At 60.6% G+C, this 43,002-nt stretch carries 42 protein-coding genes, 1 tRNA gene and 1 other RNA gene; 28 read left to right on the forward strand and 16 right to left on the reverse strand.

Annotated features, from left to right (window positions below; all coding sequences use genetic code 11):
• The coding region (gene hpnR / locus VMA09_16385) for a hopanoid C-3 methylase HpnR (GenBank protein HUA35189.1) at positions 1-1,499 on the reverse strand (1,499 nt) is incomplete at its 3' end.
• Between the two features lie 288 nt (positions 1,500-1,787).
• Between hpnR and VMA09_16390 the strand changes: the two genes are divergently transcribed.
• Both VMA09_16390 and VMA09_16395 read left to right on the forward strand, forming a co-directional pair.
• Complete coding sequence (locus VMA09_16390) at positions 1,788-1,946, forward strand: hypothetical protein (GenBank protein ID HUA35190.1); 159 nt, start codon at positions 1,788-1,790, stop codon at positions 1,944-1,946.
• Between the two features lie 102 nt (positions 1,947-2,048).
• Positions 2,049-3,062 carry an aldo/keto reductase gene (locus VMA09_16395; GenBank protein ID HUA35191.1) on the forward strand — a complete coding sequence of 338 codons (1,014 nt, stop codon included), beginning with the start codon at positions 2,049-2,051 and terminating at the stop codon, positions 3,060-3,062.
• Positions 3,063-3,183: 121 nt separating this feature from the next.
• On the opposite strand, the gene VMA09_16400 is transcribed toward VMA09_16395, so the two are convergent.
• Positions 3,184-3,933, reverse strand: a complete 750-nt coding sequence (locus tag VMA09_16400; protein ID HUA35192.1) for an enoyl-CoA hydratase/isomerase family protein — start codon at positions 3,931-3,933, stop codon at positions 3,184-3,186.
• A 176-nt stretch (positions 3,934-4,109) separates the two neighbouring features.
• On the opposite strand from VMA09_16400, the gene VMA09_16405 reads away from it, so the two are divergent.
• The 5 genes from VMA09_16405 (at position 4,110) to VMA09_16425 (ending at position 8,821) form a co-directional block, all read left to right on the forward strand.
• On the forward strand, positions 4,110-4,928 hold the full coding sequence (locus VMA09_16405) for an enoyl-CoA hydratase-related protein (GenBank protein ID HUA35193.1): 819 nt from the start codon (positions 4,110-4,112) through the stop codon (positions 4,926-4,928).
• The gene (locus tag VMA09_16410) at positions 4,925-5,704 is read left to right on the forward strand and encodes an enoyl-CoA hydratase-related protein (GenBank protein ID HUA35194.1); all 780 of its coding nucleotides are present in this window, start codon (positions 4,925-4,927) and stop codon (positions 5,702-5,704) included. Before VMA09_16405 ends, VMA09_16410 begins: the two co-directional genes overlap by 4 nt.
• Positions 5,705-5,928: 224 nt before the next feature.
• The gene (locus tag VMA09_16415; protein ID HUA35195.1) at positions 5,929-6,702 is read left to right on the forward strand and encodes a hypothetical protein; all 774 of its coding nucleotides are present in this window, start codon (positions 5,929-5,931) and stop codon (positions 6,700-6,702) included.
• Positions 6,703-6,749: 47 nt separating this feature from the next.
• On the forward strand, positions 6,750-8,048 hold the full coding sequence (locus tag VMA09_16420) for an acyl-CoA dehydrogenase family protein (GenBank protein HUA35196.1): 1,299 nt from the start codon (positions 6,750-6,752) through the stop codon (positions 8,046-8,048).
• Positions 8,045-8,821 carry an SDR family oxidoreductase gene (locus VMA09_16425; protein ID HUA35197.1) on the forward strand — a complete coding sequence of 259 codons (777 nt, stop codon included), beginning with the start codon at positions 8,045-8,047 and terminating at the stop codon, positions 8,819-8,821. Before VMA09_16420 ends, VMA09_16425 begins: the two co-directional genes overlap by 4 nt.
• 65 nt (positions 8,822-8,886) lie before the next feature.
• Here the strand turns inward: VMA09_16425 and VMA09_16430 are convergent, their stop codons facing one another.
• From VMA09_16430 to VMA09_16445, 4 genes are all read right to left on the reverse strand, one after another.
• The gene (locus VMA09_16430) at positions 8,887-9,618 is read right to left on the reverse strand and encodes a FecR family protein (GenBank protein HUA35198.1); all 732 of its coding nucleotides are present in this window, start codon (positions 9,616-9,618) and stop codon (positions 8,887-8,889) included.
• A gap of 243 nt (positions 9,619-9,861) precedes the next feature.
• A complete protein-coding gene (gene gshB / locus VMA09_16435; GenBank protein HUA35199.1) occupies positions 9,862-10,821 on the reverse strand; it encodes a glutathione synthase in 960 nt (319 codons plus the stop codon).
• Between the two features lie 20 nt (positions 10,822-10,841).
• The gene (locus VMA09_16440) at positions 10,842-11,564 is read right to left on the reverse strand and encodes an RsmE family RNA methyltransferase (protein ID HUA35200.1); all 723 of its coding nucleotides are present in this window, start codon (positions 11,562-11,564) and stop codon (positions 10,842-10,844) included.
• The gene (locus tag VMA09_16445; GenBank protein HUA35201.1) at positions 11,561-12,463 is read right to left on the reverse strand and encodes a 50S ribosomal protein L11 methyltransferase; all 903 of its coding nucleotides are present in this window, start codon (positions 12,461-12,463) and stop codon (positions 11,561-11,563) included. The genes VMA09_16440 and VMA09_16445 overlap by 4 nt, the downstream gene beginning before the upstream one ends.
• Positions 12,464-12,601: 138 nt before the next feature.
• Between VMA09_16445 and VMA09_16450 the strand changes: the two genes are divergently transcribed.
• The 5 genes from VMA09_16450 (at position 12,602) to rnpB (ending at position 16,650) form a co-directional block, all read left to right on the forward strand.
• Positions 12,602-13,303, forward strand: a complete 702-nt coding sequence (locus VMA09_16450; protein ID HUA35202.1) for a glycerophosphodiester phosphodiesterase family protein — start codon at positions 12,602-12,604, stop codon at positions 13,301-13,303.
• Positions 13,303-15,060 carry a DNA primase gene (gene dnaG / locus VMA09_16455; protein HUA35203.1) on the forward strand — a complete coding sequence of 586 codons (1,758 nt, stop codon included), beginning with the start codon at positions 13,303-13,305 and terminating at the stop codon, positions 15,058-15,060. The genes VMA09_16450 and dnaG overlap by 1 nt, the downstream gene beginning before the upstream one ends.
• A 96-nt stretch (positions 15,061-15,156) precedes the next feature.
• A tRNA-Ile gene (locus VMA09_16460) sits at positions 15,157-15,232 on the forward strand.
• A 116-nt stretch (positions 15,233-15,348) separates the two neighbouring features.
• Positions 15,349-16,029 carry a C4-type zinc ribbon domain-containing protein gene (locus VMA09_16465; protein HUA35204.1) on the forward strand — a complete coding sequence of 227 codons (681 nt, stop codon included), beginning with the start codon at positions 15,349-15,351 and terminating at the stop codon, positions 16,027-16,029.
• Positions 16,030-16,313: 284 nt separating this feature from the next.
• An RNA gene (gene rnpB, locus VMA09_16470) (RNase P RNA component class A) lies at positions 16,314-16,650 on the forward strand.
• Positions 16,651-16,755: 105 nt separating this feature from the next.
• On the opposite strand, the gene VMA09_16475 is transcribed toward rnpB, so the two are convergent.
• Positions 16,756-17,994: an ArsA-related P-loop ATPase gene (locus VMA09_16475; protein HUA35205.1), complete on the reverse strand. Its 1,239-nt coding sequence runs from the start codon at positions 17,992-17,994 to the stop codon at positions 16,756-16,758.
• A gap of 153 nt (positions 17,995-18,147) precedes the next feature.
• Between VMA09_16475 and rmuC the strand changes: the two genes are divergently transcribed.
• Positions 18,148-19,485: a DNA recombination protein RmuC gene (gene rmuC, locus VMA09_16480; GenBank protein ID HUA35206.1), complete on the forward strand. Its 1,338-nt coding sequence runs from the start codon at positions 18,148-18,150 to the stop codon at positions 19,483-19,485.
• 131 nt (positions 19,486-19,616) lie between these two features.
• Here the strand turns inward: rmuC and VMA09_16485 are convergent, their stop codons facing one another.
• Entirely contained in the window at positions 19,617-20,807 is a 1,191-nt protein-coding gene (locus VMA09_16485; protein ID HUA35207.1) for a GNAT family N-acetyltransferase, read from the reverse strand.
• 140 nt (positions 20,808-20,947) lie between these two features.
• On the opposite strand from VMA09_16485, the gene clpS reads away from it, so the two are divergent.
• The 4 genes from clpS to VMA09_16505 all read left to right on the forward strand — a co-directional run bounded on the left by clpS (position 20,948) and on the right by VMA09_16505 (position 28,588).
• Positions 20,948-21,301: an ATP-dependent Clp protease adapter ClpS gene (clpS, locus tag VMA09_16490; GenBank protein ID HUA35208.1), complete on the forward strand. Its 354-nt coding sequence runs from the start codon at positions 20,948-20,950 to the stop codon at positions 21,299-21,301.
• Between the two features lie 3 nt (positions 21,302-21,304).
• Positions 21,305-23,641 (forward strand): ATP-dependent Clp protease ATP-binding subunit ClpA, encoded by a 2,337-nt coding sequence (gene clpA / locus VMA09_16495; protein HUA35209.1) that lies wholly within the window; start codon positions 21,305-21,307, stop codon positions 23,639-23,641.
• A gap of 222 nt (positions 23,642-23,863) precedes the next feature.
• Positions 23,864-27,274 (forward strand): ATP-binding protein, encoded by a 3,411-nt coding sequence (locus VMA09_16500; GenBank protein ID HUA35210.1) that lies wholly within the window; start codon positions 23,864-23,866, stop codon positions 27,272-27,274.
• Positions 27,275-27,388: 114 nt separating this feature from the next.
• Positions 27,389-28,588 (forward strand): serine hydrolase domain-containing protein, encoded by a 1,200-nt coding sequence (locus VMA09_16505; protein ID HUA35211.1) that lies wholly within the window; start codon positions 27,389-27,391, stop codon positions 28,586-28,588.
• A 58-nt stretch (positions 28,589-28,646) separates the two neighbouring features.
• Here VMA09_16505 and VMA09_16510 read toward each other — a convergent pair whose 3' ends face one another.
• The 5 genes from VMA09_16510 to VMA09_16530 form a co-directional block, all read right to left on the reverse strand.
• Positions 28,647-29,378 carry an SDR family NAD(P)-dependent oxidoreductase gene (locus VMA09_16510; protein HUA35212.1) on the reverse strand — a complete coding sequence of 244 codons (732 nt, stop codon included), beginning with the start codon at positions 29,376-29,378 and terminating at the stop codon, positions 28,647-28,649.
• A gap of 141 nt (positions 29,379-29,519) precedes the next feature.
• Positions 29,520-30,350 (reverse strand): acyl-ACP desaturase, encoded by an 831-nt coding sequence (locus VMA09_16515; protein ID HUA35213.1) that lies wholly within the window; start codon positions 30,348-30,350, stop codon positions 29,520-29,522.
• 95 nt (positions 30,351-30,445) lie between these two features.
• Positions 30,446-31,582 (reverse strand): DEAD/DEAH box helicase, encoded by a 1,137-nt coding sequence (locus tag VMA09_16520; GenBank protein HUA35214.1) that lies wholly within the window; start codon positions 31,580-31,582, stop codon positions 30,446-30,448.
• A 319-nt stretch (positions 31,583-31,901) separates the two neighbouring features.
• Positions 31,902-32,174 (reverse strand): hypothetical protein, encoded by a 273-nt coding sequence (locus tag VMA09_16525; GenBank protein ID HUA35215.1) that lies wholly within the window; start codon positions 32,172-32,174, stop codon positions 31,902-31,904.
• Positions 32,175-32,213: 39 nt separating this feature from the next.
• Positions 32,214-32,510, reverse strand: a complete 297-nt coding sequence (locus VMA09_16530; GenBank protein HUA35216.1) for an RNA-binding protein — start codon at positions 32,508-32,510, stop codon at positions 32,214-32,216.
• A gap of 316 nt (positions 32,511-32,826) precedes the next feature.
• Here VMA09_16530 and VMA09_16535 point away from each other — a divergent pair, with 316 nt between their 5' ends.
• The 10 genes from VMA09_16535 to VMA09_16580 all read left to right on the forward strand — a co-directional run bounded on the left by VMA09_16535 (position 32,827) and on the right by VMA09_16580 (position 39,445).
• Positions 32,827-33,132 carry an RNA-binding protein gene (locus tag VMA09_16535; GenBank protein HUA35217.1) on the forward strand — a complete coding sequence of 102 codons (306 nt, stop codon included), beginning with the start codon at positions 32,827-32,829 and terminating at the stop codon, positions 33,130-33,132.
• Between the two features lie 114 nt (positions 33,133-33,246).
• Positions 33,247-33,417, forward strand: a complete 171-nt coding sequence (locus tag VMA09_16540; GenBank protein HUA35218.1) for a hypothetical protein — start codon at positions 33,247-33,249, stop codon at positions 33,415-33,417.
• A 375-nt stretch (positions 33,418-33,792) separates the two neighbouring features.
• On the forward strand, positions 33,793-34,311 hold the full coding sequence (locus tag VMA09_16545; protein HUA35219.1) for a hypothetical protein: 519 nt from the start codon (positions 33,793-33,795) through the stop codon (positions 34,309-34,311).
• 1,050 nt (positions 34,312-35,361) lie between these two features.
• Positions 35,362-35,655 carry a hypothetical protein gene (locus VMA09_16550; GenBank protein HUA35220.1) on the forward strand — a complete coding sequence of 98 codons (294 nt, stop codon included), beginning with the start codon at positions 35,362-35,364 and terminating at the stop codon, positions 35,653-35,655.
• A gap of 339 nt (positions 35,656-35,994) precedes the next feature.
• Positions 35,995-36,390 (forward strand): sulfatase-like hydrolase/transferase, encoded by a 396-nt coding sequence (locus VMA09_16555; GenBank protein ID HUA35221.1) that lies wholly within the window; start codon positions 35,995-35,997, stop codon positions 36,388-36,390.
• A gap of 219 nt (positions 36,391-36,609) precedes the next feature.
• Entirely contained in the window at positions 36,610-36,975 is a 366-nt protein-coding gene (locus VMA09_16560) for a hypothetical protein (protein ID HUA35222.1), read from the forward strand.
• Complete coding sequence (locus tag VMA09_16565; GenBank protein HUA35223.1) at positions 36,947-37,405, forward strand: sulfatase-like hydrolase/transferase; 459 nt, start codon at positions 36,947-36,949, stop codon at positions 37,403-37,405. The genes VMA09_16560 and VMA09_16565 overlap by 29 nt, the downstream gene beginning before the upstream one ends.
• 53 nt (positions 37,406-37,458) lie before the next feature.
• Entirely contained in the window at positions 37,459-38,580 is a 1,122-nt protein-coding gene (locus VMA09_16570; protein HUA35224.1) for a transporter substrate-binding domain-containing protein, read from the forward strand.
• A gap of 11 nt (positions 38,581-38,591) precedes the next feature.
• Positions 38,592-39,137 carry a hypothetical protein gene (locus VMA09_16575; protein HUA35225.1) on the forward strand — a complete coding sequence of 182 codons (546 nt, stop codon included), beginning with the start codon at positions 38,592-38,594 and terminating at the stop codon, positions 39,135-39,137.
• On the forward strand, positions 39,137-39,445 hold the full coding sequence (locus tag VMA09_16580; GenBank protein ID HUA35226.1) for a hypothetical protein: 309 nt from the start codon (positions 39,137-39,139) through the stop codon (positions 39,443-39,445). The genes VMA09_16575 and VMA09_16580 overlap by 1 nt, the downstream gene beginning before the upstream one ends.
• A 16-nt stretch (positions 39,446-39,461) precedes the next feature.
• Here VMA09_16580 and VMA09_16585 read toward each other — a convergent pair whose 3' ends face one another.
• The 3 genes from VMA09_16585 to VMA09_16595 all read right to left on the reverse strand — a co-directional run bounded on the left by VMA09_16585 (position 39,462) and on the right by VMA09_16595 (position 42,485).
• Entirely contained in the window at positions 39,462-40,340 is an 879-nt protein-coding gene (locus VMA09_16585) for a hypothetical protein (protein HUA35227.1), read from the reverse strand.
• Positions 40,341-40,392: 52 nt separating this feature from the next.
• Positions 40,393-40,677 carry a DUF2252 family protein gene (locus tag VMA09_16590; GenBank protein HUA35228.1) on the reverse strand — a complete coding sequence of 95 codons (285 nt, stop codon included), beginning with the start codon at positions 40,675-40,677 and terminating at the stop codon, positions 40,393-40,395.
• Positions 40,678-41,726: 1,049 nt separating this feature from the next.
• A complete protein-coding gene (locus VMA09_16595; protein ID HUA35229.1) occupies positions 41,727-42,485 on the reverse strand; it encodes a 3-oxoacyl-ACP reductase family protein in 759 nt (252 codons plus the stop codon).
• A gap of 137 nt (positions 42,486-42,622) precedes the next feature.
• Between VMA09_16595 and VMA09_16600 the strand changes: the two genes are divergently transcribed.
• The gene (locus tag VMA09_16600) at positions 42,623-42,895 is read left to right on the forward strand and encodes a hypothetical protein (GenBank protein HUA35230.1); all 273 of its coding nucleotides are present in this window, start codon (positions 42,623-42,625) and stop codon (positions 42,893-42,895) included.
• The last annotated feature ends 107 nt before the right edge of the window (positions 42,896-43,002 follow it).

Here is a 43,002-nt window from a genome sequence, read left to right on the forward strand (position 1 = left end):
TCCGCGGGTTCCGCGGCGCCGTGCTTGGTCGGCTTCGGCATGTGGATATACAAGTCCTCGGCGGCGGGGCGCTTGTCGGTATGCATCTTCGGCGGGCGCATCGAATACTTGACCTCGCGAAAATGCTCCTTGTACTGGCGCTCCGGATTGTAAACGCTGTTGAACTTCCAGAGCATTTTGATGAAGTTGGTCTGCCCCTTGAGCGCGAGCTTGCCTGCGATCGCCGCGACCGATTTCAGCGCCGAAAATCCCAGGTGCTTCTTGTTGAGCACGTCCTGCGTCTTAACGAGCTGGCGATAGAACTCGTCGAGCGGCAGTGTGGTCGGCAACACTGCATGCTGAATATCGAACAGCCGATAGTCGAGCGTCGTCAGCTTGCGCGATTCGGTGAACCACAGCTCCGTGCCGGGGTAGGGCGTCGCCACGGTGAGATGCACGATCTCAGGGATACTCGTCGCCCATTCGCGGATGATCTCGAAGCGGCGCTCGTCCCACGACGGATCGGCGATCAAATTGATCGCGACCGTCAGCCCGATTTCGCGCGCCAGCTCCAGCGCCTTGTTGTTGACGCCCAGCGACGAGCGCTTGCGATGCATCTTGAGGCCTTCTTCGTCGATCGCTTCGAGGCCCAGGAACATGTACTCGAGGCCGAGCTTGCGCCAGTAGCGGAAAACCTCGGGATTGCGGCACAGCACGTCGGAGCGCGTCTCGAGGTAGTAGCTCTTCTTGATTTTGCGCTTTTCGATTTCGTTGCCGATCGCGAAGCCATGCTCGGGATGGATAAACGCGACGTCATCGACGATGAACACACCAGACTCTTTGATCGAGGCCATGTCCTCGGCGGCGGCCTCCGGCGTCGATTTGCGATAGCTGCGGCCGTAGAACGTCCATGCGCTGCAGAACGAGCAATCCCACGGGCATCCGCGCGTGAATTCGATCGACGCAGCGGGATCGAGCACGCCGATGAAATACTTGTTGCGCTGACGGCCGAGATCGCGCGCAGGGAAATATTTGTCGAGATCGTCGAGCATTATCGGCGTGGGTCCGATGCCCTGCGTGGTCACGGCGCCGGGAACTTTCGAGATCGAGTTCGTGCCGATCGCGTCGAGGAGCATCACCGCCGCTGTCTCGCCCTCGCCGCGCAACACGCAATCGATCGCGCCCTCGGCATGCTCGAGCAATTCCTCGGCGACGAACGATCCGCTGTGACCGCCACTGAAAACGAAGCAGTCTTTGTAGAGCAGCTTGATTTCCTTGGCGAGATCGATCACCTCGGGCACGTTAGCGAGGTAGTTGAGCGAGAAGCCCACAGCCTGCGGACGAAAGCTCGCAAGCTCGGCGAACAGGTCGGGATGCTTGAAAATCTGCAGATCGAGGATGCGGATGTCGTGCCCGGCGGCGCGAATCGCCGCGGCAACGCGCTCCATCCCCAGCGGTTCGAGGCGCAGGTAGATCTCGCTGTACATGAGGGGGCTGGGATGAACGAGAAGTACACGCATTTTTCTCCACCTTGAGCGGCGCTTCCTTCGTGGCCCTGCTTATTAGCCGCTCCACGCGATGCTCCGAAAATTGAGGCCTGACCAATCGGCCAGTCACCCAGAGGAATCCTATTCTGTGTGCATCGCCAAGAAAATAGGAGCAGGGTCGAAGCAGGAACCAGAACTCACCATCAAGAGCACGACGGCACGAAGCAAAAAAGGTAATAAATGAGGACGGCGAAGCCCGCATCCTGCCTTAGTGCCTTCGTGAACTTAGTGGTAGATTGTTTTTTCTGGTTTCTTGCGACAATGCAGCTCAAGCGCCGCGACGTGATTGTAGGCGTTATCATCGTCGTCGCGATCATCGACGCGGTGCTGCTCGGCTTTATCCACGCGCGATACATCCGCGAGCGCGGCTTCGACATCCGCCCGCGTCATCCTGCGGTCGCCAAGCCCGCGCCGCCCTAGCGCCACGCTTGACTTGTTTAGGCCGTCGCCGGAATTTGGGGACGGTTCCGCACATTATCGGCGTTACGCAACTGGGCGAGTCCCAACCTCGTGAGGGAATTCATGCAGTATTCGAAACTTGGAAAAACCGGCGTGACCGTCTCGCGCATCTGCCTCGGATGCATGAGCTATGGCGATAAGAAGTGGCGCGATTGGGTGCTGGCGATGGACGAGGCGCGCGAGCATTTCGCCGCTTCAATTGAATCGGGCATCAACTTCTTCGACACCGCCAACGTGTACTCAGTCGGCGTCAGCGAAGAGATTACCGGGCGATGGCTGAACGAGATGGCGCGCCGCGACGAGATCGTGCTCGCGACCAAGGTGCACGGCCAGATGGGCCGCGGGCCGAACCGCGTCGGTCTGTCGCGCAAGCACATCCTGGAAGCCTGCGACGCGTCGCTGAAGCGCCTCAAGATGGATTACATCGACCTGTACCAGATCCATCGCTTCGACTTCTCGACGCCGCTCGAGGAAACGCTCGAGGCGCTCGATTCCCTGGTGCGCGCCGGCAAGGTTCGCTATCTCGGCGCGAGCTCGATGGCGGCGTGGCAGTTCTCGAAGGCGCTGCATTTGCAGAAAGCCAACGGATGGCATCGTTTCGTCGCGATGCAGAACCACTATAACCTGGTCTATCGCGAAGAAGAGCGCGAGATGAATCCGCTCTGCCTCGACGAGGGCGTGGGCCTCATCCCATGGAGCCCGCTCGCGCGCGGCTTCCTGGCAGGAAATCGCAACAAGCAGGGCTCCGGCGACACGGCACGCGCCAAGACCGACGACTTCGCCCGCAACATGTATTTCCAGGAATACGACTTCGAAGTGCTCGACGAGGTCGAGCGTATCGCCAAGGCGCGCGGCGTAACGCCGTCGCAGATCGCATGCGCATGGATCCTCCAGGCGCCAGGCGTCACCGCACCAATCATCGGCGCAACGAAGCTGAATCATTTGAAGGAAGCGATCGCGGCGGTGGATGTCAGCCTGACATCAGAAGAAGTCGCGGCAATGGAAAAACCATACCGCCCGCATCCAATCCTCGGCCACACGCAGCCGACTGGAGCACGCATGATACAAGGTCACTAAAGAAAAAACGGAACTCACCACAAAGGGCACGAAGGCACAAAGTAATAAAAGGGAAGGGCGAAGCTCGCATCTTCCCTTAGTGCCTTCGTGATCTTAGCGGTAAATTTTTTTTGCTCTGTTCCTACTTCCGCGACTTCGACGTGAACCGTGTGATGCGATCCTTCATGTCGGGCCCGACGCCGCTCGAGCGATAGACTTCGTGCGCAAGGCCGGCCTTGAGCGGGAACGCGTCGGTATCGACGACGAGGTGCTTGTTCGCGCGATGGCTGTGCCAGGAATTAGCGAGGATCATTTCGACCAGGGCCTTCAGCTCTGATTCGAATTTGTCGTCGGGCACGCAGATGTTGGCGAGGCCGATTTGCGCGGCCTCGGCGCCGGGGAAGGTGCGGCAGGTGAACATCATCTCGCGCGCCTTGTAGGTGCCGACGCGCCGCGGCAGCCGCTGGCTCATCCCCCACGCCGGCACCAGGGCCCATCGCGCGTGCGTGTCGGCGAACTTCGCCGACTCAGCCGCGAATATAATGTCGCCAGCAAGCGCCAGCTCGAGCGCTCCCGTGTAGCAATGACCGTGTACCGCGGAAATCACTGGCTGCGGCAGGTTCGCCAGCGCTTCGACGGTGTCGGCCTGGAAATTCGGCTTGGGCGGGCGCTCGCCCGCGGCGATATCATTCAGATCGTGACCCGCGGAGAAACATTTGCCCGCGCCGCGCACGACGACCACGCCGACGCGATCGGTCTCGCTTGCGATCTTGTCGACGTGCCCGCGCAGCTCGATAAACATCTCGACGTTGAGCGAGTTGAGCTTGTCGGGCCGATTCAGCGTCAGCGTTGCCAGGCCATCTCTATCTTCGCGAAGCACCAGTCCGGGCATCGTCATATCTCCGTTGAAGAAAATTCTGAGCGGGATCGAATCCGTTCAAGCACAGCGCGTTTGCCGCCGTCAAATGACGATTTTTTAGTGCCCCGATTTATGCGTTTGCGCTCTTGCCCCGTATCCCGCTATGCCTTCAAAGTTGGGGCGCGCGTCAATCGCGCGCGGCATTGGCAATGGCATCACAAGCATCGAATGTTACTTACGATATCGACGATCCGATCGCGATCATCCGGCTGAATCGGCCCGAGAAGCTGAACGCATTCACGTTTACGATGGTTGGGCAGATTCGTGAGGCGATCGAACGCGCGGCGGCCGACGAGCGCGCCGTTGCGATCATTGTTACGGGCGAGGGACGCGGCTTCTGCGCCGGCCTCGACGCGGCTGACCTCACGCAATCGACGAAGACCGGCTCGCCATCGAGTCCCCGTGATTCCGATCCCAACGAGCTGCCCGCGCTGTTCAGCTATCTGCTGCGCGTGCCGAAGCCGATCGTCGCGGCCGTCAACGGCGTCGCGGCCGGCGGTGGCTTCGTGCTTGCGATGATGTGCGATCTGCGTTTCGCCTCGACCGACGCGAGCTTCACTACCGTCTTCTCGAAACGTGGGTTGATCGCAGAGCACGGAACGGCGTGGCTGTTGCCGCGGATCGTCGGCACGAGCCGCGCGCTCGATCTGCTGTGGAGCTCGCGGCGTATTGACGCCAATGAAGCCTACCGCATGGGCTTCGTCGATCGCCTCGTGCCGCGCGAGAACCTGCTCGACGAGACGAAGACCTACCTGCGCGAGATGGCGGCGAATATCTCGCCCAACTCGCTCGCCGTGATCAAATCCGAAGTTTACAAGTACTGGTCGCTCGCGATGGAGCCCGCGTTTCGCGACGCCGACCTGCTGATGAAAGATGCGCTGAAGCATCCTGACGCCGCCGAGGGCGTCGCGTCGTTCGTCGAGCGGCGCCCGCCGCGCTTCAAGCGAATCAAAGGAGCAAAGCTTTGAGCGCAAATTTTGAAACGATCATTTACGAGAAGTCGGGGCCGATTGCGCGCCTCACGATGAATCGGCCCGACCGTCTCAACGGCATGACCAATCGGATGCTCGTCGAGACCGGGCAGGCGCTCGCCGCCGCCGCCGAGGATCGCGAGCTGCGCGTGCTCGTGCTCACCGGCGCGGGCAAAGGCTTCTGCCCCGGCGCCGATATCAATCGTATCGCGACGTCGGAGCCCGACGTTGCGCTCACGACCGCCGACTTCCGCGTGCCGGTCCTGTTGCACAACATGCCGGCCGTCACGATCGCGGCGGTGAATGGAGCATGCGCGGGCGCCGGCCTCGGATGGGCGCTCGCGTGCGATATTAGAATCGCGGCGGCGTCGGCACGATTCAACGTTGCGTTCCTCGACGTGGGCGTCGCGGGCGATATGGGCGGACCGTGGACGCTTTCGAAGATCGTTGGCCCGGCGAAAGCGCGCGAGCTTTACTTTTTCCCGGACAAGTTCGACGCGGCCGAGGCACTTAGAATCGGGATGGTATCGAAAGTATTCCCCGACGATCGTTTCCGCGCCGAGACCGAGGCGATCGTGACGCGCCTCGCCGAGTCGGCGCCGATCGCGCTACGCACGCTGAAAGCAAACTTCGTCGATGCGGAGCGCATGGACTTCGCGGGCTACGTAGCGCTCGAAAGCGAGCGCCACGTTCAGATGTTTCATACCGAGGACACCAAAGAGGCCTTCGCCGCAAAAGCCGAGAAGCGGAAACCCAAGTTCAAAGGAAGGTAACAACGAGTTAACGAAATCGCCTCTCCATCTGAATCCCTCTCCCTGACCAGGGAGAGGTCGGCGGCGCATCGCGGCGCCGGATGAGGGTCGCCTGAGATCTTTGTTAGAGCAGGACCAGAATACCCTCACCCTAGCCCTCTCCCTGGTCAGGGAGAGGGATCAGAAAAGTCAGGGAGAGGAATTTCCAAGCAAGCAGACGGAACAAATAGCAGGAGGACACTCCCATGTGGCTACGACTCAGACAAATCGCGCTCGTTGCTAAGAACCTTGATTCGGTCGCGGACGACATGAAGCAGGTCTTCGGGCTTGAGATCGGATTCCGCGATCCCGCCGTGAAGGTCTTCGGGTTGCAGAACGCGCTGTTCCCCGTCGGCAATCAGTTCATCGAGGTCGTCTCTCCCATCCAGGAAAACACCGCTGGTGGACGCTATCTCGATCGGCGCAAGGGCGACGGCGGCTACATGGTGATCTGCCAATGCGACGAGCATGCGCCGCGCAAGAAGCGCGTCGACGAGCTCAAGATTCGCAAGGTCGCCGAGAGCGACAGCCACGAGTACTCCGTGATGCAACTGCATCCGCGCGATACGGGTGGCAGCTTCCTCGAGATCGACTTCCAGAAGGGCGGCGAGGATATCAACGGACCCTGGGAGCCTGCAGGCAAGGATTTTCACAAGGCGATTCGCACCGACGTGGTTCGCGCGATCGCCGTTGCCGAGATCCAGTCGCCCGACGCGAAGGATCTCGCCGAGCGCTGGAGCAGTATCGTTCAGATTCCGGTGACGGCGGACAAGGCCGGCAATCCGAGTATCAAACTCGAGAACTCGACTGTTCGATTCGTCAAGGATAGCGACGGACGCGGCGAAGGCCTCGGCGGTCTCGATCTCGTCGCGACCAACCGGGCGAAGGCTCTGGAAGCCGCCAAGCGCCTCGGCAAGCTTGCTGCGGATGGCAAGACGATCATGGTTTGCGGAATGCGTATGAATCTCGTCGACGCGTAGGCCGATAGCGCCACGCGATCATCAACTGTTCTCAAGGAGGAACTGACGTGAGTTGGGATTTCGAAACTGATCCTGAATATCAAAAGGAACTCGACTGGGCCGCGAAATTCGTGCGCGAAGAAGTCGAGCCTCTCGACTATGTGCTGGGACATCCGTACGACGTGAAGGATCCCGTGCGCAACAAGCTCGTGCGTCCGCTGCAGGCCGAGGTCAAGAAGCGCAAGCTGTGGGCTTGCCATCTGGGACCCGAGCTCGGCGGACAGGGCTACGGCCAGGTGAAGCTGGGGCTGCTCAACGAGATCCTCGGCGGCTCGCGCTTTGCGCCGATCGTTTTCGGCTGCCAGGCCCCCGATTCGGGCAATGCCGAAATCCTCGCGCACTATGGAACGCCCGAGCAGAAGAAGCGCTTCCTGCAGCCTCTGCTCGACAACGAGATCGTGTCGGCATTCTCGATGACCGAGCCGCAAGGCGGCGCCGATCCCAAGGTCTTCACCTGCAAGGCCGAGCTCAAAGGTGACAACTGGGTTATCAATGGCCACAAGTGGTTTTCATCGAACGCGCACCTCGCGTCGTTCCTGATCGTGATGACAGTGACCGATCCCGAGGCCGACCCGTACCATCGCATGTCGATGCTGCTGGTGCCGAAAGAGACTCCAGGCGTCAACATCCTGCGCAATCTCGGCGTCGGCACGCACGAGGCCGAAGGCAGTCACGCGTATATCCACTACGATAATGTTCAGGTGCCGAAGGATGCGCTCCTCGGCAAGCGCGGCGACGCCTTCGCGGTTGCGCAGACACGCCTCGGCGGCGGACGTATTCATCATGCGATGCGCACGATCGGCCAGGTGCGTCGCGCGTTCGACATGATGTGCGAGCGCGTGCTGTCGCGCACCACGCAGGGCGAGCAGCTCGCCAAGAAGCAGATGGTGCAGGAGAAGATCGCCGACTCGTGGATGGAGATCGAGCAGTTCCGGCTACTGGTCTTGCGCACAGCCTGGAAGATCGATCGCTACAAAGACTATCTGTTGGTTCGCAAGGACATCGCGGCGGTTAAGGCCCTGATGCCGAAGGTGTTTCACGACGTTTCGGCGCGCGCGCTTCATCTGCATGGCTCGCTGGGCGCGACGGGCGAGATGCCGTTCGTCGAGCAGGTGATCCAGAGCTTCCACATGGGTCTCGCCGACGGTCCGACTGAGGTGCACAAGATCACGGTCGCGCGCCAGGTGCTGCGCGAGCACAAGGCTACGGCCGATCTGTTCCCGTCGCAGCACATCCCGAGGCTGCGTGAGGCGGCGCTCAAGAAGTACGCCGGAATCATCGAACGCGAGGTGCATGCGCAATCATGAGCGGTCCTGTCACTTACGATTTCAGTGGCAAGGTGGTGACGATTACCGGCGGCAGCCGCGGCCTCGGTCATGCGATGGCGCTCGGATTCGCAAAGGCTGGAGCCAAGCTCGCAATCGCGAGCCGCAAGATCGATTCGTGCGAGGAGACCGTCAAGGAAATTCGCGCGCTCGGCAGCGACGGCTCGGCTCACGCGATCCACGTCGGCAAATGGTCTGACTGCGATCGCCTTTATGAAGAGGTGTACGCGAAGTGGGGGCGATGCGACGTGCTGATCAACAACGCCGGCCTGTCGCCGCTTTATCCTTCGATGACCGAGCACACCGAGGATCTGTTCGACAAGGTAATCGGCGTGAACCTCAAGGGACCGTTTCGGCTCTCGGCGCTGTTCGGCGAGCGGATGGCTAAGGGCGACGGCGGCGCGATCATCAACGTGTCGTCGATTGCCGCCATTCGGCCGTCGCACACGACTGCGCCGTATTCGGCGGCGAAGGCGGGCCTCAATGCGATCACGGTCGCGTTCGCGCAGGCCTACGGACCCAAGGTGCGCGTCAACTGTATCATGGCGGGGCCGTTCCACACCGACATCAGCAAAGGATGGTCTCGCACCGAGGAGTTCACGACGCGCGCGCAGAAGACCTACGCGTCAGGCCGTGCGGGCGAGCCCGAAGAAGTGGTGGGTGCCGCGCTCTATTTCGCTAGCCCGGCCGCCAGCTTTACCACGGGCGCCGTGCTGACGATCGACGGCGGCCAATCGCATCCCAAGGGCGTGTAGCAGCAAGCGGTTCGCGGAATGTTATGAGAGCGCCGGAAATATCCGGCGCTCTTTTTTTGATCGACTCAGAACGTGGGTGACGAGGGCTTTTGGCCTCCGCCGCCACCGGATGTTGCCGCCGCCACGCCTGCCGCAATACCGGCGGCAGGCGCGATGAGCCCGGCAGCCATGAACGCCCGCATCCCAGGACCGGCGCCGGCAGCCGCGGTCGCGGCAATAGGCGGATGGTCGCAAGCAACGATCACGTAGTGACCTTTTGTTACGTCCTGACCGGGATCGCCCGGAACCGCAGGATTCGTGACGTGCACGACGCCATCCTCGACCCAGACCTCGGTGTACTCGACGCAATCTTTATACTGTGGCAAGCGCGGCGTGCCTTGCTCGTATTGTTCGTCCCATTCGGTGCCGCGCACGGCGCCGACGGCATTGGGCGTATGCACTTCGAACGCGATGTTTGAGCTCGAGCGCATCGCGCCGGAGATCAGCGTATGCAATCCCCCCGCGAGCAGACCCACGCGCCGCGGAGCCTCAGCGCCGCCGATATTCGCGCTCTCGTCGATAGTCAATACGCTGTTCGACGACAGCGTCATCGCGCTGCCGCCGAGCATCGAGATAGTGAGGTAAGTGTTCTTGCCGGTGGTGATTCGGTCGTGCAACCGCACGGCCATCGAAAGCGCCGCCTGAATAGTATTACCGCCCCGCTGCACCTGCGCCGTGCCCTCGAGCCTCGAAATCGTCCCCAGATCCTGCGCGAGCGCCGCCGTCGCCAGAATATCCTGCATAATAAGTGCAGTCATCAGCGAAACGAAAAAAACAACACGCGTATTGCGATAGATCCTCATTGGTGGGCGTCGACGAACTCGAGAGCGAGGAGCAGCGACGCCCTAGGCTGGCAGATAGGCTCTCGCCTCACAAGGCCAAGGACTAGTCATCGACTGGCAGACGAGATCAAGCGAATTCCGACACTTAGGGAAGACTAGCTCCGCCAATCCGCTTGCCAAACAGTTCTGAGCGATTCCGCGCCAACGTACTGTGCTCGATCACTTGGTCAGCGTCGATACACGTTGTTCGACGAAATCGATCACCTTTGCTTCGAGGCTGGTGTTGTCGAGACGATCGATTTCCTGCACTCCGGTGGGACTGGTTACGTTCACCTCGGTCAGGTAGTCGCCGATTATGTCGAGGCCCACGAAGTAGAGGCCGTCGCGCTCGAGGCGCGGCTTGAGCATCTTGCAGATTTCGCGATCGCGCGCGCTGACCGGCGCTTTCACGCAGGTGCCGCCGACGTGGATATTGCCGCGATGCTCATCTTCGCGCGGCACGCGCAAGGTGCATCCTGCGGGCTCGCCGTTTATGACGATCAACCGTTTGTCACCGCCGCGAATCTCGGGCAGGTATTTCTGCGCCATGATCGGACGCGACTCGTACTGCGTGACCGTTTCGAGAATCGCGCCCAGGTTGCGGTCGCGAGCCGCGACGTGAAACACGCCTTCGCCGCCGTGGCCGTCGAGCGGTTTCACGATCATCTCGCCGCCGAGCTCGTCCATAAAGTTCTTCAGCCGAACAATCTCATAGGTCACGAGCGTTGGCGGAATCGCATCGGGGAAATTCAGCGCGTAGAGCTTTTCGTTTGCTTCACGCAAACCGGCGGGCTCGTTCAGAACGATGGTGCGACGCCGATCGGCGCGCGACAGGAGCATCGTGGCGTAGAGGTATGCCGCATCGGCCGGAGGATCCTTGCGCATGAAGATCGCGTTGAAGGCTTCGAGCGGATAGTCGCGGCCATCGTCGAGGAAGCGGAAGTGTGGATTCGCGCGCATCACTTCGCATCGCCAGGCTCGCGCATACGCTGCCGCGCCGCGCGCATAGAGGTCGCGCAGGCCGAGGAAATATATTTCGTGGCCGCGCATGAGCGCCTCGAGCATGAAAACGAAAGTGGTGTCCTTGTCGACCAGCACTTTCTCGAGCGGGTCCATGACGAATGCGAACTTGTAAGCCACCAGTTACCTCCGTGACGCGTTCAGGCGCCGCGATTCATCCGCTCGGCCGCGATACTGACGGCCGCCAGCGCGGCGGTTTCGCTGCGCAGCCGATTCGGCCCGAGCCCCGCACTCACAAAGCCGGCAGCCGCGGCAGCCGCGAGCTCTGCTTCAGCGAAATCGCCTTCCGGACCGCATGCTAGCAAAACCGTGTGGGGTTGCATCTCACCCAGGACGTCGCCGAGCGGGCGCGCGCCTTGCCTGCAAACAATCGCGAGCGTGGCTGGCGGCACGGCACGAATCAAGTCATCGAACGCGAGCGGGGCGCGAATCGTCATCGGCGACGGCGCGAGGCTTTGCTTGGCGGCGGCGAGCGCGAGCCTGCCCCAGCGCGCGATCCGCTCGTCACCCGGGTCGCGCACGAGCGAGCGCGCGCTGGCGATCGGCCACAGTTCGCTTGCGCCGAGTTCCGCAGCTTTTTCGACGACGAAGTCCATCCGCGGCCCTTTGACGATCGCCGCGGCGAGGATGATTCGCGGATGCTCGCGCGCCATTTTCGATTCGATGCGAATCTCGGCGCGATCGCGCTCGTAACGAATGATCTCGCCGGTGTACTCGACGCCCGATGAATCGAACAGTTCAACGCGGGCACCCGGCGCAAGGCGCGTCACATCGCGCATGTGATGAAGCTCATCGCCAGTCACGATCGCGACGGCGCTGGTTCCGGGCGGCGATTCGAGTGCGAAGCGGCGCGGACGGGTCATCGCGAGTAAACGAGCGTCGCCCATCCGCGGTTGATCACGCGCCGATGCTCGCGCAGCGGCGGTGCGTAGTGGCTCGCGACCTCAGCGGCCTCGCGACCGAGGATGCCCGACAGGATGAGGCGGCCGTTGGCCGTCAGCATCTGCGGAAGCTTCGGCGCAAATTCGATGAGGGTCGGAGTCAGGATATTGGCCGTGATCAAATCGAAGCGGCGCCGAATCGAGTTCAGCGGCACCGGCGAGAAGCGGATGCGCGTGCCCATGCGATTGAGCGCGGCATTCTCCTCGGCGTTTTCAAGCGCAATAGTGTCCACGTCGATTGCGATTATATCGTGAACGCCGAGCAGGCCCATCGCGATCGCGAGCACACCCGAGCCGGTGCCGACGTCGAGCGCGGTGCCGCGCGGCGCCGCCGTGATCGCGTCCTCGATCGCGCGCAGAGTTCCGGCTGTTGTCGGATGATGGCCGGTGCCGAAGGCCTGGCCAGGCTGAATCACGATACTGACGCGCCCGTCTTCGTGATCGCGCTGCCAGGGCGGCACGAGCAGAAAGCGGCGGCCGATGCGAAACGGGCGGAAGCGGCTCTGCCACAGCGTGGCCCATCCGGGGTCGGTGACGCGCCGCACGCCGTGCGCGGCGCCGTTCGACGCCAGCATCCCGGCGGCATCGAGTGCGCGCCGAATACGATCGATCTCGCTGCGCGTGATGCTGTTGAAGTAAGCCTCGAGTGTAACGTTGCGCTTGGGTCTTGCTCCCGGCCGCGTCATCTCGACGACGGAGCAGCCGAGCGCGCCGCGCGCGACGAGCATTCCCGCGGCTTCATCGGCCATCGCGGCTGGAGTGTGAAATGCGGCGCGCACGTAGCTCTTGCGGGCGTGCGCTGATGGTCTTTTCGCCGGCATCTGCGTTCCATTGGAACTCTGCCACCTCGCCTGTCTCGTGACGAGGGCCGACCTCGAGCTGTGGATGCGTCGCGAGCGCGAATTTGGCAACCGGGCAGCGACGCCATACACTGCTCGCATCAGCAGGTGGTGAGGCGGTTGGCACTGAATATTGCGCATCGCGGCGCGAGCGGCAGTTATCCGGAAAATACGCTGAGCGCGTTTCGCGCGGCGATCGAAGCCGGCGCCGACATGTGCGAACTCGACGTGCAGATGACGCGCGACGGCGCGATCGTCGTTATCCACGATGACACCGTCGATCGCACCTGCGACGGGATCGGCAAAGTCGCCGCGATGACGCTCGGCGAATTGCAAGGCCTGAACGCGGCGGCGAAGTCGATTCGTGGCGCGGTGGAGCGCATCCCCACGCTCGACGAAGTGTTCGAGGTCACGAGTGGCCATTGCGGTCTGAATGTCGAGATTAAAGCCAGGGGCGTCGAGGAGAAGGTCGTCGCGATCATTCGGCGTCACGCCGCGATAGAGACGTCGCTCGTGTCGAACTTCGACTGGAAGTCACTCGCGCGTATCAATCAGATCGATCCGTCGATTCGTTTCGGTCTTTTATCAGAAGAAGATCCACAGAAGCTCCTTGATACAGCAATAAAAATGAAAGCGGAGTCGATCAACCCGCGCTACGATCTCGCAACCGCTGAGCTATGCGCGGCGGCGCATGGTCACGGACTTAAGGTGATCGTGTGGACGGTCAATGAGCCCGAGTCCGCGAAGATCCTGCTCGAGCGCGGCGTTGACGGAATAATCACCAACTTTCCGGAGCGGATGCGCCCGCTGCTTACGCGCTAATGGCTCGCTACGGCGAAACCCAAATTGAGGAAATCCGCGCCCGCGCGGATATCGTCGAGATCATCGGCGCACACGTGCGGCTGCGCAAAGCCGGCCGTAACTGGGTTGGGCTTTGCCCGTTCCATAACGAGAAGACGCCGTCGTTCTCGGTCAACGCCGAGCGCGGCTTCTTTCATTGCTTCGGATGCGGCGCGGGCGGCACGGTTTTCCAGTTCCTGACGCGCGTCGAAGGGCTGACGTTTCCCGAGGCGGTGCGCTCGCTCGCGCAAAAATATGGCATTGCCCTGCCGGAGACCGACGAGCAGGGGCCGGCGCGCGGCGAGCGCGAGGCGATGCTCCGGGCCAACGAGCTTGCGGCGGAGTTCTTCGCGCACGTGCTCTGGAAGACGCCCGACGGTGCCGTCGCGCGTGACTATCTGACTGCGCGGGGCCTGAGTATCGAGACCTCACGTCAGTTCCGTATCGGCTTCGCGCCGGCGCGGCCCGCCTCGCTCACGCAAGCGCTCGAGCGGCGCGGCCTGCGCGAGGCCGGATTGAAGCTCGGGCTTATCAAGCAGGACGAAGCGGGACGGCGCGACATGTTTCGCGGGCGCGTGATGTTCCCGATTCGCGATCCGCAGGGCAGGGTGGTCGCGTTCGGCGGCCGCGTGCTCGAAGATCGCCAGCCCAAGTATCTGAACTCGCCGGAGTCTCCTCTCTACTCGAAAACGCGCACGCTTTATGGGTTATTCGAGGCGCGCCCAGCCGTGCAGCAGAAGGACCGCGTCATCCTGGTCGAGGGTTACTTCGACGTGATTGCGCTGTGGCAGGCGGGCTTCAAGGAAGTTGTGGCGGGATGCGGTACGGCGCTCACGGTCGAGCAGCTCCGCCTGCTGAGCCGCTACACGAAGAACGTGCTGGCGTGTTTCGACGGCGATTCCGCGGGACGCAAGGCTTCGCTGCGGGCGCTGGAAATTTTTCTGCAGGCAGGATTGCTCGGCCGCGGCATCTTCATTCCCGAGGGATTCGATCCCGACACCTTTATCCACGATCGCGGCGCTCAGGCATTCGAGGAGTTGCTCGGCGCCGCGGAGTTGCTGATCGATTATTTTCTCGCCGAGCAGGCTGCCGGTTCGCGCGGCTCGGTGGAGAAGCGCGCCGAGGCTGCAAATCGCGTCGCCGCGATCTTGAAGCAAGTCACTGATTCATTCCAGTTCGATATTTTGGCGCGCAAGGCCGCTGATGCGCTCGGCGTTGACGAGCGGTTGTTGCGCGGCGAAGGCCGCAAGCCCGCGCCGCGTCCGTACGGCCAGGAGGAACGTCGCGCGACGGCCCCGCCGCCGGTGCAGGATGCCGGCGCAAAGGCTGAGATTGGTCTGGTCGCGCTGGCGATGCTGCTGCCCGCGCTGCGCGCCGAAATCGCTGCGAGTTCCGTTTTCTCATGGTTCGAGAATCGCGAACTGGGCGAGGCGCTCGCCGAGCTGTGCAATCTGGGCACGGAGCCGGTGGCGATCGACGAGTTCCTGAACGACCATGTCGCGCCGGAACTTCAGGGCACTATCAGCTCGATCGCGGTTGCGACGATGATCGACGAGGAAGCGACGACGCTCGCACTGGTGCGCGATTATATCACTGCGATCGAACGCCGGCGCCGGGGCCGCGAGGTGGATGCGCTGCGCCGCACCGCGCACGCCGCAGCCAACGCTGACGGCGACGACGCGACTGCCGCGGCCCAGGCCGTGATCGCTCTCAGACGTGAATCGCGCACAGAAAGGTGAACGAAGCCAGCGCGATTAGAATCGATGTTTTGGCTTGAAGCTCTTAATTCAGCTTACTTATATTGCTACCATCGATCCTGCTCGATGAGTTTCCGAGGGCCCATAGCTCAGCCTGGTTCAGAGCTGCCGGCTCATAACCGGCTGGTCCCAGGTTCAAATCCTGGTGGGCCCATCCCATTTACAACCGAGCGGCATCACGCGATTTTCCCACGCGCACAGGAGAAAGCGTAAACGTGCGACGCCGTCCAATCATTGGAGGCCGAATTGCTTGAAGAGATAACCCGGCTGATGAATCTGCAGGTCATCGACCGGCAGTTGCAGGAACTCGAACAATCGCTGTCATCGATTGCAGGGCGGGTCGAGCAACTTCGCGAGCAGCTAAACCAGAATCAAGCCGAGCACGAGCGTCTGGTTGAACAGGACAAGCTGGTCGCTGCCAATCGCAAGAAAACCGAAAAAGAACTTGCTGAAGGCGAAGCCCGAATCCGCAACAAGCGGATGCGGCTCAACCTGGTGCGCAACGACAAGGAACTCCAGGCCACGGCGCACGAGGTTGAATCGCTCAAGGAAAGCAACCAGCGCCTTGAAGCCGAAGTTCTCGCCCTGATGGAAGGTCAGGACGCGCGCACCACTCGAATCGGCGAACTGGTCGAGGTCATCACCAAAAGCAGGGCGGATCTCGCCGCGGCGGAAAAAGAAATCGCCGACCAGGTCGAAGAGCTCAAGAGCAATATCGCCAAGGCGCGCGGCGAGCGCGAGAAGGTTTCCGCCGATATCCCGGACAACCTGCGCTCGCGCTACGAGATGATCTTCAGCCGGCGCGCCGGCCTTGCGGTAGCGAACTCGACCGGCGGCACTTGCCAGGGATGCAGGATGCGGCTGCCACCCCAGCTGTTCAACGAGATCCAGAAGCATCTGCAAATCCACTTCTGCCCCAACTGCCAGCGCATCCTGTTTTACGCGCCCTGAACGGAGCGGACGTTTCCGGATCGAACCCGGGGCTGCACGCCCTGGCGGAACTTCCGCAAGTAGAGTTTATCGTCTGTCGGTTTAGCGCTGACAGAGACGCCATCCGGCACCCGCGTGCTCGAGCTTGTAGACGGCGGGCAGCGGAATCGATTACCAGAATTCAAATCGACGCCCCCGTGTGCCCGGCGGAACCGGATGAGCCTAGCGGATAGGATAGATGATCATCCGGGCTCTTCATTCATCCTGATGCGCGTGCGCTCAGTCGGCGATATATTAGTCGCTCCGGAGTGAGTCGGGCGATCGCTTCCCTAAAGGAAGAGGAAAGTCCGGGCTCCACAGGGCAGGGTGGCCGTTAACGGCGGCGCGGAGCGATCCGCGGAAAGTGGCACAGAAAACAAACCGCCTTCGGGCAAGGGTGAAATGGTGGAGTAAGAGCCCACCGGCGCGCGAGTGATCGCGCGCGCATGCTAAACCCCACCCGGTGCAAGACCAAATAGGAGGGTGAGTGGCCCGCTCTTATCCCTCGGGTATGGTCGCTGGAGCCGATGCGCAAGTATCGGCCTAGAGGAATGATCGCCGCCCGCAAGGGCACAGAACCCGGCTTACAGACTCACTCCGGTTCCTCCTATTTCGGTCTACTGATCTCGCTCAGTTCGAGTTCAAACCTGCGCTGCTGATTCCCTCTCCCTGACCAAGGAGAGGGGATTGGGCAGCGGGCCGCAACGCTCACTTCGATGCGATGCGTTCGCGCCTGGCCGCTGGATGCTTGCGCAGTTTTGCTGCTGAGGCCGCGAGCGGGCGCAGGATGCGGGTGCCGTTGGTGAGGCAATGCGCGATCCGCCCGAGCGCCGCCATGTCGCCCACGCCCACATCGAGTTCCGGCGCAATCGCGAGCTGCACGCGTGCCGGGATCGAGTCTTCAAACGCCGCTACCCTCTCGATGTCATCCAGCGTGCGTTCTCGGTAGTCCTTGAAAAATCCGACGATGCCGCTTGAGCCGGTGCCGTTTCGATCGGCATGGTCGGCCGCATCGAGGCCGGAAACCTCGCGCAGATGCTCCAGCGGGTCCGCCGCGCCAGCTTCGACTTGCGTCCACGTTCGTTCATCGAGGAAGCGGTTGATTACGATCGCGCCGAGATTGAGGCCATCGTCTTCCATCTCGCGCACGAGTTCTTCGGCTTGTCGCAGGCGGTCCGGTTCCGCGGTCGTCACCAGCACGAACTTCACGGCGGGCGATTGCAGCAGCGCTTCGGTCTTGTGCATGCGATCGACGATCGCATCGACGCTCTCCGCCGCGGCGGCAAAGAAATCCGCGATCGTCGTCAGCACGTTGCTGCCCGCGAAGCGCTCCAGCTCGCGCACGACGAAGCGCGCGGCCTCGCTCGCAAACCGCGCCGCGAGGCGACCTGCGGCAAGCGACGGCGTGAACAGCCATCGCGCGGTGCGCGAGTCGAGCAGCCGAATCATCCGCGCGGGCGCATCGAGGAACTCAAACGCATGCGCGGCAGGCGGAGTATCGACGACCTCGAAATCGAAGGTCTTTTCCTGGTGCAGATCGTAGAGCTGTTGCAACGCCGCGAACGCCTCCGAGCCAGCGAACTCTGCCGTCAGACTCTGATAAAAGGGATTTTCGAAGATGCGCTTGAGAGTGGCCTTGTCGGTGACAAAGCGCTCCAGGATCGCGTCCCACGCGCCCTTCACATCGAGCACCATCGCGGCCAGGTGATGAGACGAATCGAGGCCCGCGGCGCGCATCTGCCTGGCGCTGATGGCCGTCGGCGTGCCGCCCAGACGCTCCAGTCCGAGTGCGTCGCGCAATCGCCGCGCCGGATCGACGGTGATCACCGCGGTCTTGAGGCTCGCTGCCGCGCCCGCTAGTCCAATCGCCGCGGCGACCGTAGTTTTGCCGACGCCGCCCGTGCCAAGCAGGATCACGATCGAGCCTTTCTCGAGTAGTCCCTTCAAATCTCCTCCCCGAACCCGCCTACGATACCAAGCACGCAGCGCGCGCGCATCGACAGCACTGCATCCTTCACTGTGAATCGGCTGTCGCGGATGAATCGATCCCCGGCGTCTTGAAGAATACAATCTGGGCTGGATGGTGGAGGTGAGATGATGATGGCTGTGGGGGTGGCGATCGTCGCCGCATTGGTCGGCGTGTTCATCGGATGGCTGCTCGCATCGTCACGCGCGGCGGCTGCGGCGGCGGGCGCGGATGCGCTCCGCACCGAGCTCGAGGCGCGTCGCTCCGAGGTTTCCAATCTTCAGCTTGAAGTTCGAAGCGCCGGCGCTTCTTGCGCACAGGCCGATGAGCGCGCCGCGCAAGTCGAGCGCCGCTTCCAGGAACAACGCCAGCTTCTCGAAGACGCCGAGCGCAAGCTGTCAGACACTTTCAAATCTCTGGCCGCGGACGCGCTGCGGATCAGCACCGATGACTTCCTGAAACGGGCCGACGAGAAACTTAAAGCTGATCGTGAAGTTGCAAGCCAGGCCTTCACCGCCCGCGAGAAGGCGCTCGACGATCTGGTGCGGCCCGCCCGCGACTCGCTGGTGAAGCTCGACGAGGAGATCCGCAAGATCGAAGGCGAGCGGCGCGGCGCCCAGGGTGAACTTAAAGCACAACTTGAAGCACTCGGATCGCAGACCGGGCGGCTCGTCGATGCGCTCAGGCGGCCCGCGGTGCGCGGCCGATGGGGCGAGCATCAGCTGCGCAACGTCGTCGAGACGGCCGGGATGAGTGAACATTGCGACTTTTCGGATCAGCTGACGCTCTTCACCAGCGAGGCGCGCTTCCGGCCCGATATGATCATCCGGCTGCCCGGCGGCAAGCACGTGGTTGTCGATGCGAAGGCGCCGCTCCAGGCGTATCTCGATTCGCTGGAGCTGCCAGATGGCCCGCTGCGTGACGTCAAGCTGCGCGAGCATGCCGGCCAGGTGCGGCAGCACGTCGGGCAGCTCGCCTCGAAGGCATATTGGAGCGCGCTCTCGCCGACGCCCGAGATGGTCGTGATGTTCCTGCCGGGGGAGGTGTATTTCAGCGCGGCGCTGCAGCAGGACTCGACCCTTATCGAGGACGCCGCGAAGAGCAGGGTCGTGCTCGCGTCACCGACGACGCTGATCGCATTGCTAAAGGCGATCGCCTACGGATGGCGGCAGGAGCATCTCGCGGAGAACGCCGAACGTATCAGCGCGCTCGGCCAAGAGCTTCACGAGCGCCTCGCCACCGTCGCGGGACATATCGCGAAGCTAGGTGGATCGCTCAAAGGCTCGGTCGAAGCCTACAACAACGCGGTCGCATCCCTGGAAACGCGCGTGATGCCATCGGCGCGAAAATTCCGAGAGCTGGGCGTCGCAAGCAAGCGTGAAATCGAAGAGCTGGAGCCGGTGGAGATCCGGCCGCGCGAAACAGCCGCGCCGGCGAATGTGATCCCGATCGAATCGAAGCGCGAAGGTTGAGTGATCGACCACCACTCTTGCGGCGAAGCCTCCAAATGGCCCGCGTAGCGAAGCCCCTCAATAGCCTCTGCCGCTTTGCGGCTTGCGCCTGCGGCTCCAGCCGCGGCAGAGGCTATTTGGAGGCTTCGCCGTTATTCCGATTCCTGATCTGATGGCGGCGGCGGCTTTAGCTGGCTGTGGGCGCTGCCGGTTTCTATCCAGCGTTCGACTTCGCGACGCTCTCGCTTGAGGAAGTCCGCGATCGCTTTGCGCAATCCTGGATGCGCGACGTAATGCACACTGCGTGTCAGCGCGGGGTCGAAGCCGCGCAGCCATTTATATTCGCCACCGGCGCCGGGTTCGTAGCGCTGGATGCCGTTTGCGATCGCATGCTCGATTCCCGCGTAGTAGCACACGTTGAAGTGCAGAAAACGATGCTCCTGGAAGCATCCCCAATAGCGGCCGTACAGCACTCCAGCCTTCTGCAGGTTAATTGCACCCGCGACGAGCTTCTTGCCGCGGTATGCGCCGATGAAGGCGACGTTGCGCTTGAAGCGCTCGCGCAGGATGTCGAAAAACTCCTCGTTCAGGTACTGCCGGCCCCAGTAGAGCTTCTCGATCGTTGAAAGATAGATCTGGAACATCTGCGGGAACATCGCGTCCGGCGTCGATTCGCCCGCATCGACACGGATCTCGATGCCCTGCTCGATAAGGGCGCTGCGCTCGTGCTTCACCGCTGTGCGCCGCTTGTGCTTGAGCCGCATCAGGTAGTCATCGAAGCTGCTGAAGCCCGCGTTCTGCCAATGATACTGGTAGCCGAGGCGTTCCATGAAGCCGAGCGGCGTGAGCGCGGCCGCCTCTTCGGGCTCGCAGAAGTTGATGTGAATCGATGACAGCTTGTTTTCCGCGCAGATCGTCGTGAGGGCGTGGCCGACGAGATTTATGAGCGCGGCCCGATTCGCGCCCGGCGCGGTCAGGATTCGCCGCCCGGTATGAGGCGTGAACGGCACGCCCACCATCAGCTTGGGGAAGTAGCGGATACCCGCGCGATCCGCGGCGTCGGCCCATCCGTGATCGAACACGAACTCGCCCATGCTGTGCGTTTTTAGATAGAGCGGGCATCCTGCGACGATCTTCTTGCGCGCGCGATCGCGAATCAGCAAATGGTACGGCGCCCATCCGGTTTTGCGCACGGCGCATTTCGAATGCTCCATCGCATAGAGCCAGTCCCATTCGACGAACGGCGAATCATCCGGCTCGAGCAGCGCGTCCCACGCCTCGCGCGGGACCTTCTCGATGCCCTCGGCAATCTCAACTTCGAGCCGCTCTGCTGAATCATTCATGGCTGCGCGTCGAGCCTAGCAATGCCGATGCGGAGTTGAAACGGCAGGGCGCAGGATACTCCCTTAACGATCGCTCAATTTGCTATCCTTGAAGCGTGACCCGAGCGAAATCCAGGCTCCGTGAAGATCGCGCGGCGAATTTGATCGATCGGCGGATATTCGTCGCGCGCATGACCGATGGCGGCAGCGGGGACGATGACACCGTCACCGAGCGCAAAACCAAGACGAAGGCCAAGACTGCCAAGCCTCCGCTCTACAAGGTGATCCTGCTCAACGACGACTACACGCCGATGGAGTTCGTCGTCGAGGTGCTCAAGTCGGTTTTTCACCGGCCGCACGCCGAAGCGACACGAATCATGCTCCACGTTCATCAGAATGGTATGGGCGTGGCGGGCGTTTACCCCTCCGAAGTCGCGCAAACCAAGGTCCGCACCGTCGAGGAGCTCGCCAAGCAGGCGATGTATCCCCTCAAGTGCACGATGGAAAAGGAGTGACGCATGCCTCCTGCCAATAATGTGATGATCAGCCGCGAACTGCAGGTCACGCTGCAACTCGCGATGACCGAGGCGGTCAATCGCCGCCACGAATACGTCTGCCTCGAGCATCTGCTGTACGCGATGCTCCACGACGTAACGACCAGCAACATCCTGAAGCAGTGCGGCGCCGACCTCGACGCGCTGCGCCGCAAGCTCGAGCACTATCTCGACGACCAGGTCGAGCGGCTGCCCAAGGGCGAGGAAGTTTCACCGCACTATGCTCTCGGCGTGCAGCGCGCTTTGCAGCGCGCCGCGCTTCACGTGCAATCTTCGGGGCGCCAGGAGATCACGGGCGGCAACGTCCTGGTTGCGATGTTCCACGAAACGGAATCGCCCGCGATTTTCTTCCTCCAGGAGCAGGACATCACCCGCTTCGACGTGATCAACTTCATCTCTCACGGCGTGTCCAAGGTCGGCAAGGACGAGGACAACGACGTCGGCGGCACGGAAGAAGAGGGCGACTCCGAAGAGGCGAACGCCGAAGGCGGCGAGGATGGTGAGCGCAAGATGTCGCCCTCGAAGGCGCTGAACACTTACGCGGTGAACCTCGCCAAGCGCGCCGCCGACGGCAAGATCGATCCGCTCGTCGGCCGCAAGCGCGAGCTCGAACGCGCAATTCACGTGCTGCTGCGGCGCCGCAAGAATAATCCCGTGTTCGTCGGCGAGGCCGGAGTCGGCAAGACCGCGCTCGCCGAAGGGCTCGCGCTCGCGATTCATAACAATGAAGTCCCTCCCGCGCTGCGCGGCGTCGAGATTTACGCGCTCGACATGGGCGCGCTGCTGGCAGGGACGCGCTTCCGCGGCGATTTCGAGCAGCGGCTCAAGGCCGTAATCAAGGCTGTCGTCGGCGACTCGAAGAAGATTCTCTTCATCGACGAGATTCATACGATCGTCGGCGCCGGTTCGGCGTCGGGCAGCACGATGGATGCCTCGAATCTGCTCAAGCCCGCGCTCGCGTCGGGCGATCTTCGGTGTATCGGCTCGACCACTTACCAGGAGTACAAGCGCTCGTTCGATCGCGACAAGGCGCTCGCGCGCCGCTTCCAGCGCATCGACGTGCTCGAGCCGTCGCAGGAAGAGACTGTGCAGATCCTCAACGGCGTCAAGTCGTATTACGAAAAGCATCACAATGTGAAGTACACGGCTTCGTCGATTCGCGCGGCCGTGGAACTGTCCTCGCGCTACATCAATGATCGCTTCCTGCCCGATAAGGCGATCGACGTGATGGACGAGGCTGGCGTCGCGGGGCATCTGCGCGGCGAGGGCCAGACCGAGCCGGTAAGCGTCGGCACGCGCGACATGGAGCGCACCGTCGCGCGCATGGCGAAGATTCCGGAGCGCACCGTCTCGGCGACCGATCGATCGCGCCTCCAGAGCCTCGAAGAGGAACTCAAGCAGACGGTCTTCGGGCAGGACAAGGCGATCGAAGCGGTTGCGCGTTCAATCAAGCTGTCGCGCTCGGGATTGAGTCATCCGGACAAGCCTGTAGGCGCATTCCTGTTCGCCGGACCCACGGGAGTCGGCAAGACCGAGGTCGCACGCCAGCTCGCCAAGGTGATGGGCATCGAGTTCCTGCGCTTCGACATGAGCGAATACATGGAGCGGCACACGGTGTCTCGGCTGATCGGCGCGCCTCCGGGCTACGTCGGCTTCGACCAGGGCGGACTCCTGACGGACGCGATCAACAAGACCCCGCATTGCGTGCTGCTGCTCGACGAGATCGAGAAGGCGCATCCCGACCTGTTCAACATCCTGCTCCAGGTGATGGATCATGCGACGCTGACCGACAACAACGGACGCAAGTCGGACTTCCGCAACGTGATCCTCGTGATGACGACGAACGCGGGCGCGCAGGAGCTCGCGCGCGAGATGATCGGATTCCAGGGCGGCGGCACCCACATGGGCAATCCGAAGAACATCATCGAGCGGATGTTCTCGCCGGAATTCCGCAACCGCCTCTCCGCGATCATCGACTTCGCGCCGCTCAGTCCCGCCGTCATGGAGCTGGTCGTGGAGAAGTTCCTGCACGAGCTGCAGGATCGCCTCGACAAGCAGAAGGTGAGGCTCGAAGTATCTGCGGCGGCGAAGAAGTGGCTGGCGCAGCATGGACATGATCCGCGTTTTGGCGCGCGGCCGCTCGGGCGGCTGATCGAAAACGAAATCGCACGCACACTCGCCGACGAAGTTTTGTTCGGCAAGCTGACCAAGGGCGGCACGACCTCCGTCGATCTCGACGATGATAAGCTGACGTTCGCCTATGCACCGACACCATCGAGGCAGCCGGCGCCCGTCGCATAGACCACCATTCGCAATTCGTCTGCATGAGCGGGGCGTCAGGTCGCCCCGCTTTTGTTTTGTCGAGCGCGGCCTTGACGCCTTGGCGTCGCTTGATCTCACGATGCGGCGCTTAAACAATAAATTCGCGCCCGCAGTCGCGTAGCCTTCGCTTAAAGCCAAGGAAGCGCTTGAGGCAAGACGCTGAAACCCGCACCTGAGTCTCTTCAATCGTCAAGCAAGCTCATGACACAAAGCGAACCGAAGCCCGCACCGCGCGATCGATTGTTCGCTGGAGGCGGCGAGCTCGGAGCGCTGATGCGCGAGTTGGATTGGACGGCGACACCGCTCGGTCCGCCCGAACGATGGCCGCAATCTTTGCGCTCGATCGTGCGCGTCGTCCTGACCTCCAAGTATGCGATGTGGATGAGCTGGGGGCCGGAACTGACCTTTCTCTACAACGACGCTTACGCCGCGATGACCCTGGGCGCGAAGCATCCATGGGCCTTGGGAAAGCCTTCGCCGGTGGTATGGCCGGAAATCTGGGCCGAAATCGGTCCGCGCATAGAAAGAGTTATTGCGACTGGAGAGGCCACCTTCGACAACGCCCTGATACTCTTTCTGGAGCGCGACGGCTACCGCGAGGAGACATATCACACCTTTTCGTACAGTCCGCTTTCCGACGACGACGGCACCGTCCGCGGGCATCTATGCGTCGTCACCGAGGATACCGAGCGAATCCTGGCCGAGCGGCGTATCTCCGTCCTCAAAGAACTCGGCGTGCAGCTTTCGTCGACCAACGTCGCCGCGAGCCTATTCCGCGCGTCGGAGCGCTGCCTCGCCGTCGATTCGCGCGACTTGCCTTTCACTCTTGTCTACGAGTTCGACGGCAAAAATGCGCGACTGGTTTCGAGTACCAACTTGCCCGCCGGTGGTCCGGGCGCGCCGTTCGTCACGAGTATCGCGAGCCTCGAAAGCTCATGGGCCGTCGATTTGAGCAAGCGCGCGCCTGTGCGAGTCGCCGATGCGGCGTTGCCGGAGGATTGGGGTTCATGGGACGCGCAAATCAAGCGAGTTTTCATCGCGCCGATTGTCGAACAACGGCAGGAGACGCCCACCGGCGTGATGATCGCGGGCGTCAATCCGTTCCGCCGGCCTGACGAATCGTACCTAACCTTCGTCGGCCTCTACGTTGGACAAATCGCCGCGGGACTCGCCAATGCGCGCGCCTATGAGGAAGCCAAGCAGCGCGCCGAGGCCTTGGCCGAGCTCGATCGCGCCAAGACCCTCTTCTTCACCAACGTCAGTCATGAATTTCGCACCCCGCTCACGCTGATCATGAGTCCGCTCGAGGAGATGCTCGGATCGGCAGCGCAATTCGCGCCGCTGGATCGAGAAAAGCTCGTCGTGGCGTTGCGCAACGGCACGCGCCTGTTGAAGCTGGTCAACACGCTGCTCGAATTCTCGCGCATGGAGGCAGGCCGCGAGGAAGCGGAGTTCCGGCCGACCGATCTGCGCACCCTGACGCGCGACGTCGTAGCGTCGTTTCAATCGCTGGTCGAAGGCGCCGGTCTCACGCTCGCCTACGAGCTCGAGGATTTGCGCGATCCGGTCTACGTCGATCGCGAGATGTGGGAGAAGATCGTTCTCAACCTCGTCTCGAATGCGTTCAAGTTTACTTTCGAAGGCGGCATAACGGTCCGCCTGCGCCGGCTCGACGGTGAAATCGAGCTCGCAGTCAGCGATACGGGCGTCGGTATTCCCGAGGAGCAAACCGCGAAGATTTTCGATCGCTTTCATCGCGTCGAAGCCACGCGCTCGCGCACTTACGAAGGCTCCGGCATCGGGCTTGCCCTGGTGCGCCAGTTGGTGCAGATGCATGGCGGCGAAGTCGCGGCGACCAGCCAACTCAGGAAGGGCAGCACCTTCACCGTCACGATTCCGTCTGGCTATGCGCACCTTCCGCAGGATCGCGTGACGATGGATCCGCCCGAATCGTCCACCGGGTCGAGCGCCGCGCTCTACCTGGAGGAAGCAAGACGCTGGGGCCAGAAGGCCGCGGTCGAGGACGGGCGTGACAGCGCCGAGTTCGCACCCGCCGAACGCGGCGCGCATATCCTGCTCGCTGACGATAACGCCGACATGCGCGATTACATCGAGCATCTGCTGGACAAGCACTACGAGGTCGAAGCTGTCGCGGACGGACGCCTCGCCCTGGATGCAGCGCGGGCGCGTCGCCCCGATTTGCTGCTGACCGACGTGATGATGCCGAACCTCGACGGCTTTGGGCTTATCGCCGAGCTGCGCGCGGATCCGCAGTTGCGGACCGTTCCGATCATCGTGCTCTCGGCTCGCGCGGGCGAAGAGGCGCGGGTGGAGGGCATGGATCGCGGCGCCGATGACTACTTGATTAAGCCGTTCAGCGCACGCGAGCTATTTGCGCGCGTTCGCTCGCAGCTCGAGCTCAATCGTATGCGCTCGCAGGTCGCCGTGGAGCGCGAGCAGCTCCTTAACCGCGAGCGTGAGGCGCGTATCGCGGCTGAAGAGGCCAATCGCTCGAAGGACGAATTCCTCGCGCTGCTCGGTCATGAGCTGCGAAATCCGTTGGCGCCAATTTTTACCGCGCTGCATCTGATGGAACTTCGCAAAGGCGAGTCGAACGATCGCGAGCGCGCGGTTATCATGCGCCAGGCAAATCACCTTGCGCGGCTGGTTGACGATTTGCTCGACATCTCGCGCATCAAGCGCGGCAACGTCGAGCTCAAGAAAGAATCGCTCGAGATTGCAAGCGTCGTCGCAAAGGCGATCGAGATGGCGAGTCCGCTCATCGAGGGCCGGATGCATTCGCTGGCGGTCACCGTGCCGAGCAGGGGCTTGCGGGTGAGTGCTGACCCGGCGCGGCTGACGCAGGCGATCGCGAATCTGTTGACCAACGCGGCGAAGTACACCGAACCCGCGGGCCGAATCGAAATCAGCGCCCGGCGCGACGGCGATGAAATCGAGCTGCGCGTTCGCGACAACGGAATCGGCATGACGCCCGAGCTCGTCGCTCACGTGTTCGATCTTTTCTTCCAGGGTACCCAAGGTATCGACCGCTCGCGCGGCGGCCTCGGTATCGGTCTCAGCATCGTGCGCAATCTTGTCACCCTGCACGGCGGCACTGTCACGGCCGCGAGCGCCGGACCTGGAAGGGGCAGCGTTTTCACGATCCGCCTGCCCGCCGCGGAACTGCACAGCGCCGGACACGAGCTCGAAGAAACACGCGGTCAAAGCCCGGCGCCGGCGCTGGCACTAACGAAGGTGCTGATCGTCGACGACAATGAAGATGGGGCCGAACTCCTCGCGATGGCGCTCGAAGCCAAGGGCCACGTGACGCGCGCCGTGCTCGATCCGATCGCGGCACTCGCAGTCGCGCCGGCGTTCATGCCCCACGTGATCCTGCTCGATATCGGCCTGCCCGTGATGGACGGCTATGAGCTCGCCGCGAAACTTCGCGAGCTGCCAGGACTCCGAGCCGCGCGGCTATTCGCCCTCACAGGCTATGGACAGGAATCCGACCGCCTGCGATCGAAGAGTCACGGCTTCGAGCATCACCTGTCAAAACCGATCGACGTCGATGCTCTCGACGCCTTAATCCGCCAGGCTCCAGCATCTTAGCCGCTAGAGCTGGTGGGCGATCGAGCTGCCGGCCGCAAATCGGTTTGCACTCGGACTCGGCCTTGGCCGAATATGGACGATGCTCGAGCGCCATTTGTGGCCAAGGAGATCGCAATGCCGGCTGAAAAATTCTTTGCCGAAAGCCCTCGTGAAGTTGGTCTGAATCCGGACAAAGTTCAGGCGCTTTTCGATCGCGCCGAGCGCGATGTCAAAGAAGGCGTGCTCCCAGCCTGCCAGGTCGCGATCGCGCGCAAGGGCAAGATCGCGGCGATGAAAGCCTTTGGCAGCGCCGTGCAGGGCGGCGTCGAAAAACCGGCCGGCGACGAGACGGTGTTCGTCGCGATGTCGGCGACCAAGGCGATCACTTCATCGGCGCTGTGGCTCCTGATCCAGGAAGGGAAAATCAAAACTTCCGATCTGATCGTCAAGTACGTGCCCGAGTACGGCACCAATGGCAAAGAGACGACTACGATCGAGCATCTGCTGATTCACACCGCGGGCATCCCGACCGCGCCGGGCTCGTTCAAGGATTGGGGCGATCACAAGCGGCGCCTCGAACGCTTCGCCCAGTGGAAGCCGGTGAACGTGCCAGGCGAGAAATTTTTCTACCACATCCATGCTAACTACTGGCCGATCGCGGAGGCGATCGAGCGTATCACCGGCAAGCGCCTGGGCGATTTCGTGCGGGAGAGAATCGCGCAGCCGCTGGGCCTCCCCGATCTGCGCATCGGGCTGCCGCGCTCGATCCAAAGCCGAATGGCGGACGTGAAATGGGTGGGCGAGGCGGCCAAGGACGAAGAGTACCAGAAGCTCGGCATCACACCGCCGCGTGCGAGCCTGGGATCGATCAGCGAAGGCGCGGTGCTGGAGATGAACGATCCGGAAATGCGCGAGACGGATTTTCCCGCGGGCGGTCTGATGACCACGGCGGGCGATATCGCGCTTTTCTACCAGGCGCTGCTGAACGACGGCAAAGCATCCGACGGCACCCGCATCTGGAATTCGGAGATGCTGCGCGAGGCGCGGCGCATCCGCAGCGGCGACCTGATCGATCCTGCTCGCGGCATCAAGGCCAACCGCGCGCTCGGAATCGTGATCGCCGGCGACGACGGCAAAGCCAATCTGCGCGGCTTCGGACGGACCAACTCGCCTGAAGCGTTCGGGCATCCCGGCTTCGGCGGCCAAATCGGATGGGCCGATCCCGCGACCGGGATTTCGTTCAGCTATCTGACTAACGGTTACGATCGCAACGATCTGCGCGAAGGCCGTCGCGGCGTCGCGGTGTGCAGCCTCGCGGGCGCCTGCGCCGAGTAGTCAGCTCGATGCGGTGCGCGGCGCGCATTTACTTATTCGGTGGCGGAGTTTTCGATTACTAAGAAGTGAAATATGCTCCGCCGTTGACGTTGATCGATTGACCCGTGATGTAGCTATTGCGCGCCAGCATCACTGCGACCTCGGCCACCTCCTCGACACGCCCAAACCTGCCGACCGGGATTCGATCGGGAGTGATCCGCAAATCGGATCGCACCATGTCGGTTTCGACCAGTGCCGGTGAGATCACGTTCGCCGTTATCCCTTCCTTAACGAGATTCGAGGCGTAGGAGTGCATCAGGCCGATCATACCGGCCTTCGACGCCGCGTAATGCGGCCCGACGACGCCGCCGACGTTGGCCGCGGTTGAAGAAATGAAGATCAGCCGGCCCCACTTCGCGCGCCGCATCGCGGGCAGGACCGCGGCCGTGACGAGAAACGCCGAGCGCAGGTTTACTGCGATCGCCTCGTCAAACAGAGCGAGATCGACGTCCTCGATCTTGCGCCCGCGCGCGACGCCGGCATTGTTGACCAGGATTCCGATCTCGCCGAGCTGAGCGGCGATCGCGGCGATCAGCTCGGCGACTTCTCCAGCAAGCGCGACATCGGCGCCAACTGCTATCGCGCGACGGCCGGATTTTGTGATCGTCGCAACGACCTCGTCGGCTGCCGATTTGTTCTCTTTGAAGTTTACCGCAACGTCGGCGCCTGCCTCGGCAAGCGCGATCGCAATCGCGCGCCCGATACCGCGGCTGCCGCCAGTGACCAGGGCAACTTTTCCGCTGAGTTCCATGGCCCGATTATCTCTCTGCCTGGCGTCAACATTCCAACCGCGTCGGCGTCAACGCTTTTGCGAAATGGAGCTTCTCAGACGCAAAGAATTCGGCGCACAGAGCGACCAGAAACGCATCCAGACGATTCGCGGTGCGCTGGGCTACAGCCCTCGATGATTATTCGACGATGCCGTCCGCCGGGTAGTTTGGACAAGGCGATTATCGGCGGCGTGCTTCAGTTCCTGCCGCTCAATCTTGAGCGTCGCCAGGAGGGGCAGGACCACGCGCTCAATAAACACTCGTGGACTCACTCCAGCCCCCGAGCTGTGTAGTCTTTCGCGATAATTTGCAATCAGGCCATCGCCCGGCATTTTGAATGTGGCAAGAACGTGCGCGAGGTCCGCCACCGTTCCCGCCCGATCCTGCGATAGTTCCAGTTCAAGTATCTCGCGGTAGAAGCCGCTGTGAGCGGCTTCGTCTCTACCTACAAAATGAAAGATAGCCTCGAGCACCTGGTCGCCGGTTTCCCGGGCGCGGTCTTTCTGCACCTTGTATGCGACGTAGGTTACGCTCTCCTGCAGGGCGCCATAGCAAACCATGCGACGGGGCGTCTTGTAGGGGAGTTGCCAGGTTTTGGAGAAGAGGTCCCCCTCAAGGGTAGCGAATTCGTCTGCCGAGCGTTGTCCCGAGCGGGTCAGGTATTCGCGAAAGACCAGTCCATGACGGGTTTCCTCGGCAGCCCACTGGGTCTGGAACCAAGCCATGCCAAAGCTGGTCCGCAGGATCTCGAGTGCTTTGGCTACATAATCAGGAACATATAGTTCTTCGGAACAATATATTTCGACCGAATCCGCGATTGAGTCGCTCGATCTTGCAGCGTCCAGCTTGTCCCATGGTATATCGTCGAAAATGCTCCACCGTCTTTTTTTCTCTGCAGTTTCAAGGAACTCCAGATAAATGCGATATGTACTGTCTCTAAACGATGGGTTCATCTTACAGCGCTTCCTGCCCCGCAGCTACGAGCGTGAACATCCACAACTCTGGTGGAAGGCGGCCAGCACACCGCCCTCCGCGATATTCCTGTTCTCTACGATACTTTTGCCCGGGCCGAGGGGAACTTCGCGTGGCGTGGCCGATGGCGCCTTTGCTGTATTACGGATGAAGTAGTATTAAGTTTCGCCGGCCGATCGGAGCTGCTTTCACTCGAGCCGGAAGCCATATCGGATTGCTCAAATCCCTGGATAGTTGCCTGCTTGATGCTGATGCGAAGCGTGCGCTCGATACCGCGCAACGCCATCCGATCCTCGGGCCTCACGAAGCTCACCGCTTCACCCAATTTGCCCATGCGGCCGGTCCGGCCGATACGATGGACGTAGGAATCAGGTTCTTCCGGCAGATCGAAGTTGATTACGTGAGACACGTCCGGAATATCTATTCCGCGCGCCGCAACATCAGTCGCGACCAGTACTCTATACTGGCCCTTGCGAAATCCCGCCATCGCCGAAGTGCGCTGACTTTGGGATCGGCCGCCGTGAATAGCCACCGCGTTGACGCGGTTGCGGGTTAGCAGTTTTGCCACCCGATCCGCGCGGGTCTTGGTTCGAGTAAACACGATCGCGGAGATCACTTCGTCGCGGCCCAGCAGATGCAGCAGCAACTGCGGTTTCTTTTCTTGCGTCACCGGGCAAACGCTCTGCTTGATTTCCGGCCGCGGCGTGGAAATATCATCGGCGCGCACTTCGACGGGATTGGTCAGAAACTCCCGCGCAACGTGCTGAACCTGCGGATCCATCGTCGCCGAGAACATCAGCGTCTGGCGCGGGCTGCGGGTGGCTTTGAGGATCCTTCGCACCTGGGGCATGAAGCCCATATCCAGCATCCGATCAGCCTCGTCGATGACGACCACGTCGATCATGTCGAGCTTCACCGAACGCTGGTCGAGGTGATCGATGAGGCGTCCCGGGCAGGCGACGATTAGCTGGACGCCGCGGCGCAGTTCACCTAACTGCCGGTTCATCGATTCGCCCCCGACGATAACCGCGGCGCGAATGCGAGCGTCGTTGCAGAACAGTTGAAACTCTCGGCCGATCTGGAAAGCGAGTTCCCGCGTGGGCGCAAGCACCAGCGCCCTGACTCCGCGCGCTGGATGCTGGTGCAGACGATCCAGGATCGGCAGCAAAAAGGCCGCGGTTTTACCGCTGCCGGTTTGCGCGGTTGCGATCAAATCGCGCCCCGCAACCGCAACTGGAATTGACTTGGTTTGAATTGCGGTCGGTTGACCATAACCCCTTTGATGGACCGACTTCAGAAGTGCGGGCGATAGAGAAAGTTCACAAAAAGACAGAAAAACTCCGATTTCAGAGCCAGTGGATTCAGAGTAGGGCGTGAAGCCGAACGAAAGGTTCTGAGGGCTGAAGGATGAGCGTCGCGTGAATCCGCGCGCTTGGCCAACGATTGGCTTGCCGGAATCCTATGGCAATGTTGCCCCAGAATCAAGGGCTTCACGCACGGAACGGTTGCAGGGAAGAACTCGAGCGGCACGCTCAGGGTTTGGAAAGAAGCTTCCGGTCTTCGATGTCGACGGCACTGAACAAACGCGGACACTGCTCATCTAACCAGCGATTGCTGACCTGGCTTTCGAGCGCGCGGCCGTCTCCATCAACCGCCCAGGCTTCGCCCCTCTGTAAGCTGAAATGACAAAATTTCCGCCCGCATCTGCGACAACTGAATGCCAGCCGTGACCCGCGAACCGGGGACCAATCGAGCATCTTAACCGTGAAATCGTGGCTTCCCCATCCGACAACTTTCAAACTCATTTCAACTCCTCAAGCCGCCAGTTACGCAACGCGCGTCTGCTATCGTTCGGTAACCCGCGCTGCCACAGCCCGATTTCGCGCCTTGCCGTTTTTGAGTGAAGGATCGAATTCTATTTTTATCGATTGGCCGTTGAGCTTGCTGTTGTTCAACAGGCTGATCGCGACCGCGACGTCCGCCAACTCCGCCATTTCGACGAATCCGAAACCGCGGCACACTCCTGACACTTTGTCCTTGATCGCGAGTGCGTTCAGCACCTCTCCAGCGCGCGAGAAATGCGCAGCAAGATCGCGGCTGGTAACCGAGCCGGCAAGATTGCCCACGTACACCTTAGGCATATGGAGTCTCCTCAAGTGACCGAAAGATTCGGATTGTCCGGGCAGCGGACCGAATCTGATCCAGAACCTGGTATCCGAAGGCGAGAGAAAACAAATATATCAATTTCGAGGCTAGGCGTATATAGCCGCTGCAAGTGGTCGTTTTATTATGGTGAATGCTTTGTGCTTGCTGGGCATATGATGCATGCGTGGTATCTTCGCCTGCCCGAAACCTGTAGACTCAAGGCCGCAACGCTTGGAGGTTCCCACCAACGACCCCGGAATTCGCCTGGGTTCTCCGCTTGGAACTACCGGCATAAAACTCGGGAGGGCAACTATGCCCAGCAAACTGTACGTGGGTAACCTGGCTTACTCGGTTTCCAATGATGATCTCCGTGATCTGTTCTCACAAGTCGGTCAGGTTCAGAGCGCGACCGTGATCACCGATAAATTCTCGGGTCAGTCAAAGGGCTTCGGCTTCGTCGAGATGACGACGGCGGAAGAAATAACCAGCGCCATTCAACGCTTCAACGATACCGAACTGAAGGGTCGAAATATTAAAGTAAATGAAGCCCGGCCGCGAGAATCGAATTTCGGCGGTGGCGGGCGCAATGGCAATGGAGGCTCGCGCAACCGCTGGTAAGTGCGAGCAATAGCCGCGAGCGGTTTACCGCTTGGATCGCCTGCGGGCGCGTACTTCGTCAGCGGGCACGCCTGCACGGCGGTCTGTGACCAATTCAATCTGTAGAGGAGCTTCATGGAAAAACGCCAACGAGAGCGCGTTCGAAGGCAAAAACAACAGGATAAGGAACAGCGCCGCGCCAAGCGCATCGCTGAACGGGAGCAGCGCCCGAGTGACGGAAAAGATGCCGATCTCAAAGATATCGTTCCAGGACCGCAACCCGGCCAGATTATCGATCTGAATTGATTTCCTTCCAACGCATCGGGTCCGAGTCGTAAATACCGCGCGGAAGCGGAGGAGGATCGCCGCATCACAGGCGCCGCAAAGCTGCCCGCTCAAAAAGCTATAGAAGGGCAGCAACTGTGATTTGTTGATGCGAGAGATACTTACTCAATTACTTCCAGCTCTTTGGCTCTGACGAAAGCAGAGCCAATTTTCTCCGCGCAGCCTTCGCGCGCGGATGAGTAGCAGCTAGCTCCTATTTGTCAGGGATTTCTTGCTCCGATATCCTCGGCGAGCGAACCTTATTCACTTTTCCGTCGGTGATTTGGTCTTCATACTTCGCGGTCTTGCCTGCTGAAATCCATTTCAGCTCAGCGTATTTTTGTACCATTATCGAGGATGCTGCAGGCAAAGGCCGCTCGACCCAAAGGAAAACAAACCATGCGGAAAAGTATACTCAACCCGGCCACCATTCGCCCTGAGCAGCGTGCCGAAGCGCAATGGCTCGCACTCGAACAGTTGGCCAAAATCGAACTCACATCCGAGGATCCAAACTTCCCGATCGAATTTGCTCTGAGCGCGGGAAAGGGACCTGGCTGGCGGGCGGATCAAAAGGGTCAGCAACTCATCCGGATCATCTTCGACAAGCCGACGGCGCTTCGCCTAATCAGAATCGAGTTTTCAGAGACAGAAGTCGAGCGGACCCAGGAATTCACTCTTCGATGGTCGGCCGGAGTGGGCGGGCCATTCAATGAGATTGTTCGCCAGCAATGGAGCTTTAGCCCGCACGGCTCGACCAGCGAGATCGAAGAATACCAGGTCAATATAGATAATGTCTCTGTCCTGGAACTGGCGCTTAAGCCAGACCTGACCCCGGCCAATGCAGTTGCAACCTTGCTCAAGTGGCGCCTTGCATAAGATCGTGCTGACCTGGTGACGATACAAGATTTCTCGTCGTGAAATCTTTCGCATGAGAGTTCACCGCTTCAGGGCGGCACCGGAGCCCTGGTAATGAGTACCAACTGCGATTACTCAGAAGTGACACACGCGTCGTCATTGACGTTGCTCGGCTGACTAGTGAAGTAGTTATTCCGCGTCAGACTCGCGGCGACGTCCGCGACCTTCTCCGACGCGAGCAGGGCCGCCGACCAGAATTCGCTCGAAAGCGATCCGCAAATCCGCTCGCACCATGTCAGTCTCGACGACTGCCCGACAGACCATATTGGTTGCAATCCCTTCCTTGACGAGATTCGAGGCGTAGGAGTGAATCGGGCCGATCGTGCCAGCCTTCGAAGCGGCGCAGTGCGGACCGACCGCGCCGCTGGCGGGCGTCGAGGAGCAAAAGATCCAACTCCCCATTTGGCGCGGCGCATTTGCGAAACAGACGGCAGTGGAAACGCGTACCTGGGTTAATCGCGATCGTCTGGTCGAACACGCGAGATCAACATTCTCTATCTTTCGCGCGCCGTAGTTACCTTTAAAAGCCCAAGCTACTCGGTCTTACTTTGCCAGCTCCCAGCTGCCGCATGGCCAAACCGCACCCTGCGCGACGCGATCAATGTTGCGCAAGGTGGTTCGGCAGCGCCTGATACGTGCGCCACTAGCGGAACCGGCGCACCATTCAAAATCGTATTCAATATCTCCAACATCGCGATCACGCTGGCGAGTCTCTCCCGCGATCGCGAACTCGGTGACGATTGATGGAACCGGCGAAGGAGTCACCGTGGACGGCGCGGTGGTGGCGCGATCTTCAACAACGGCGGCAAGCTAACCATTCACCTTGAGCGCCTGCGAATGTCCAGAATTTCTAAATAAGCAGAAAAAGTCGTCGACCTGGATGGTATCTTTCGGTCGTTAAATAGCGTATAAAAGACCATCACGTCTGGATCGTTCCCTTCACCTTAACTCGGGAATCAGCCCGGGTTTTCTGTTCGAGAGCTTCCCAGCCAAAAATCACGGAGGGCATATATGCCCAGTAAATTGTACGTAGGCAACCTCGCCTATTCGGTCGCAAATGGCGATCTGGAACAACTGTTTTCGCAAGCTGGAAAGGTCGAGAGCGTCGCTGTCATCATGGACAAGTTCTCTGGCCAGTCCAAAGGCTTTGGCTTTGTCGAAATGGCATCCGCTGAAGAGGCTTCGGCTGCGATTCAGCGTTTCAACGATACCGAGCTCAAGGGCAGAAACATCAAGGTGAACGAGGCAAAACCTCGCGAATCGAGTTTCGGCGGTGGCAACAATGGTGGCCGTAGCCGCCATTAAAGCCGTTGAGCGGGGCGGGCTTCGGCCCGCCCTTTCTTTTTCCTCCCGTTAGATCAAGCGCGCAGTTTCTCTGCCTGCATCAGGCGACTAACAAGCCAGCGTGAAAGGTTCGATTCTTCGACTTCCACCCGACGCGATCGCCGGCCTTTGTTTTGGATGCGGAACAGCCGATTCGCTCTGAACTATTAACTATTGAACGCCTCGAACAACATACCGAAAGCCTCGCAGTCGCGCAGCGGAGTCTATCCCGCCCGATCGCTGCACGTAAGGGTTAGAACCTCGGTCGCGCAGAAATCAAGCGACAACTGACAAGCTCCCTTCAAGGGAGTAATCAAGCGCATGGCCGAGGAATCGAAGCCGGATTTCCCCAAACCTGTCAACGTGCCCAAAGGAGCGCCAAATATTCTTTTGATTCTGACCGACGACGTCGGCTTCGGAGCGAGCCGCACGTTCGGCGGACCGATTCCTACCCCCACGCTCAATCTTCTGGCTAAGGCTGACCTCCGCTACACGGAATTTCACACAACTGCGCTCTGTTCGCCCACGCGAGCGGCGCTCATCACGGGTCGCAACCATCACACCGACGCTACCGGCGTCATCATGGAAATGGCGACCGGCTATTCCAGTTACAATTCCCCGATGTTCAGGAGCAGCGGAACCACAGAACGACTACAGCACGGCGTGGTTCGGCAAGAGCCACAACGTTCCCGATCGGCAGACCTGCGAGGCAGGTAACTTTGCTCTGTGGCGCACAGGACCAACAAATAACATTCCTCCGATAGTCGATTCGCTAATGCTCCCAATGGTCTCGCGGTCATAACTTCGTTCAGTCGTGAGGTAAGCGGCTCGCCCACCTTATTCCCGCCTTCACGGCAGATCGGCTCCTAGTTGTTATTATCGATAAGGACTTATTGGAACGATGAAATCATTCTGGCTAGATCGCGGAATGCCGCCGTGGCACTCGGGCTGCTTTGCGTTTTGGTTTCGAGCGCTCACGCGCAAAGCGCGCCCGATCAACTGTCGTCCAGGAACGACCGACCCGCCAAACAGGCCATTGTCAATTTTGTCGCTTCCACGACGACAGCGGGCAATCCTGGCTTCGTCGCACCGGGTGCTCGTTTCGCCACCTTCGATCAGGACGGCACGCTATGGGTAGAGCAACCGATGTATGCGCAGCTGGCGTTCGCTTTCTTTCGGGTCGCGGCGCTCGCACCGCAGCATCCCGAGTGGAAGGATGATATCGGCCAAACTGATGTCGGACTGCAAAGCATCAGGCACGGACGACGAGACGGTGGATCCGCGCTTCGGCAAGGTGGGTAGGCAGGTATGCAAGGACACGGACGCTCTGACCAAAAAGCGGATGGAGACCATCGACGATGACATCGCCGAGCGAGCCGTAGATTTCATCCAGCGGCAGAGCAAGGCCGGCAAGCCTTTCTTTGTCTGGGTCAATTTCACCCACATGCATTTTCGCACCCACACCAAACCGGAGAGTCTCGGTCAGTCTGGACGCCGGCAGAGCCCATATCACGACACCATGATCGATCACGACAAGAACGTCGGTGCGGTTCTCAAGGCGCTGGATGATCCGGACATCGTCGCGGGCAATGCGTTCGCGATGTACAGCACCGACAACGGTCCGCATATGAACTCCTGGCCGGATGCCGCGATGACGCCGTTGCGCAGCGAGAAGAACTCGAACTGGGAATGCGCCTACCGGGTGCCGGCGATGGTTCGTTGGCCGGGCTAGTCGCTCCTCAGCATCAGTCGCGAAAGCCTCGTAGAGATCAGACAGGAGTGTCCTTGAGAAAGATTCTTGGTGTGTTGGCAATCGCGATCCTGGGAGCTGCCTTGGCGGCTCCCGTTTATTCACAAACCGCTGGCTCTCCCGCCGCTTCGCCACAAAGCGAAACCGCGGAGATTCGTGTGGCCGCAATTATTGCTCCGCCGATAGTCATGGAACAGAACGGCCACCTGACCGGATTCGCCGTCGATCTCTGGAACGCGGTTGCGGCGCGGCTGAAGCTGAAGACGAGCTATCAAATCATGCCCGACATAACCTCGATGGAGGAGGCATTACGATCCAAAAGCGTCGATCTCATCCTGGGCGTCTTTATAACGTCGACGCGCGATGAGGTCTTCGACTTTTCCATCCCAACATTGCAAACAGGCCTGCAGATTATGGTGCTGGATACGGGCGAAAGAACGGGGACGGCTAACCCCCTATCGGACCTGCTCCGTCTGCTGTTTTCGCGAACGACCCTGTTATGGCTCGGCGTGGCGCTGCTGATCGTACTGATTCCGGCTCATTTGATCTGGCTCCTGGATCGACGGGACCCGGACGGCATGCTTTCGAACCGGAACTACTTTCCGGGTATCTTCGAGGCAATTTATTGGGGACTATCGTCGCTAACATCGCAAGCGCAGACGATGCCGCATCAATGGGTTGCGCGCGTGATATCGAACTTCTGGATGTTCGTGAGTGTGGTTTTCGTCGCGCTGTATACTGCCCAGCTAACCGCGACCCTGACCGTTCAACAGATTCGTGGCGCTATCGAGGGGCCGGACGATTTACCTGGTAAGCAGGTCGCCACGCTAGCCGGCACCACCGCCGCCGATTATCTTCGCGAACAGCACGTACAGGTGCAGGAGTTCGCGACGACCGATCAAATGTTTACAGCTCTCATGGATAAGAAGGTGGATGCTGTCGTCACGGCCGCGCCATTACTCCTTTACTATGCGGCGCATGAAGGAAAAGATCGGGTGAAGACGGTCGGTCCCGAATTCAACACTGCGCCGGCCGCCATCATGGTGCAGTTGGACAGCCCGCTGCGCAGGAAGATCAACCTCGCTCTGATAGCGCTTCGTGAGAAGGGCACCTATCAGCAGATCTACGACAAATGGTTCGGCACCGCCGCCCCTTAAAAAGTGCCAACTTGAAGCTGCCGCGTTTGCAATTCTCGCTCTGCATAACGGTTGTGGGAATGTTGCTAGGCGTCTTTTTGTCGGCGTCGGCACTTGCGCAACAGGCTGCGACGCCAGCGTCATCGACGACGAGCGCCATGTCCGCTCAGGAGCTGCCAGTTAGCGTCCACAACCCATTTGAGGATTCCGTCAAAATTCCGATTCAGTCCACGACGGGATTTCAGCTAGGCCGGGATCACAAGGTTGGCGACGCCGTAAACTTCGAGCCATTGCTGCCATTCTCGCTGAATACGGATTGGGACCTGTTCGCACGGCCGAGCATGACTGTCGCTTACTCTCCCACTCCGCATGAAGAATCCGGGCTGGAAGACCTCGAGACTTCATTTTTTCTCTCGCCAGCCAAAAATACCACTTGGATCTGGGGCTTGGGGTCTATCTTTGATTTCCCCACTGCCAGCAGCTCGGAACTGGGAACCGGCCGTTGGTCGGCCGGACCAACCGCGGCGCTGTTTACTCAGAGGGTCCTTGGTCCAATTACATTCTCGCCGACCAACTGATGTCGTTTGCCGGAAATCGTGAGCGCGGAAGCGTCAATCAGACCTACATCGAGCCTCAACTCAGCTACAACTTCGAGAACGGTTGGTACGTCGACTGCGATCGGCAAATCACCTACGACTGGACAGCCGACACGGCCAATGCCTGGCTCATTCCGATGGGCGCCGATATCGGCAAGGCGTTCAACATTGCCTCTCAGAGTTTGAGTCTGCAGATTGGCGCCTACGACCTGCTCAAGCGTCCGGACGGCGCCCCGCAATGGATAATGCGCGCGACCATAACGCTCCTGTTTCCCGCTGGCTACAAGTGACGAGCGAAAGCGCGCCTCACCACTTCCGAAATTCTGGAAACCCGACGGTGATGCCAAAAGCGATTGTTGTTTGGGGAGCGAGGGGCGAGTACTGCCGATACGCCATCCACTGTCCGGCCACGTAAAGATTGATTGGTGGCAAGCCCGGACGCACCATCACGCGCCCGAGGCCTAGACTGAGCGGCAGCGTCGTCGGCGAATGATGTTGCCAGGAAACCATCCAGGTCGCGTCAGCCGATCGCAAATACCAACCGCGCCAAAGATGAACCAGTAATATCGGTTGAAATTCCATCACGCTCTGCGGTGGTCGATTAGCGGACGTATACGCGAATGAGATCGGATTCTGAAAAAGGAATCCGGCGAGAAACCACGGAATCCCATAGTAGCCGGCCGCGAACGCAGGCCCCGCCTGCCATGCTCCCTGACCTGCGCTCTTGGAGGTCGCTGTGGGAAAGACGAACGTCGGACCCACGCCAAATGCAAATCCTGAGTCTCTTCCGGGCCAGCGCGGAACCGCGAGGTCGAACAACTGCGTATCGCCAAATTCGGTCCGTGAGCCGCCGCCAGGACTCGGGACTGTGACCACGGTGAACGTCGGCCTGATGAGCTGAACGAAGGGAAGCAGCGAGTAGGGCGGAACGCGCGGAATGATCGCGCGCAGCACGGCATTGTTGGTTTGGACATGGGTGCCGAACGTCGCCGGCGAGTAAGCATCCTTGAAGAAGAGTTGCGGTAGCGTCGTCAGAGGGTCGGCGAATTCCTGCTCGAGCTTTTCAGTTTCGGAGAGGGAGGGTTGAGCCTCCGCCCATCGCGGATGAGCCGCCACCACCAAAGCTATCGCCGCGAATATTAACACGAGTCGCAAGTGAGCGGTTGGTCCGGTTCTGCTGATCATTTGGTTACTTTTCGAGTGTTCGATACCCGGACTTACTACAAGGCGGCAAGACTCATCGCAGCGCGGTCGCGAGACGACTTGGGCTCACATCGGTCTTGATGCGGCCACTGCGGATGGCCTTGACGAAGGTCTCGTAGTCGCGTTCGACCTGATCACCATAAGCAATGGCGTAGTCGCCCATCGCCTCATCAAAGTGATCGATGTTGCCAAGGTAGCCCGCGATCATCGCTGCATCGCCCGCTTTGTCATGGGCTCGGGCTAGCGCCAGGCCGCAAAACGTCGCATACGCGCGCATCACCCTGGGCGGCATAATTTCGACCTCAGCTGAAACCTTCATGTCGCGGAGTTGTGACCCGCCCCGCAGAAGTATCCGGACCGGCAGTAGAAAATTCGGCGTGGTGTGGTCGGTTGGTGCCGGTGTTTCCGGCGTTTATTGCACTCTACAGAGTTGCTTGGCAACCTCTAACAACTGGCTATTGGGCACTTCCTTTTCTGCTCTGTCTTTGACCAGCTTTTCGCCGCAGCCTTCGACTGACCGCGGCTGGGCGAGAACTGTCTGATTTTGGAATCGAGGCTGCTGCGCCGTGCAGCGAGCCGGCCAGCTTCGCTGGCCAAGCGTTGCGCGCGGCAGTCTCGCTCCTCGTTGTTTAGGCGCTGGCGACGAAACTCCTCGGGTGCCAGGCAGCCGAGGCTCGAATTCGGCCGCTTACGATAGTATCGAACTCGCCACTGCTCGATCTTGGGGCGCGCATCGGCGAGCGAAAGAAGACCTGTTCGCTGGGGCACTCATCGCGCAAGCGGCTCTTGGACGATTCGATGAAGGTGTTCTGGACCGGACCGGCTTTCCGGGATCGATGAACTGCGAGCGCAGCCGTGCTCGAATGCCCATTCATCCATTCACAGGTAGCGGAATTCAGAGCCATTGTCGGTCTGAATAACCACGTGAGAAGCCGCCGTTCCGTACCATCGCTCCACGACTCTGGCCGTTCGCCCCGCCAGTCAGCGGATGCGTTCACTGCGCCGGGCAGGAATTGACGCCTCAATTCGTTCGGAGGTCACAATAAGGGCACATTCTGGCGGACCCTCATCGAGGCATCGCCGCCAGTTCCGCGTAAGTCCTTGAATATATTGAAGAATAACTGGAGCGGGTGATCGGTTTCGAACCGACGACCTTGTGCTTGGCAACTCGATTAGGGACGGGAACGACGGGGAGAAGGAATGATGGAAACCCTTCTGTCAGAAGGGGTTTCGCGATCGCTTCGCTACTTGACGACCTGTGGATATCTCCCCATTTCCCGCTCATTTTGCCAGAAATATGCCAGAAATCGTCCACAGGGAACAGACAGGACAAGCGGTGAACACGCCGAGCGTGGAATTGCGGGAATATCAGGTACAACTGAGTATGAACTTCGAATAAGAAGTGAAATATACTCCGCCATTGACGTTGATCGACTGACCCGTGATGTAGCCGTTTCGCGCCAGCATCACCGCGACATCGGCGACCTCTTCGACACGGCCGAACCTGCCGACCGGAATTCGATCGGGAGTGATCCTCAAATCGGATTGCACCATGTCGGTCTCGACGAGTGCAGGCGAGATGACGTTGGCCGTAATCCCTTCCTTCACCAGATTCGATGCGTAGGAATGCATCAGGCCGATCATACCCGCTTTCGATGCCGCGTAATGCGGACCGACAACGCCACCGACATTGGCAGCCGTCGAAGAAATGAAGATCAGCCGGCCCCATCTGGCCTGCCGCATAGCGGGCAGAACTGCGCTAGTGACGAGGAACGCGGAGCGCAGGTTCACCGCGATCGTCTCGTCAAACAGGGCGAGATCGACATCCTCTATCCTGCGCCCCCGAGCGACGCCGGCATTGTTTACCAGGATACTCACCTCGCCAAGCTCAGCCGTGATCGCGGCCATCATCGAAGAGACTTCGTCGGGAACCGAGACATCGGCGCCCACCGCGATCGCGCGACGACCGGAATTCGTGATTCTCGCAACGACCTCGTCGGCGGCCGATTTGTTTTCTTTGAAGTTTACGGCGACGTCCGCACCAGCTTCCGCGAGCCCAAGCGCAATTGCGCGGCCGATCCCGCGGCTGCCGCCAGTCACCAGAGCAAGTTTTCCATTGAGTTCCATGCCGAAATTGTTTCCCTGCTGAACGTAAACATTACAAGCGGACAGGGAAAAACGATTCGTAAACGAAACGCACGCCGCCGATTCCGAGGGCGAAGTCGAGCGACGCGCGGAAATTGATTCTCCGGAGGTAAACGACGATGAAGGTTCTCAAGCGTAAGGACATGCTGACTAAAGTGATCGCGGTAAGGGTGTCGCCTCGAGCAAAGGCCGACCTCGACGAATTGCGCGAACGAGCTGACGCTTCTGGTTTCGATATCGGCGCGACGCTTAGAGATATGCTTTCCAATGCGGCGAAGCAGATCCGCAACGAGCTTGATGCGATAGCGATGAAGCCGCAACCCGAAACCGCGTCCCAGGTCGTAAACGGATTCGATCACACGAATGGTAGCGCTGGGAAAGTCAGATTGTGAGCGGATTGACCGAAATTCTCCGCCGCAGCGCGGCGCGCGGGAATCGGTGGATGGGTTTACGGAATTTGGAGGGGAAGGGCCGTTCGTTCGTAGAGCAAGATAAAGCA

Source organism: Candidatus Binataceae bacterium (assembly GCA_035508495.1).
Lineage (GTDB): Bacteria > Desulfobacterota > Binatia > Binatales > Binataceae > JASHPB01.

Bases quoted from the DNA above. Each gene is read 5' to 3' on its own strand.
- clpA (HUA35209.1), top strand. From the start codon at position 21,305: ATGCCTCCTGCCAATAATGTGATGATCAGCCGCGAACTGCAGGTCACG.
- VMA09_16525 (HUA35215.1), bottom strand. From the start codon at position 32,174: ATGAGTTTGAAAGTTGTCGGATGGGGAAGCCACGATTTCACGGTTAAG.
- VMA09_16590 (HUA35228.1), bottom strand. From the start codon at position 40,677: ATGAAGGTTTCAGCTGAGGTCGAAATTATGCCGCCCAGGGTGATGCGC.
- VMA09_16445 (HUA35201.1), bottom strand. From the start codon at position 12,463: ATGCCGGCGAAAAGACCATCAGCGCACGCCCGCAAGAGCTACGTGCGC.
- VMA09_16580 (HUA35226.1), top strand. From the start codon at position 39,137: ATGTCGTTTGCCGGAAATCGTGAGCGCGGAAGCGTCAATCAGACCTAC.
- VMA09_16415 (HUA35195.1), top strand. From the start codon at position 5,929: ATGTGGCTACGACTCAGACAAATCGCGCTCGTTGCTAAGAACCTTGAT.
- VMA09_16540 (HUA35218.1), top strand. From the start codon at position 33,247: ATGGAAAAACGCCAACGAGAGCGCGTTCGAAGGCAAAAACAACAGGAT.
- VMA09_16400 (HUA35192.1), bottom strand. From the start codon at position 3,933: ATGCCCGGACTGGTGCTTCGCGAAGATAGAGATGGCCTGGCAACGCTG.
- VMA09_16430 (HUA35198.1), bottom strand. From the start codon at position 9,618: ATGACTGCACTTATTATGCAGGATATTCTGGCGACGGCGGCGCTCGCG.
- dnaG (HUA35203.1), top strand. From the start codon at position 13,303: ATGGCTCGCTACGGCGAAACCCAAATTGAGGAAATCCGCGCCCGCGCG.
- VMA09_16465 (HUA35204.1), top strand. From the start codon at position 15,349: ATGAATCTGCAGGTCATCGACCGGCAGTTGCAGGAACTCGAACAATCG.
- VMA09_16600 (HUA35230.1), top strand. From the start codon at position 42,623: ATGAAGGTTCTCAAGCGTAAGGACATGCTGACTAAAGTGATCGCGGTA.
- VMA09_16390 (HUA35190.1), top strand. From the start codon at position 1,788: ATGCAGCTCAAGCGCCGCGACGTGATTGTAGGCGTTATCATCGTCGTC.
- VMA09_16485 (HUA35207.1), bottom strand. From the start codon at position 20,807: ATGAATGATTCAGCAGAGCGGCTCGAAGTTGAGATTGCCGAGGGCATC.
- VMA09_16595 (HUA35229.1), bottom strand. From the start codon at position 42,485: ATGGAACTCAATGGAAAACTTGCTCTGGTGACTGGCGGCAGCCGCGGG.
- VMA09_16425 (HUA35197.1), top strand. From the start codon at position 8,045: ATGAGCGGTCCTGTCACTTACGATTTCAGTGGCAAGGTGGTGACGATT.
- VMA09_16585 (HUA35227.1), bottom strand. From the start codon at position 40,340: ATGATCAGCAGAACCGGACCAACCGCTCACTTGCGACTCGTGTTAATA.
- VMA09_16510 (HUA35212.1), bottom strand. From the start codon at position 29,378: ATGGAACTCAGCGGAAAAGTTGCCCTGGTCACTGGCGGCAGCCGCGGT.
- rmuC (HUA35206.1), top strand. From the start codon at position 18,148: ATGGCTGTGGGGGTGGCGATCGTCGCCGCATTGGTCGGCGTGTTCATC.
- VMA09_16555 (HUA35221.1), top strand. From the start codon at position 35,995: ATGGCCGAGGAATCGAAGCCGGATTTCCCCAAACCTGTCAACGTGCCC.
- VMA09_16395 (HUA35191.1), top strand. From the start codon at position 2,049: ATGCAGTATTCGAAACTTGGAAAAACCGGCGTGACCGTCTCGCGCATC.
- VMA09_16405 (HUA35193.1), top strand. From the start codon at position 4,110: ATGGCATCACAAGCATCGAATGTTACTTACGATATCGACGATCCGATC.
- VMA09_16500 (HUA35210.1), top strand. From the start codon at position 23,864: ATGACACAAAGCGAACCGAAGCCCGCACCGCGCGATCGATTGTTCGCT.
- VMA09_16550 (HUA35220.1), top strand. From the start codon at position 35,362: ATGCCCAGTAAATTGTACGTAGGCAACCTCGCCTATTCGGTCGCAAAT.
- VMA09_16505 (HUA35211.1), top strand. From the start codon at position 27,389: ATGCCGGCTGAAAAATTCTTTGCCGAAAGCCCTCGTGAAGTTGGTCTG.
- VMA09_16535 (HUA35217.1), top strand. From the start codon at position 32,827: ATGCCCAGCAAACTGTACGTGGGTAACCTGGCTTACTCGGTTTCCAAT.
- VMA09_16530 (HUA35216.1), bottom strand. From the start codon at position 32,510: ATGCCTAAGGTGTACGTGGGCAATCTTGCCGGCTCGGTTACCAGCCGC.
- VMA09_16545 (HUA35219.1), top strand. From the start codon at position 33,793: ATGCTGCAGGCAAAGGCCGCTCGACCCAAAGGAAAACAAACCATGCGG.
- VMA09_16440 (HUA35200.1), bottom strand. From the start codon at position 11,564: ATGACCCGTCCGCGCCGCTTCGCACTCGAATCGCCGCCCGGAACCAGC.
- VMA09_16515 (HUA35213.1), bottom strand. From the start codon at position 30,350: ATGAACCCATCGTTTAGAGACAGTACATATCGCATTTATCTGGAGTTC.